This window comes from Psychrobacillus sp. NPDC058041 (assembly GCF_042885655.1).
Classification (GTDB): domain Bacteria; phylum Bacillota; class Bacilli; order Bacillales_A; family Planococcaceae; genus Psychrobacillus.
Window position 1 is genome coordinate 90,324 of the sequence record NZ_JBHVRO010000010.1, and the last position, 57,671, is coordinate 147,994.

Annotated in this window: 58 protein-coding genes and 1 other annotated feature (2 of these 59 cut by a window edge); of the genes, 7 read left to right on the forward strand and 51 right to left on the reverse strand. The window is 35.1% G+C overall.

Annotation, left to right across the window (positions count from 1 at the left end):
* The 6 genes from ACFVR1_RS15395 to hutU (ACFVR1_RS15420) all read right to left on the reverse strand — a co-directional run.
* Positions 1–1,004, reverse strand: partial view of a M20/M25/M40 family metallo-hydrolase gene (locus tag ACFVR1_RS15395; protein ID WP_387585264.1) — the 5' portion only. Its footprint begins 163 nt before the window's first position; only the first 1,004 of its 1,167 coding nucleotides appear in the window; its start codon is at positions 1,002–1,004; the stop codon falls past the left edge of the window.
* 19 nt (positions 1,005–1,023) lie between these two features.
* Complete coding sequence (gene hutI / locus ACFVR1_RS15400; RefSeq protein ID WP_387585265.1) at positions 1,024–2,259, reverse strand: imidazolonepropionase; 1,236 nt, start codon at positions 2,257–2,259, stop codon at positions 1,024–1,026.
* A 270-nt stretch (positions 2,260–2,529) separates the two neighbouring features.
* Positions 2,530–3,252 (reverse strand): amino acid ABC transporter ATP-binding protein, encoded by a 723-nt coding sequence (locus ACFVR1_RS15405; RefSeq protein ID WP_387585266.1) that lies wholly within the window; start codon positions 3,250–3,252, stop codon positions 2,530–2,532.
* Complete coding sequence (locus tag ACFVR1_RS15410; protein ID WP_387585267.1) at positions 3,249–3,905, reverse strand: amino acid ABC transporter permease; 657 nt, start codon at positions 3,903–3,905, stop codon at positions 3,249–3,251. The genes ACFVR1_RS15405 and ACFVR1_RS15410 overlap by 4 nt, the downstream gene beginning before the upstream one ends.
* 67 nt (positions 3,906–3,972) lie before the next feature.
* Positions 3,973–4,800, reverse strand: coding sequence for a basic amino acid ABC transporter substrate-binding protein (locus ACFVR1_RS15415; RefSeq protein WP_387585269.1), 828 nt, complete (start codon positions 4,798–4,800; stop codon positions 3,973–3,975).
* A gap of 125 nt (positions 4,801–4,925) precedes the next feature.
* Positions 4,926–6,644 (reverse strand): urocanate hydratase, encoded by a 1,719-nt coding sequence (hutU, locus tag ACFVR1_RS15420; RefSeq protein ID WP_387585270.1) that lies wholly within the window; start codon positions 6,642–6,644, stop codon positions 4,926–4,928.
* A gap of 350 nt (positions 6,645–6,994) precedes the next feature.
* Between hutU (ACFVR1_RS15420) and ACFVR1_RS15425 the strand changes: the two genes are divergently transcribed.
* A complete protein-coding gene (locus ACFVR1_RS15425) occupies positions 6,995–8,707 on the forward strand; it encodes a sigma-54 interaction domain-containing protein (RefSeq protein WP_387585272.1) in 1,713 nt (570 codons plus the stop codon).
* Positions 8,708–8,775: 68 nt separating this feature from the next.
* Here the strand turns inward: ACFVR1_RS15425 and hutU (ACFVR1_RS15430) are convergent, their stop codons facing one another.
* Complete coding sequence (gene hutU / locus ACFVR1_RS15430) at positions 8,776–10,497, reverse strand: urocanate hydratase (protein WP_387585273.1); 1,722 nt, start codon at positions 10,495–10,497, stop codon at positions 8,776–8,778.
* A 452-nt stretch (positions 10,498–10,949) separates the two neighbouring features.
* Here hutU (ACFVR1_RS15430) and ACFVR1_RS15435 point away from each other — a divergent pair, with 452 nt between their 5' ends.
* Both ACFVR1_RS15435 and ACFVR1_RS15440 read left to right on the forward strand, forming a co-directional pair.
* The gene (locus ACFVR1_RS15435; protein WP_387585275.1) at positions 10,950–11,462 is read left to right on the forward strand and encodes a GNAT family N-acetyltransferase; all 513 of its coding nucleotides are present in this window, start codon (positions 10,950–10,952) and stop codon (positions 11,460–11,462) included.
* A gap of 37 nt (positions 11,463–11,499) precedes the next feature.
* Entirely contained in the window at positions 11,500–11,661 is a 162-nt protein-coding gene (locus tag ACFVR1_RS15440) for a hypothetical protein (RefSeq protein ID WP_387585277.1), read from the forward strand.
* 95 nt (positions 11,662–11,756) lie between these two features.
* Here the strand turns inward: ACFVR1_RS15440 and ACFVR1_RS15445 are convergent, their stop codons facing one another.
* The 4 genes from ACFVR1_RS15445 to ACFVR1_RS15460 all read right to left on the reverse strand — a co-directional run bounded on the left by ACFVR1_RS15445 (position 11,757) and on the right by ACFVR1_RS15460 (position 13,961).
* Complete coding sequence (locus tag ACFVR1_RS15445; RefSeq protein ID WP_387585279.1) at positions 11,757–12,833, reverse strand: NAD(P)H-dependent flavin oxidoreductase; 1,077 nt, start codon at positions 12,831–12,833, stop codon at positions 11,757–11,759.
* A gap of 72 nt (positions 12,834–12,905) precedes the next feature.
* Positions 12,906–13,286, reverse strand: a complete 381-nt coding sequence (locus ACFVR1_RS15450; protein WP_387585370.1) for an NUDIX hydrolase — start codon at positions 13,284–13,286, stop codon at positions 12,906–12,908.
* Positions 13,287–13,289: 3 nt separating this feature from the next.
* Complete coding sequence (locus tag ACFVR1_RS15455; protein WP_387585280.1) at positions 13,290–13,715, reverse strand: ribonuclease FAU-1 family protein; 426 nt, start codon at positions 13,713–13,715, stop codon at positions 13,290–13,292.
* A 12-nt stretch (positions 13,716–13,727) separates the two neighbouring features.
* Positions 13,728–13,961 carry a hypothetical protein gene (locus ACFVR1_RS15460; RefSeq protein WP_387585282.1) on the reverse strand — a complete coding sequence of 78 codons (234 nt, stop codon included), beginning with the start codon at positions 13,959–13,961 and terminating at the stop codon, positions 13,728–13,730.
* A gap of 353 nt (positions 13,962–14,314) precedes the next feature.
* Between ACFVR1_RS15460 and ACFVR1_RS15465 the strand changes: the two genes are divergently transcribed.
* Positions 14,315–15,454, forward strand: coding sequence for an MFS transporter (locus ACFVR1_RS15465; RefSeq protein WP_387585284.1), 1,140 nt, complete (start codon positions 14,315–14,317; stop codon positions 15,452–15,454).
* A gap of 292 nt (positions 15,455–15,746) precedes the next feature.
* Here ACFVR1_RS15465 and pheT read toward each other — a convergent pair whose 3' ends face one another.
* The 3 genes from pheT to ACFVR1_RS15480 form a co-directional block, all read right to left on the reverse strand.
* A complete protein-coding gene (pheT, locus tag ACFVR1_RS15470) occupies positions 15,747–18,158 on the reverse strand; it encodes a phenylalanine--tRNA ligase subunit beta (RefSeq protein WP_387585286.1) in 2,412 nt (803 codons plus the stop codon).
* A gap of 12 nt (positions 18,159–18,170) precedes the next feature.
* A complete protein-coding gene (pheS, locus tag ACFVR1_RS15475; protein WP_387585288.1) occupies positions 18,171–19,208 on the reverse strand; it encodes a phenylalanine--tRNA ligase subunit alpha in 1,038 nt (345 codons plus the stop codon).
* 172 nt (positions 19,209–19,380) lie between these two features.
* Positions 19,381–19,613 (reverse strand) — a binding site (T-box leader).
* Positions 19,614–19,668: 55 nt separating this feature from the next.
* A complete protein-coding gene (locus tag ACFVR1_RS15480; protein WP_387585289.1) occupies positions 19,669–20,433 on the reverse strand; it encodes a TrmH family RNA methyltransferase in 765 nt (254 codons plus the stop codon).
* A 91-nt stretch (positions 20,434–20,524) separates the two neighbouring features.
* Here ACFVR1_RS15480 and sspI point away from each other — a divergent pair, with 91 nt between their 5' ends.
* Complete coding sequence (gene sspI, locus ACFVR1_RS15485) at positions 20,525–20,734, forward strand: small acid-soluble spore protein SspI (RefSeq protein ID WP_387585291.1); 210 nt, start codon at positions 20,525–20,527, stop codon at positions 20,732–20,734.
* A gap of 41 nt (positions 20,735–20,775) precedes the next feature.
* Here the strand turns inward: sspI and ACFVR1_RS15490 are convergent, their stop codons facing one another.
* The 13 genes from ACFVR1_RS15490 to ACFVR1_RS15550 form a co-directional block, all read right to left on the reverse strand.
* Positions 20,776–21,279 (reverse strand): hypothetical protein, encoded by a 504-nt coding sequence (locus tag ACFVR1_RS15490; RefSeq protein WP_387585293.1) that lies wholly within the window; start codon positions 21,277–21,279, stop codon positions 20,776–20,778.
* A complete protein-coding gene (locus ACFVR1_RS15495) occupies positions 21,276–21,485 on the reverse strand; it encodes a helix-turn-helix transcriptional regulator (RefSeq protein WP_387585295.1) in 210 nt (69 codons plus the stop codon). Before ACFVR1_RS15495 ends, ACFVR1_RS15490 begins: the two co-directional genes overlap by 4 nt.
* Positions 21,486–21,652: 167 nt before the next feature.
* Positions 21,653–21,913 carry a YesK family protein gene (locus ACFVR1_RS15500; protein WP_387585296.1) on the reverse strand — a complete coding sequence of 87 codons (261 nt, stop codon included), beginning with the start codon at positions 21,911–21,913 and terminating at the stop codon, positions 21,653–21,655.
* 390 nt (positions 21,914–22,303) lie between these two features.
* Positions 22,304–23,551: a DUF4153 domain-containing protein gene (locus ACFVR1_RS15505; RefSeq protein WP_387585298.1), complete on the reverse strand. Its 1,248-nt coding sequence runs from the start codon at positions 23,549–23,551 to the stop codon at positions 22,304–22,306.
* Between the two features lie 47 nt (positions 23,552–23,598).
* Positions 23,599–23,814 carry a helix-turn-helix domain-containing protein gene (locus ACFVR1_RS15510; protein WP_017153334.1) on the reverse strand — a complete coding sequence of 72 codons (216 nt, stop codon included), beginning with the start codon at positions 23,812–23,814 and terminating at the stop codon, positions 23,599–23,601.
* 11 nt (positions 23,815–23,825) lie between these two features.
* Entirely contained in the window at positions 23,826–24,308 is a 483-nt protein-coding gene (locus tag ACFVR1_RS15515) for a DUF2975 domain-containing protein (protein ID WP_387585300.1), read from the reverse strand.
* Positions 24,309–24,733: 425 nt separating this feature from the next.
* Positions 24,734–24,907, reverse strand: coding sequence for a hypothetical protein (locus ACFVR1_RS15520; protein WP_387585301.1), 174 nt, complete (start codon positions 24,905–24,907; stop codon positions 24,734–24,736).
* A 289-nt stretch (positions 24,908–25,196) separates the two neighbouring features.
* Entirely contained in the window at positions 25,197–25,781 is a 585-nt protein-coding gene (locus ACFVR1_RS15525; RefSeq protein ID WP_387585303.1) for a DUF5412 family protein, read from the reverse strand.
* A gap of 246 nt (positions 25,782–26,027) precedes the next feature.
* Positions 26,028–26,483: a hypothetical protein gene (locus ACFVR1_RS15530; protein ID WP_387585304.1), complete on the reverse strand. Its 456-nt coding sequence runs from the start codon at positions 26,481–26,483 to the stop codon at positions 26,028–26,030.
* Between the two features lie 354 nt (positions 26,484–26,837).
* Positions 26,838–27,542 (reverse strand): DUF5694 domain-containing protein, encoded by a 705-nt coding sequence (locus tag ACFVR1_RS15535; protein WP_387585305.1) that lies wholly within the window; start codon positions 27,540–27,542, stop codon positions 26,838–26,840.
* Between the two features lie 745 nt (positions 27,543–28,287).
* Entirely contained in the window at positions 28,288–29,253 is a 966-nt protein-coding gene (gene argF, locus ACFVR1_RS15540; protein WP_387585306.1) for an ornithine carbamoyltransferase, read from the reverse strand.
* 143 nt (positions 29,254–29,396) lie between these two features.
* Complete coding sequence (locus ACFVR1_RS15545; protein WP_387585308.1) at positions 29,397–30,485, reverse strand: M42 family metallopeptidase; 1,089 nt, start codon at positions 30,483–30,485, stop codon at positions 29,397–29,399.
* Between the two features lie 143 nt (positions 30,486–30,628).
* On the reverse strand, positions 30,629–31,114 hold the full coding sequence (locus tag ACFVR1_RS15550) for a dUTP diphosphatase (protein ID WP_387585309.1): 486 nt from the start codon (positions 31,112–31,114) through the stop codon (positions 30,629–30,631).
* A gap of 91 nt (positions 31,115–31,205) precedes the next feature.
* Here ACFVR1_RS15550 and ACFVR1_RS15555 point away from each other — a divergent pair, with 91 nt between their 5' ends.
* Positions 31,206–31,589: a sigma-w pathway protein ysdB gene (locus ACFVR1_RS15555; protein WP_387585310.1), complete on the forward strand. Its 384-nt coding sequence runs from the start codon at positions 31,206–31,208 to the stop codon at positions 31,587–31,589.
* A 575-nt stretch (positions 31,590–32,164) separates the two neighbouring features.
* Here the strand turns inward: ACFVR1_RS15555 and ACFVR1_RS15560 are convergent.
* The 22 genes from ACFVR1_RS15560 to citZ form a co-directional block, all read right to left on the reverse strand.
* Positions 32,165–32,449, reverse strand: coding sequence for a DUF1294 domain-containing protein (locus ACFVR1_RS15560; protein ID WP_387585311.1), 285 nt, complete (start codon positions 32,447–32,449; stop codon positions 32,165–32,167).
* Between the two features lie 58 nt (positions 32,450–32,507).
* Positions 32,508–32,867 carry a 50S ribosomal protein L20 gene (gene rplT / locus ACFVR1_RS15565; RefSeq protein WP_387585313.1) on the reverse strand — a complete coding sequence of 120 codons (360 nt, stop codon included), beginning with the start codon at positions 32,865–32,867 and terminating at the stop codon, positions 32,508–32,510.
* A gap of 44 nt (positions 32,868–32,911) precedes the next feature.
* Positions 32,912–33,112: a 50S ribosomal protein L35 gene (gene rpmI, locus ACFVR1_RS15570; protein WP_053588661.1), complete on the reverse strand. Its 201-nt coding sequence runs from the start codon at positions 33,110–33,112 to the stop codon at positions 32,912–32,914.
* A 30-nt stretch (positions 33,113–33,142) separates the two neighbouring features.
* Positions 33,143–33,706 (reverse strand): translation initiation factor IF-3, encoded by a 564-nt coding sequence (infC, locus tag ACFVR1_RS15575; RefSeq protein ID WP_387585314.1) that lies wholly within the window; start codon positions 33,704–33,706, stop codon positions 33,143–33,145.
* A gap of 252 nt (positions 33,707–33,958) precedes the next feature.
* Entirely contained in the window at positions 33,959–35,884 is a 1,926-nt protein-coding gene (gene thrS / locus ACFVR1_RS15580) for a threonine--tRNA ligase (RefSeq protein ID WP_387585316.1), read from the reverse strand.
* Positions 35,885–36,227: 343 nt separating this feature from the next.
* Positions 36,228–37,169: a primosomal protein DnaI gene (gene dnaI / locus ACFVR1_RS15585; RefSeq protein ID WP_387585318.1), complete on the reverse strand. Its 942-nt coding sequence runs from the start codon at positions 37,167–37,169 to the stop codon at positions 36,228–36,230.
* An 8-nt stretch (positions 37,170–37,177) separates the two neighbouring features.
* A complete protein-coding gene (locus ACFVR1_RS15590) occupies positions 37,178–38,533 on the reverse strand; it encodes a replication initiation and membrane attachment family protein (protein WP_387585371.1) in 1,356 nt (451 codons plus the stop codon).
* Positions 38,534–38,562: 29 nt separating this feature from the next.
* Positions 38,563–39,027, reverse strand: a complete 465-nt coding sequence (gene nrdR / locus ACFVR1_RS15595) for a transcriptional regulator NrdR (RefSeq protein WP_387585320.1) — start codon at positions 39,025–39,027, stop codon at positions 38,563–38,565.
* Between the two features lie 117 nt (positions 39,028–39,144).
* On the reverse strand, positions 39,145–39,528 hold the full coding sequence (speD, locus tag ACFVR1_RS15600) for an adenosylmethionine decarboxylase (RefSeq protein WP_387585321.1): 384 nt from the start codon (positions 39,526–39,528) through the stop codon (positions 39,145–39,147).
* A gap of 207 nt (positions 39,529–39,735) precedes the next feature.
* Positions 39,736–40,740: a glyceraldehyde-3-phosphate dehydrogenase gene (locus tag ACFVR1_RS15605; protein ID WP_387585322.1), complete on the reverse strand. Its 1,005-nt coding sequence runs from the start codon at positions 40,738–40,740 to the stop codon at positions 39,736–39,738.
* Between the two features lie 119 nt (positions 40,741–40,859).
* Positions 40,860–41,453, reverse strand: a complete 594-nt coding sequence (gene coaE / locus ACFVR1_RS15610) for a dephospho-CoA kinase (protein ID WP_387585323.1) — start codon at positions 41,451–41,453, stop codon at positions 40,860–40,862.
* A 12-nt stretch (positions 41,454–41,465) separates the two neighbouring features.
* Positions 41,466–42,338 (reverse strand): bifunctional DNA-formamidopyrimidine glycosylase/DNA-(apurinic or apyrimidinic site) lyase, encoded by an 873-nt coding sequence (mutM, locus tag ACFVR1_RS15615; RefSeq protein WP_387585325.1) that lies wholly within the window; start codon positions 42,336–42,338, stop codon positions 41,466–41,468.
* Positions 42,339–42,350: 12 nt separating this feature from the next.
* Positions 42,351–44,978 (reverse strand): DNA polymerase I, encoded by a 2,628-nt coding sequence (gene polA, locus ACFVR1_RS15620; RefSeq protein ID WP_387585326.1) that lies wholly within the window; start codon positions 44,976–44,978, stop codon positions 42,351–42,353.
* A 171-nt stretch (positions 44,979–45,149) separates the two neighbouring features.
* Complete coding sequence (gene hflC, locus ACFVR1_RS15625; RefSeq protein WP_387585327.1) at positions 45,150–46,121, reverse strand: protease modulator HflC; 972 nt, start codon at positions 46,119–46,121, stop codon at positions 45,150–45,152.
* Positions 46,118–47,104, reverse strand: coding sequence for an FtsH protease activity modulator HflK (gene hflK, locus ACFVR1_RS15630; RefSeq protein ID WP_387585329.1), 987 nt, complete (start codon positions 47,102–47,104; stop codon positions 46,118–46,120). The genes hflC and hflK overlap by 4 nt, the downstream gene beginning before the upstream one ends.
* Positions 47,105–47,401: 297 nt before the next feature.
* Positions 47,402–48,616 (reverse strand): carboxylate--amine ligase, encoded by a 1,215-nt coding sequence (locus tag ACFVR1_RS15635; protein ID WP_387585330.1) that lies wholly within the window; start codon positions 48,614–48,616, stop codon positions 47,402–47,404.
* A gap of 11 nt (positions 48,617–48,627) precedes the next feature.
* Positions 48,628–50,163: a two-component system histidine kinase PnpS gene (gene pnpS, locus ACFVR1_RS15640; RefSeq protein ID WP_387585332.1), complete on the reverse strand. Its 1,536-nt coding sequence runs from the start codon at positions 50,161–50,163 to the stop codon at positions 48,628–48,630.
* A complete protein-coding gene (locus tag ACFVR1_RS15645; RefSeq protein WP_387585333.1) occupies positions 50,160–50,876 on the reverse strand; it encodes a response regulator transcription factor in 717 nt (238 codons plus the stop codon). Before ACFVR1_RS15645 ends, pnpS begins: the two co-directional genes overlap by 4 nt.
* 75 nt (positions 50,877–50,951) lie before the next feature.
* Positions 50,952–51,398: a hotdog family protein gene (locus ACFVR1_RS15650; RefSeq protein WP_387585335.1), complete on the reverse strand. Its 447-nt coding sequence runs from the start codon at positions 51,396–51,398 to the stop codon at positions 50,952–50,954.
* 584 nt (positions 51,399–51,982) lie between these two features.
* Positions 51,983–52,921 (reverse strand): malate dehydrogenase, encoded by a 939-nt coding sequence (gene mdh / locus ACFVR1_RS15655; protein ID WP_387585337.1) that lies wholly within the window; start codon positions 52,919–52,921, stop codon positions 51,983–51,985.
* Between the two features lie 174 nt (positions 52,922–53,095).
* Positions 53,096–54,361, reverse strand: a complete 1,266-nt coding sequence (icd, locus tag ACFVR1_RS15660) for an NADP-dependent isocitrate dehydrogenase (RefSeq protein WP_387585338.1) — start codon at positions 54,359–54,361, stop codon at positions 53,096–53,098.
* A gap of 79 nt (positions 54,362–54,440) precedes the next feature.
* Positions 54,441–55,556 carry a citrate synthase gene (citZ, locus tag ACFVR1_RS15665; RefSeq protein ID WP_387585339.1) on the reverse strand — a complete coding sequence of 372 codons (1,116 nt, stop codon included), beginning with the start codon at positions 55,554–55,556 and terminating at the stop codon, positions 54,441–54,443.
* Between the two features lie 198 nt (positions 55,557–55,754).
* On the opposite strand from citZ, the gene ACFVR1_RS15670 reads away from it, so the two are divergent.
* Positions 55,755–56,717 (forward strand): AI-2E family transporter, encoded by a 963-nt coding sequence (locus ACFVR1_RS15670; protein WP_387585340.1) that lies wholly within the window; start codon positions 55,755–55,757, stop codon positions 56,715–56,717.
* Here the strand turns inward: ACFVR1_RS15670 and ACFVR1_RS15675 are convergent.
* Positions 56,701–57,093, reverse strand: coding sequence for an FxsA family protein (locus ACFVR1_RS15675; RefSeq protein WP_387585342.1), 393 nt, complete (start codon positions 57,091–57,093; stop codon positions 56,701–56,703). The two genes, ACFVR1_RS15670 and ACFVR1_RS15675, sit on opposite strands and share 17 nt — an antisense overlap.
* Before the next feature lie 73 nt (positions 57,094–57,166).
* A protein-coding gene (gene pyk, locus ACFVR1_RS15680) for a pyruvate kinase (protein ID WP_387585344.1) crosses the window boundary here: on the reverse strand, positions 57,167–57,671 show its end. 1,256 nt of this gene lie beyond the right edge of the window; the window shows 505 of its 1,761 coding nt (coding positions 1,257–1,761); its start codon lies beyond the right edge, outside the window; its stop codon occupies positions 57,167–57,169.

The window sequence follows — 57,671 nt, forward strand, 5'->3', positions numbered from 1 at the left end:
GTATCAGCGCCGCCAAGAGTTTCCGTTAAGTACGGATTGACTTTTATATTATGTGCAGCAGTTTCAACTGTTTTTGTTAAAATGTGATCTTCTGGGATATTGAAGCCGCTATATTTTTTCTCAATTCTGACTGTCAATTTACCGCCGTTTCTCTCTGCTGCTTCTCCCATAACATCTTCCATATGCTGCAATTGCTTTTTTAATTTTTCTTTTGAAAAACTACGAACTTCCCCTGCAATCATTACTTTACCAGGTATAATTGATGTTAGCTCTCCGCCTTCAATAATGCCAATATTGGCAAGTGTCTCATCATCAATTGTTCCAAGGTTCATGTTTAACAATCCTTTTGAAGCAATAAGAAATGCACTATTCCCTTCCTCTGCATTTAGTGCAATATGAGCTGCATTTCCTTCAACTGTTAACCAAATTCTACTACTATATGGGCCCTTTAATATAATTTGACCAACGTCCCCACTGCTATCAAATATATAACCATCCTTACTCTTTACTTTGCTATAATCCATATGTGTTGCTCCAACAAGTCCTGGTTGTTCATTCACAGTTAATACAAATTCTATAGGACCATGTGGAATGCCACTTTCAATAACAGCTCTAATTGCTTCTAAATATGAGGCTAATGCTGCACGGTCATCTGCACCTAAAATCGTTGTCCCATCAGAATAAATAATACCATCTTTTATTACTGGTTTTAGGCCTTCTGTCGGAAGCACTGTATCCATATGTGTGGAGAAAAACAGTGGAGGAATCGATGAATCCGTCCCTTCTCTCCATGCAATCAAATTACCTACTTCTCCATTAAATTTTTTATGTGCTTCATCAAATTCAAGTGTAAAGCCAAGTTCTGTTAACGCTTTAATTAAATAATCCGCTACAAGTTGTTCCTTCGAACTTGGTCCATTTATTTTTGCAAGTTCAAGAAATAATTCCAATAAACGATCTTCATTTACTTGTTCTGCAGAGGTAGCGAATCGTTTTTGTATCATTGTAAAACCTCCAATTATTTTATCTACTTACTACAACTTTTCCACTTTTAATAACTGTTTCTACAATATTTGTTCCAAGTTCATATGCAACATGCTTATAAGTTGGAATATCCCAAATCTGCAAGTCTGCTAGTTTACCAACTTGTATTACTCCTCGATCTATTAAATTTAGCGCTTGTGCTCCGCCATATGTAGCCGCTTTTATTGCTTCTTCTACTGTGAATTTATATAATCGGCATGCTAGGTTAATGACAAATTGCATGGATTCTGTATAGCAAGCAGGGCAAAGATCAGTTGCAAGAGCTATTTTCATCCCTAAATCAAGCATTTTTCTAGCATCAAATGGTTTTTTATGGCCAACTGCAAAATCTAGCGCTGGCATTAAAACACCTGTTACATTTGATTTAGCGAGTTTCTCCATTACATCCTCAGGTGTGTAATTTAGATGATCTACAGAAACCATGTTCATTTCTACTGCTAGGTCAGAGCCACCGATGTATGAATATGCATCTGCATGTAATTTGGGTTTCATTCCATATTGCAAAGCCGTTTCTAAAATTTGCTTGGATTCCTCCGCAGTGTAATACCCTTCATCGCACCAAGCGTCACAAAACTCTGCAAGTTTATATTCACCAACCTGCGGAATCATTTCATTGATAATTACATCAAGGTATTTAGTTTTTGACATACCTTTTGGAAATCCATGAGCTCCTAAAAAAGTATTAAGTACATCGACTGGAGTCTCTTTATCCAATCTTCTTCCCACTTTTAGAATTTTAATTTCACTTTCTGTCGTTAAACCATAACCACTTTTACTTTCAATTGTTGTAATCCCGTAGTTTAGCATGGATAACATTCGTTTCTTCGATTGTTGGAATAAATCTTCTTCCGAGGCATCTCGTGTAAGTTCAATCGTTCGGTTAGGTCCTGTAGTTATTCCAAGCTCTTTTAGTTTTTCAGGATCATTTCCAGTTAATTTAGCAGCGTACTCCTCTACTCTCGTTCCATTAAAAACAAGGTGTGTATGACAATCCACAAACCCTGGAGCAACTACTTTCCCAGTTGCATCAATAAATTTTGATTCTTTTATATCAAAATTATTGCTAATTTCCTCTTTTGAACCTACTCCAACGATTTTGTCATCTTTAACTGCAATCCAAACATTCTTTAGAACGTTAATTCCTGCCATGCCTTCACCAGTACAGGTTATTACTTCAGCCGCATTGCTAATGATTAAATCAACTTTTGTTTTCATTCAAAAAACTCCTTTCACTACCAAACTAACTTTTGTTGATAAGTTTAAAGAAATAAAAATGCAAGTGGTGTAACAATAATGAGCGTTAGTACTGTTCTTAAAAATATTTCTATTGCACTAAAGGAGAAGAATTTGAAAAAGTTTTTGAATGAGTAAATCTTCTGTTTTCACCACTGGTAATTTTCTGGTCTTCCATTGATTCCTGAAAACTATTCATTATTCATTCCTTGACACATTAAGTATTTCTCCTAACTTCGCTTTCCGACCTGATTATAAAACCTTACTTAAGAATAACTTTGTTCTTTCTTGCTGCGGTTTCTCAAATAGCTCTTTAGGAATATTTTCTTCCACGATAAAGCCACCATCCATAAATAAAACTCGATCACCCACTTCACGAGCAAAACCCATTTCATGTGTTACAACTACCATAGTCATACCTTCAAGAGCTAGTTGTTTCATAACTTCTAGAACTTCACCAACCATTTCTGGATCCAATGCTGATGTTGGCTCATCAAAAAGCATTATTTTAGGCTCCATTGCAAGTGCTCTTGCAATAGCAACTCGCTGTTTTTGTCCGCCAGACAAAGAATCAGGATAGGCATTTGCCTTCTCCTTAAGCCCTACTTTACGAAGAAGTTCCAAGCCTCTTTCTTCAGCCTTTTCTGCTGATAGCTTCCTTACCCTCATTGGAGCGAGCATTATATTTTCTATTACAGTTTTATGTGGAAATAAATTAAATTGTTGGAATACCATTCCTACCTCTGTTCTGACTTTATTAATATCTGTTTTCTTATCAGTAATATCGATTCCTTCTATTAATACATGACCGTCAGTAATAGTCTCAAGTAAATTTAAACATCTTAAAAAAGTAGATTTTCCTGATCCTGATGGCCCAATTACCACCACTACTTCCTTTGGTTTAATGGATGCATTAATATCTTTTAAAACTTCATTATCACCAAACGATTTTTTCAAATTTTTCACTTGAATCATTCTGTTGCCAACCTTCTTTCAAGACGATTTAATAAGAAACTCAAAGAAGTAGTTAACACGAGATAAATAAGCGCAGCTGTTAGGTATGGCTCCCATACACGGTAATATTGACTTGCTAGCGCTCGACCGTAATACATTAGCTCAGGAGTTGCAACGATTGCCGCTAGAGATGATTCTTTTATTAGCACGATGAATTCATTCCCTAAAGGGGGAATCATTCTTTTAAATGCTTGTGGCAAAATAACATCTTTCATCGATTGAATATGATTCATACCAAGTGATCGGGAAGCTTCCATTTGGCCTTTATCAATTGACTGAATACCTGCTCTGAAAATTTCTGATATATAAGCACCAGCAATCAAGGAAAGTGCAATAATACTAGCCACTATACCGTTTGTGTGTCCTATTAACATAGGCACTACACCAAAGTGAATTAATAATATTTGGACAAATAATGGTGTTCCACGGAAAAATATAATATAACAATTACATATAAACGAGATGATCTTGTTACGCATCATTTTCCCTAAGCCAATTAATAACCCTAGTACAGTTCCTATTAGTATCCCTACAATCGACAAACCGATTGTGAGTAACGTACCTTTAAGAAAAAAAGGAATATATTCTACGATAATATCTAGTCTAAAATCCATTGATGTCCCCCCTCATTAGAACCAAAATTGCGCAACTACTCTTTGGGAGTTACGCAATTTGATCACTTTAGTTCTTTTTCTGTTGCTCTAACAGTGTCACGACGTCTGGCTCTGCTCCAAACCACTGCTCATATATTTTTGCATACGTACCATTTTCTAATACTTTTGAAACAGCTACATCAAAATCCTTTTTAAGTACACTACCCTTTGGAAACATAATTCCGTAAAACTCTTTCTCAAAGCCTTCTTCATCTTTTATAACTACTAGCTTTTTATCTGGATTGTTTTTTGCATATTCTTCCACTACCGCATTATCAGCAACAACTGCATCCGCACCACCGCTGATCATTTCCAAAATAGCTAGATTGTTATTGTCGAATTTTTTAATATTTTTATTATTTTTCCCAAGAATACTTTCAACTGCTTCTTGTCCTGTTGTGCCACCAAGCACAGCAACTACCTTGTTATTTTTTAAATCTGCAGCGCTTTCGATATCACTACCTTCAGGAACTAGAATTTCGTTTGTTGATAAATAATAAGGCACCGAAAAATCATATGTTTGTTCTCGCTCATCATTAATAGTAATTGCACATATCCCTAAGTCTGATAGCTTATCTTTAACTTCTACAAACAAAGGGTCCCAGCCCACATTTACTAGCTCAATGTCATAACCTGCTTCTTTAGCAACCGCTTTCATGAAGTCTGCGTCAAAACCTGTAATTTCACCTTTGTCTAAATAGACAAATGGTGCATAGTTTGCCTCTGTCGCTACTTTAAGTTTTTTCTTTTCTACACCTGAATTATTACCCTCGCCTGCACTAGCATCATTTGTACCACAAGCCGCTAAGATTAGAGAAAAAATCATAACAATTGTTAGAAATATATTCTTCTTCATTTAATAATCCCCTTAGATTTAGTCGATTTTTCAAATCCATTAGTCAAGAATAGAAAATTAAACTTTTATGATTAGAGAAAAGGTAAGGAAAGATCATTAATCTCATCCTTACTTTTTTCAAAAACTTATACTTTCGCTTTTTCTTTAAGATCTTTCGGTCCGAATGTTGCTTCCCGCTTCCACCATAATGGAATTTTAATGCTTTCCTCTGTTAACTTCCCTTTACCATTCGCAACGTCTTGCGCAATTTCATACCCTGCTTGCGCATGACGAACAACTCCGATTCCAGAGTCCACAGTCATTGCTACTTCCAGTCTCATATCTGATTCCGCTGTTCCGTCCGCAACCATCGTTACACCTGTATGAACTGCTTCACCCATGGAATAGTTTGCTTGGATCGCGATTAAGTCACACATGCCGACTGCGTTTAATAGCCCGTTCAACATTGGCCAGTCAGAAATTAGATCACTGCCGTCTTTCATGTTTTCGGATTCAAACGTTGGATTCACGATAGAGCCGGAGTCTAGATTGTCACGGGAGAAAGCGACTGGTCCAGCTAATTCCCCACGGCGAATCATATCGTTTACTTCTAATGCAAATGCTTTACGTTGACCAAAGCCCATGTAACAAATACGTGCAGGTAATGCTTCAATTGGAATATGCTTTTTCGCAAGCTTGATCCAACGTGTTACTAAATGATCGTCGCTGAATTTTTCTAAAATCATATCGTCAATTTTACGTAAATCTTCGGCTTCTCCTGATAGACAAACCCAGCGGAACGGTCCGCGTCCTTCACAGAAAAGTGGACGGATATATTCCGCTACGAAACCTGGAAGACGCTTTGCTTCTTTTTCGTCCATGCCTGCATCGATACATTCTTTACGGTGACTTGTCCCATATTCGAACGAATGAACGCCTAGATCCATGAATTTAATAAGCGATTTCAATTCACGAACCATTGTTTCACGACTTTTTTGTAGATATAAAGTGCGGTCTGTGTCGCGAAGATGTTCCGCTTCTTCTACTGTATATCCAGATGGTAAGTAAGAGATTGGGTCATGGCCTGGAGTCATCGATGTAGAAATATCTGGTAACCAACCTTTTTCTAGCACTTCTTCAAATACATCTGCCGCATTTCCTACGACGGCTATACCAAGTGGTTTTCCAGCTGCCGCATATTCTTTTGCTTTCGCGATTGCTTCATCCAGTGAACCCGCAAGTTCATCGATAAATCCTTTTTCAATTCTTCTCTTGATGATTTTCACGTCTGCATCCACAAGAATCGCTACTCCACCATGCATTGTCATCGCGCGAGTTTGGTTACCACCCATTCCCCCTGCTCCTGCAGTTAAAAGGATTTTCCCAACAAGTGAATCGTTGTAGTGTAGGCGAGCAATCGCAGAAAGTGTTTCAAATGTTCCTTGGATTACTCCTTGTGTTCCGATATATTCCCATGGAGCAGCTGTATAGTTTGCGTAAATTGTTAAGTTTTTATCTTGTAAATCATAAAATGTTGGCCAATCTGCTTTCATAATGTTTGTCGTTGCCATGACAACGGTTGGTGCATATTTATGGGTTTTAAAAATCGCTACTGGCATACCAGATTGCACAACAAGTGTTTCATCATCTTCTAATTCTTTTAATGATTTCACAATTGCGTGGTAAGACTCCCAGTTACGCGCAGCTTTCCCGATCCCACCGTAAATCACAAGTTCCTCTGGTTTTTCTGCATTCTCCATATTATTTTCTAGCATTCGAAGAATGGACTCTTGTCTCCACCCTTTACAACGTAACTCAGGTCCTCTTTGTGCTTTTACGGAATATAAAATTTCTGGTGTTGTCATTATTAATCCCCCTAAAAAAAATTAATTATGTTTTACACCCTGTTATAATGCAAGAGTCGTGCCAATTTTCTAAATTCACGAAAAACAAGTGAAATATTTAGCTATTTCTAAGTCTTTTAAGCTTTCTTTTTATTAATAAGTAATTTCTACTTACGATTTGCATGCAAAAAAATTATCAATGCCGCAGATAAATTTTAAGAATTATCTAAAAACTATTCAAAATAATGAAAATACATAGATTATTAGGCATTTTATAGAGGTGCAGATATTTTTTACATGCAGACTCTTCTAAATAATCTGAATTATGCTATACTATTGATAATTTTATAATGGAAGGGAGAAATCATATTTTGACTGTTTCAACAATCGGATCAATAGTTAGAAGTTTTGTGGATGGAGTAATAGCTATAAACGAGGACCTTGAAATTCTTTGGTATGACATAAAAGAGGGGCTTCCTATAAAAGTTATAAAAGGTGATTCTATCATTCAATTAATTGGCTACAATAAGAAGCATTTTAACGATAGTGATACATTTCTCCTTGATATAAATGACAAAAAGTTTTCTGTTGACGTTAAAGTATTCTCTATGGACGATACATATATTTTCCTATGTCTAAAAGAAATTAATAAAGAATCTACAGCAACGGATGAGCGGTTATATTGTTTAGAGAAAATAATTGAGTCTCTTGATGAAGGTGTCATGATGAGCAACTCTGAAGGAGAAATTACTTTATATAATGATGCGCAAGAAAAAATGGAGGGCTTATCAAGTCAAGAAATACTTGGTAAACATTTATGGTCCGTATACAATTACAATCCACAATATTCTGAGCATCGACACACATTTAAGACAGGAAAGCCAATTTACTCAAGGTACCGTGCGCATTCAACCGTTAATGGAATACCAAAATATGTTAACTACAGCACATATCCAATTCAAAAAGATGGAAAAATTATTTCTGTATTTTCATTAAGTACGAATGAATCAAAACTGAAAGACCGCCTTCATCAAACAATTGAACTAAAAAGACAAGCAAACATTAAAGGTGAAGAAAAAGCCCATTCAAAGAACGGAACAATTTTTACGTTTAATGATATAAAAGGTAAAAGTCTTGTACTTTTAGACCTTATCAAGGAAGCTCAAAATGTTTCTATACATAATGCGGATACTTTAATTGTTGGAGAGACAGGCACTGGTAAAGAATTATTCGCACAAAGTATGCATAATCATAGTCCTAGAGCGGATAAACCTTTTGTTGCCATAAACTGTGCTGCTATTCCTGAAAATTTACTTGAAAGCACTTTGTTCGGAACTGTAAAAGGTGCCTTTACTGGTGCTACAGACCAAATTGGCTTGTTTGAATACGCTCAAGATGGAACACTCTTTTTAGATGAAATAAATTCAATGCCGGTTACTTTACAAACAAAACTAATGCGAGTTTTACAAGAGCGATTAGTTCGAAAAGTAGGTTCTAATGATGTGGCACCTGTAAAGTGTACCGTTATTAGTGCATGCAACGAAGATCCAGAAAAACTAATTGCTGAAAACAAAATGCGACTAGACTTATTTTACCGAATTGCACATACAAGCCTTTTCATTCCTCCACTGAGAGAACGGAAAGAAGATGTACATTTTTTTATTGATTACTTTTTAAAGGCATTTCAAGTAAAGTTAACTAAAACAGTTCCAGATCTTTCGAATACACTTCAAAAATGTTTACTTCATTATTCATGGCCAGGGAATATTCGTGAGTTAGAACATCTCATAGAAAATTTAATAATTCGGGTTCCTGAAAATGCTGTAACAATTGAAGTGGAGCACCTCCCTTCCTATATGCGTGGGAAAATACTAATGGTACATTCTAATGACACTATGGATCAAAGTAATGAAATGCAAAGACCAATGAAAAAAATCTTTAAAAGTTCGGAAAAGCAACTTATTGAAACAACATTAATCCAGTCAGACTGGAATGTTTCTCAGGCTGCAAAAAAACTTGGCATCACTAGGCAAAGCTTGCAATATCATATTAAAAAGCATGATTTAGAAAAACCTACAGTATAAGAAAAAAACAGCACGGAATTCTTTCATCAAATTCCGAGCTGTTTTTCTTTTGTTAATTTATTTATATATTAAGCCTTCACTTCTGCTTTTTGGAGATCCTTCGGTCCGAATGTTGCTTCCCGTTTCCACCATAATGGAATTTTAATGCTTTCCTCTGTTAACTTCCCTTTACCGTTCGCAACGTCTTGAGCGATTTCATAACCTGCTTGTGCGTGACGAACGACACCAATTCCAGAGTCCACAGTCATTGCTACTTCCAGTCTCATATCCGATTCTGCTGTTCCATCCGCAACCATCGTTACACCTGTATGAACTGCTTCACCCATCGAATAGTTTGCTTGGATTGCGATTAAGTCACACATGCCGACTGCGTTTAATAGTCCATTCAACATTGGCCAGTCAGAGATTAGATCACTGCCGTCTTTCATGTTTTCGGACTCAAATGTTGGATTCACGATAGAACCGGAGTCAAGATTGTCACGAGAGAACGCGACTGGTCCAGCTAATTCCCCACGACGAATCATATCGTTTACTTCTAATGCAAATGCTTTACGTTGACCAAAGCCCATGTAACAAATACGTGCTGGTAGTGCTTCTATTGGGATATGTTTTTTCGCCAGCTTAATCCAACGTGTTACTAAATGATCATAGCTGAATTTCTCTAAAATCATATCGTCAATTTTACGTAAATCTTCCGCTTCTCCTGATAGACAAACCCAGCGGAACGGTCCACGGCCTTCACAGAATAGTGGTCGGATATATTCCGCTACGAAACCTGGAAGACGCTTCGCTTCTTTCTCGTCCATTCCTGCATCGATACATTCTTTTCGGTGACTTGTCCCATATTCGAATGAATGAACTCCTAGATCCATGAATTTAATAAGCGCTTTCAATTCCCGAATCATTGTTTCGCGACCTTTTTGTAGATATAGATTGCGATCCGTGTCACGAAGATGTTCTGCTTCTTCTACTGTATATCCCGATGGCAAGTAAGAGATTGGGTCATGACCTGGCGTCATCGATGTAGAAATATCTGGTAACCAGCCTTTTTCAAGCACCTCTTCAAATACATCTGCCGCGTTTCCTACTACGGCGATACCAAGTGGTTTTCCAGCTGCCGCATATTCTTTCGCTTTCGCGATCGCTTCATCTAGTGAACTTGCAAGTTCATCGATAAATCCTTTTTCAATTCTTCTCTTGATGATTTTAACGTCTGCATCCACAAGAATCGCTACTCCACCATGCATTGTCATCGCACGTGTTTGGTTACCACCCATTCCTCCTGCACCTGCAGTTAATAGAATTTTCCCAACAAGTGAATCATTATAGTGTAGGCGAGCAATTGCAGAAAGAGTTTCAAATGTTCCTTGGATTACTCCTTGTGTACCAATATATTCCCATGGTGCAGCTGTATAGTTTGCATAAATAGTTAGGTTTTTATCTTGTAAATCATAAAATGTTGGCCAATCTGCTTTCATAATGTTTGTCGTAGCCATGACAACGGTTGGTGCATATTTATGTGTTTTGAAAATCGCTACAGGCATACCAGATTGCACAACAAGTGTTTCGTCATCTTCTAATTCTTTTAATGATTTCACAATTGCGTGGTAAGACTCCCAGTTACGTGCAGCTTTCCCGATCCCGCCATAAATCACAAGCTCCTCTGGTTTTTCTGCATTCTCCATATTATTTTCTAACATTCGAAGAATGGACTCTTGTCTCCACCCTTTACAACGTAACTCAGGTCCTCTTTGTGCTTTTACGGAATATAAAATTTCTGGTGTTGTCATTGTTAGTTCCTCCTAAGTAGATGAAATTATGTTTTACACCTTTTTATAATGCAAGAGTCGTGCCAATTTTCTAAATAAAATAAAATATATAAGTGAAAAGTGTTTAATATCCATAGTTTTATTTATTTTATAAAATTTCAGTATCTAAATTCTGATCTTTTACAATCCAGTAGTATTTTTTAAAACCGCAGATATTTTTTGCTTTATTGTAAAAAACGAATAAATAATAAGCAAAATTTTATCACCATTTCTAAATTTAGCTTTTTTATGGTGCAGATAAAATTTTCATCTCTATTATTCTTGATAAAATTTTATAGATTAAATATAGAATTAATATTCAGAACAATTTATCAATGATAAAATGATGAAGATGTATATCATAAAAAACAGCGTTGAGAAATTTTAACAGAATAACAGAACCGGATTAATGTATTGAAAATAGGGGGTACTGTATGGAAATAGTATACGAAACGGATCGTTTGTATTTATGTGTTTTTGAGGATAATCATTTAGAGTACGTTAAACAATTTTGGGGTGATGAAGAAGTAATGGCATTATGTGATGGCGCTACCTCCCATGGTAAATTACTGCAAGTTTTAGAAGGTTATCGTAAATGTCATGAAGTGAATGGTTTATCGGTATATGCTGTAAAAGAAAAAGAAACAAATGAAGTTCTTGGTTCCGCTGGATTTAATGTGACAAGTTCAGTAAATGAAGTAGAATTAATCTATCACTTTAGTAAAAATTCTTGGGGAAAAGGCTATGCAACGGAAGCTGCAAAAGCTTGTTTGGAACTAGCTAGAAATCACGGGAAAGTTCATCTCGTTACTGCTTCTGCAAGCCCTAAAAATAATGGCTCCTTAAAAATTTTAGAAAAGATTGGTTTTACTTTTAAAGGAATGAAATGGTTTGATGATACGGAGCAAGAAGAGCCTTATTATGAATACGATATAGCTACTATCTAACGAGTATTGAAAATTTGAGCAATAGGGAGTGAATGGTTTGATCGCACTTGCATATATAGTGCCAACAATCATTGCTATATTTTTTGCAGGATTTTATGCACCTCTAATTGGAGTAGTTGTTGGAGTTGTTATACATATAGTCGTTTTGTTAACTAGAATATCAAATAAATTGGATGATATTTCTAATAAGTTAAACTAATTTATGTGCAATTATTATTTGCCGATCCCCTAAATGATCAATTATTAAATACTGCAAACAAATACATACTTTTGTCTGCAGCATTTTTCTGTTCACTATTTATTTTTATTTAGTCTATTAGCTTCTTCTACGACCCGCTTAATAAGCACTTCTACAGTTTCTTTTCTAGCAAGTGCTGAATTTTGACCAGACCATAAGGACATATATTCTTTATTGTTTTGGGCAGAAGAAGCTTTTCGAATTGATTGCGTTAGCACATTCTGAATTGGATAAACAGGAATAGAAGCTTCGTATTCTTGCATTTCCAATAAAAATTTGTTTTTAATTCCTCTAGCCCACTTACCAGAAAAGGCACGAGTTAATGCCGTAACATCACTTTTCGAATTAAGGATTGCTTCTTTATATATCGGATGTGCTCCACTCTCTTCACAAGTCAAGAATGCAGTGCCCATTTGAACAGCTTTAGCACCTAGGCACAAAGCTGCCATTAGTCCCTTGCCATCCATTATGCCGCCGGCTGCAATAACAGGTATGCTTATATTCTTCACAACTTGTGGTACCAATGACATCAAGCCGATTAAACTTTCTTCGATGCCACTTATGAAGTTACCTCTATGCCCTCCTGCTTCACTTCCTTGCACTACAACTGCATCCATTCCAAGTCTTTCAATTGTAACCGCCTCTACCAGTGTTGTAGCTGTACCAATTGAAAATATATTGTGTTGTTTTAACTTCTTCATTATATCTGATGTTGGTACTCCAAATGTAAAAGAACATATAGGAACCTTTTCTTCTATGATGACTTGTATTTGTTCCATATATGTATGAAATGACTTCTCCTTATTAGGAAGATTCACTTTTTCAATAGGTATATTCAATTCCTCATAATAATGATTTAATAGTTCATTCACCATTACTATTTCATCATCTTTTAGTTCAAATTCGTTCGGCACAAATAAATTAACACCAAAATTATTGGATGTTAACTGCTTTACCTCTCGTATCTGTTGGCGCAATTGATCTGCATCTAAATACCCTGCTCCAATCATTCCAAGAGCTCCATTATTGGAAACAGCTGCTACTAATGTCGAAGTAGTAATTCCCCCCGCCATTGGAGCTTGAATAATTGGGTAATCTATATCTAACAATTTTGTAACATCATTTTTTAGCATATCAATCTACTCCTTTTTGACTTTCCACTTTGGATAGTAATTTGCTTCTAAATCTAAGTTATTTGTTCTTATTCATTCAAATGCTTTCAATACTAATGGCGAGGCATTTTCAGCCGAAATCTCATCCTCTGAAACCCATACTGCTCCAAGTGAATCCTGCCCCTCAAAATTTTCGGGTTTTATTAGACGCCCCCCTATTTGCTTCACTAAATAATATACTGCAATATGGTGAACATCTGTCAAACCTCTCCAATCCGAAGCAAGCATGAAATCGGTAATGCCTATATTTTTAATAATTTCGACCTCAAATCCAGTTTCCTCTAAAAACTCTCTTTTCATGGCAACTACTAAACTTTCTCTATCTTCCAAACTGCCTCCCGGTAGGTCATAACGATTTATGTAAGGACCACCGTTTTTATATATTACAAGTAGCTTACCATTTTGTACACATATACCTTAAACACCAAATGCACGGCCACATGTAAGTGCATCTTCTAATTCATCTTCATCAAGTACAATAATTTCTCCAGAAGGTAATACAACAACATCTAAGAATAAATCGTCCCACCATGGAACATCTTTTTCTATTCCGATTTGATAACAAATATCTATATACCATTGCACAATTTCACCATTTTCATCGAACATCGTTGTTAATGAGTAATTTTTGTCTGTTGGAAAGTGTTGCATCCACGTATATCCATCATCTACAATACATAATCTTTTCTCTCCATACTGAACAAATAACGGTTCTGTCACTTGAGTTAATTTTAATAGAGATATAGTTCCAATAAATTCTTCTTTCTCTACGTAGGTTTGTACATACTCTCTTTTAATAATCCTCTTCCAATCCGTACGATCTCCATATCTTCTTTTTAACATTCAAAGTCCCCTTTATTTTTTTCGCTCATTTCCCCTTTTAAAATTTCCAGTGATTTTTGCTAAAATTAATTGCTCCTCTTTTTCATCTTTAGCATCATTTATTCTTTTTAAAAACTTTTCAGTTTCTTTTCCTTTTAATATTTTTACTTGTTTCCCGTAATATCCAAGAAAGACCGAATTATCTTTGGTCATTTTATAACTAAAAGGGCTATCATCTAACTTATTTCTTTTATCAATATTGTCCACTATTAGATCTCCTTTACTTATTGATCTATTGTTGAAATATGTATGGGACGGATGATTTTCTATATAAACATTATAAATAAAGCATGTTCTCCCTTATGTTCAAACTTTACAATTATTGATACAACTTCTCCTACCTTTACTTTAACCTCACGAATAAGAGCTTGTTCCAAGGTCTCCCCTTCTTCTATAATTTAAATTATAACAGACTATCTTTTCTGAATTTTGTATTATTTTATTAGAACTAGTTTATTTTACCAAAAGTATTTATATACTACGAAAATCAGTTACAATATTCAAAGGTGTTAACTTCAATATGTATGGTAATTAAATTTACCTTAGAAGGAGAATTTCTTTTGAAAGTACAAGTATTATTAAAAGGTTATAATTTTTTGTTTTTTGGTTTACTTGCACTCTTTATTCCATTTTTACCTGTTTATTTGGGTGAACGAGGTTTATCAGCAAGTGAAATAGGTTTAATTATTGGAACCGGTGGAGTTGTGACATTGATTGCACAACCATTATGGGGGTTTATAACCGATAAGACTAAGACGATTCGTAAGGTAATGCTACTACTCGTTTTTTTAACAGCTGTTTTCGGTTACTTTTTATTTAATGTGGATAACTTCGTGTTCCTTGTTATTTTTGCGCTATTAGTTTATTTCTTCCTAATGCCACTTGACCCACTGACAGAAAGCCTTAATTTTACCGTTTCTGAAATGGAGCGCGTCAGTTATGGATCCATCCGAACATATGGAGCATTAGGCTTTGCGGTGTTATCCTTAATAGTTGGCTTTGCAATGGATCATTTCGGTATGAGCAGTGTGTCTATTTTATTTGTTATATTGGGGCTCATTTCATTTGGCATTGTTTGGCGTATGCCCGATGTACAAGCTTCTTCAAAACCAGTGACAATGGCAGGACTAAAACAAGTGTTAAGAAATAAAGAAATGCTTTTGTTTTTAGCTTTGGTATTTATTAGTTCCATACCTGCACGTATGAACGATACATTTTTAGGTATTCATATTCGAGCACTTGGAGGGGATACTTCCTTAGTTGGAATCGCCTTTTTCTTATCCGCTACAAGTGAAATTATAATATTCGCATTAAGCTTTTGGTGGCTCCGAAAAGGAAAAGAGCTTGAAATTATTACTGTTGCAACATTCTTCTATTTTATACGCTTTGTAGCATCGGCATTTGTTACAAGCCCTATCGCTCTAACCTTTGTACAACTATTACAGATGATTACTTTTCCTATTTTTTATACTGCTGCGATTCAATACTTATATCAAATTATGCCAAAAGAATGGCGTGCTACTGGACAAACTGTTCTCGCACTCTTATTTTTTGGACTATCAAGTATAATCGCCTCTTATGCTGGAGGATATATTTATAAAGAATTAGGTGGACATTCGTTTTATTTCATTATTTCCATTATGTCTTTTATTGGTGTACTTTTTGGTATCGTACTGACTATTCGTAAAAGAAGAATATAGTTTAATGTACTTAAATGGGTAGCCCAGCCAGCTATAAGAATATTTCTATTCGGTCTCATTTTTTTCTATTCGGTCAGAAATTTTTCTATCTGGTCACATTTTTTTCTATGCGGTCAGAAGTTTTTCTATCCGGTCAGAAGTTTTTCTATCCGGTCAGAAGTTTTTCTATCCGGTCATATTTTTTTCTATCCGGTCAGAAATTTTTCTATCCGGTCACATTTTTTATTCGGTAACAAATTTAGACACATAAAAGAGTAGCACCAGTAATTGGTGCTACTCTTTTTTTTATTTACTATCCTCTTAACTCCGCTCCTGCTTGTTCTGCAAGTGCTTTTAATACTTTGTTATGTGCATTTACTACTTCTTCATCTGTCAGTGTACGTTCTGGATCGAAGTATGTTAGGGAGAATGCAACCGATTTTTTACCTGGCTCCATTTTTTCTCCTTCATATAGGTCGAATAGATGTACACCTTTTAATAATCTTCCGCCTGATAATTGGATAATTGCTTGCAGTTCGCCGGCTGCTTTTTCACTGTCTACAACTAATGCAATATCACGTGTGATTGATGGGAATTTAGAAACTGGAGCATAATATAATGCATCCACTTCTTTGTTTAATACTTTAGCTAAATTCATTTCCACTACATACGTTTCTTTCAAATCACGTGCTTTTTGCTCAGATGGGTGTAATTGTCCAATAAGTCCAATTTCTTCTCCAGCTAATTTTATCAAAGCAGTACGTCCTGGATGTAATCCGTCTACTACAGTGCGTTCAAAAGTAAGCTCTTTTGAGTGACCGAGTAAGCCCATTAATCCTTCAATGATTCCTTTTAATACGAAGAAATCAACTGCTTTTTTCTCACCCTGCCAGCTATGATCTACCCATTTACCTGCGATTACTGCAGCTAAATGCTCCTGTTCGTGTGGTAAGCCTGATTCTGTTTCTCCTAAGAAAACAGATCCTACTTCATAAAGAGCAACGGTTTCAGCTTGGCGTGCAGTATTGTATGTCACAGCTTCCAGTAAATGCGGAATTAAACTTTGACGAAGGATGCTTCTTTCCTCGCTCATCGGCATTAATAATTCAGTTACAGGAGCAGTTTCTAATGCAAACTTCTGAGACATTTCTTTTGATGTTAAAGAATACGTAATTGCTTGATAAAGACCTGCACCTTCTAAATAAGCACGAACTTGGCGACGTTTAGCTTGATATGAAGTTAAGCCACCTGGTTTGGACTCTTCCACTGGTAACGTCATTGGAATTTCATCATACCCGTACATACGAGCAATTTCTTCCACAATATCCTCTGGGATTTTAATATCTTGACGACGAGTTGGTGCTTTAATATACAAATAGCCATTTGCTGCTTGGTAATCAAATTTTAATCTTGTTAGAATAGAAGTCATGTCTTCTAACGAAATTTTCATACCTAATCGATTATTAATAAAATCTGGTGATACTACTACTTCAAAAGGAGTTTTGTCTAACTCATCTACTAAAACAGAACCAGCTAGAACTTCTCCACCTGCAAGCTCAGCAAGAAGACTTGCTGCACGCTCCGCAGCTAAAATGACACGATTTGGATCTACACCTTTTTCAAAACGAGCACTCGCATCACTGCGTAAGTTGTGATCTTTTGACGTTTGACGAACTGATCCACTAGCAAAATATGCAGACTCAATCACAACAGTCGTTGTTCCATCGTGCACTTCCGAATTAGCTCCACCCATTACACCAGCAATTGCAACTGGCACTTTACCATTTGTAATTACTAAATGATTCGACTTAAGTGTACGTTCTTGATCGTCAAGAGTTACAATTTTTTCTCCTTCATTTGCAAGACGAACGACAATTTCCTTTGTTTCTAATCGTTCATAATCGAACGCATGAAGTGGTTGGCCGTATTCCATTAATACGTAGTTCGTGATATCGACTACGTTATTATGTGGACGAACACCTGCTGCCATAAGGCGATGCTGTAACCATAGTGGCGATTCTTTTACAACTACATTTTTCACTACTTTTGCTACATACATTGGATTTTCTTCGATTGCATCGATTCGTAAATTTAAGTAATCTGATGCTTTCTCATTGCTTTCTCCGTATGTTGCTTCTGGATATTTCATATCCTCCGATAAGATAGCTCCAACTTCGTAAGCTACACCAAGCATACTAAGTGCATCGGAGCGGTTAGGAGTTAAGCCAAGTTCAAGAATGGTATCTTCTAATCCAAGTAGTGAAAGTGCACTTTCCCCAGGAGTTGCTGTTTCCGGAAGTACATAAATACCTTCTGCATATGCTTTAGGAACTAGACGTCCTTCTATTCCTAACTCTTGAAGAGAGCAAATCATTCCGTTCGACTCTTCCCCGCGAAGTTTTGCTTTTTTAATTTTTATTCCACCTGGAAGTACTGCTCCTGGACGAGCCACGATTACTTTTTGACCAACTGCAACGTTTGGAGCTCCACAAATAATTTGTGTTGTTTCTTCCCCAACGTCCACTTGGCAAATATTTAGTTTGTCTGCTTCTGGATGCTTCACTTTTTCTTTCACGTACCCAACAACTACATTCGTCATTCCTTGCGTACGATCTATTACTGCATCGACTTCAATACCTGAACGAGTAATTTTTTCACCCAATTCTTTTGGATCAAGCCCTTGTGTATTCACATATTCTGCTAACCATTTCGTAGAAACTAACATGTCATTTCCTCCTTACACTTCTGATCGGTGGAATTGCGATAAGAAACGCACATCATTCGTATAGAAATGACGAATATCTTCCACTCCATATTTCAACATTGCGATACGTTCTGGACCCATACCAAATGCAAATCCAGATAGTTTTTTCGAATCATAGCCAGCCATTTCAAGTACGTTTGGATGAACCATTCCAGCACCTAGAATTTCAATCCACCCTGTTTTCTTACATACGTTACAGCCACTGCCGCCACATTTGAAGCAAGAAATATCCATTTCAACAGATGGCTCTGTGAATGGGAAAAAGCTTGGGCGTAGACGAATTTCACGATCGTCACCAAACATTTTCTTTGCAAATACAGAAAGTGTTCCTTTTAAATCACTCATGCGAATATTTTCGCCAATAACAAGTCCTTCGATTTGCGTGAATTGATGTGAATGTGTCGCATCATCATTGTCACGACGGTAAACTTTACCTGGGCAAATGATTTTAATCGGCTTACCTTCTTTTGCTTCCATCGTACGGGCTTGAACTGGTGATGTATGTGTACGAAGTAAAATATCTTCCGAAATATAGAAAGAATCCTGCATATCACGAGCTGGATGTCCTTTTGGTAAGTTTAATGCTTCGAAATTGTAGTAATCTTTCTCTACTTCTGGACCTTCCGCAATTTCATAGCCCATACTAATAAATAAATCTTCAATCTCCTCAACAACACGAGTAAGTGGATGATGATTTCCTGTTTTCACAGGGCGACCTGGTAAAGTAACATCGATCGATTCTTTCGCTAATTGTTCTTGGATTGCTTGCTCTTGAAGTAATGTCATGCGAGCCTCTAACACTTCTGTTACCTCTTCACGCACTACATTGACAAGTGCCCCCATTTTCGGACGTTCTTCTGCAGGAAGTTTACCCATTCCTTTTAATAAGTCCGTAATCGGTCCCTTTTTCCCTAAATAAGCAACACGTACATCATTTAATTCTTTCACATTCATTGAAGCTTCGATCTTTTGTAACGCTTCTTCTTTTAACTGTTGAAGTTGTGCTTCCATGTTTTACATCCTCCTTATTCAAATTCGCCTTTGCGTAATTGGTCCAAATTTTGCATCGAGCTCGCCTCGATTAACTATTTTACAAAATCTGTAACATCCGCCTGAGGGTCTATTTTCAATCAGCATGTTTCTGGATGATTAAAATTAGTCAAAATAAAAACCCCGCCCCTATAAAAGGGACGAGGACTAATTTCGCGGTACCACCCTGATTATTGCACAATAATTAGTGCAATCACTCAATTCGATTAACGGCTCTACACCGGCGCACCTTTACAGCAATTGCTGGTCCCGGTGGCAGCTAGCGGGGTGAACTTCTATATGCATTCTCTATTTACACTTTCAGTCTAGGTGTAAAATCCCTTTTTTCGAATCGTCATATATACTTTTCCCGATGACAGCTTTTTCATTTATCAAATTACATTCTATTATACGGAGTTTTAAATATTTCTTCAAGTATGATTTATTTTAAGGTTAGACTATACAGAAGAATTCCAGTTGCAACTGCTACATTTAGTGATTCAGCTTGTCCTAAAAGTGGCACTATAATGTTTTGATCTGTTTTTTCTAGCAGTTCTGGGTTGATGCCACTTCCTTCATTACCAACGATTAAAGCAAACGCATCGTCTTTTTTAACATCATTATATGGGGTGGAGTTTTCAAAAGCAGTACCATACACAGGTACTTGGCGCTCTTTTAACTGATCTACCCATGAATGTAGATCACCTTTTATAACGGGAACATGAAAATGTGAACCTTGTGCAGATCTGAGAGTTTTTGAATTATAAGCATCTGCTGATCCTTTTCCAAGAATCACCGCATCAATACCAGCAGCATCCGCCGTGCGAATCATCGTGCCAATATTTCCTGGATCTTGAACTGCATCTATTAATAATAGACGATTCCATTTTGTTTGTTCTTGTTCATCCACAGTTTGTTGCTTACAATGTGCGAATATACCTTGTGTATGTTCCGTTTCTGCAAGTTCTTTTTTTATGACATCATTTATTTCAACCATTTCTAAATTATCGACGTCCCAATTTACAGGAACTTCTGCACTATCACTTATTATAATCGTTAGCACATTTCCTTTTTGTTTAATCGCTTCTTCAACTAAATGATAACCTTCTATTATGAATTCGCCTGTTTTATCACGTTCTTTGCGAACACTTAATAGTTTTTTCCAATGCTTCACAAGCGCATTTTGTTGGGACTCAATTCGTTTCATTTATATGTAACCGCCTTTTTTATTTAATAGTAACAAATTCATGTATAGCTTGCGAGAGTTTGGGGAACATAATTTCGAGGAGTGATGAAAAATGGACTTTCAAATTCGAGAAGCAATATCAGCTAATATGAAAGGAAATAATGCATCTGAAATTCGAGCTGTAGTAGAAGATGCGATTCAAAGAGGAGAGGAACATTTACTGCCTGGCCTTGGCGTTTTTTTCGAAAAATGGTGGAAAAATACGGATGACACCAAGAAAGATGCCGTATTAAATGAACTAGCAACTGCATTTGCACAATAAAAATCATCCGTGAAGATGTATTTACTCTTCACGGATGATTTTTATTCTTCGTCTGTATACATGACATAACGGCGTACATTGACATAATAAATAATATATTGTGCAAAAGAAAGAACTACAATATTTATAATGATTAATAATTGGGAAGTAGGGATTAATAAATGAAAGAGTGCTGAAAAAGGCAATGACCAAGAAAAGAAAGTATATACTTTTTTAGTTGCATCTCTTGTAATCATTTGCCATGCCTCATCGTCTTCCATATATTCAAGAGGCTTAGTTCTCCAAACTGATAATTTATTTGTTGGGTTTTCTTTATTATATTTGGATAACTTACTTGATAGAATAATTACCATAATGATAAACAATGGAATTAATAGAAACATAATGCCCCCCTCCAATGCCTCAAGCTGTATAGAATAAGAAAATGATGTTTTGTCATTCACATAAGTAGTGACTGAACCATTAACTATAAATGCAGCCACCATAAATATCAGCATAAAACCAATCTGCCATAGCGGGTAATGCAATCGAAAATCTTTTTTCATTTCCATTCCTCCCCTTCTAACCAAAATAGTTCATCCACTTTACATTCAAGAATATGGGCAAGTTTTAAAGAAAGTGTAATTGAAGGAGAAAATTCCCCTTTTTCGATAAATCCGATTGTTTGTCTTGTAACACCAGCTTTCTTCCCCAGTTCTCCTTGTGTATAGCTGAACCTTGCCCGTAACTCTTTTACTCGATTTTTAAGCATATTTTAGACCCCTCTTCCAACATGTTAACTATTATACTCTAAAAGTAATGTATACATAACATTTTGTCAATTATTATTAACTAAATGTTACTTATACTTTGCTTCATTTCTCCCTATAAAAATCGTATTAAAAAAGCAAAACGATTTCTCGTTTTGCTTTATTGATGTTAGATCTTCTTGAATTTTGTAAGCAATGAAATAGCTGTGCCAATAAATGAACCTATTGTAATGCAAATAAACATAATGAAAAAACCCATTGATTCCCAGCCGTTCATTGTGAAAATGCTTACGACAGCGATTACAAATGATATCCCTATTAATAGAACACTAGGTATCCAATACTTGGAATAATTCTTTTTTCGTAGAATAGATGATGAAATAGAAACTATGATGATTGTAACTAAAGTTATATAAACAAAAATTTGCAAAAAGTTTCTCTCCCTACGGTATTATTTAGCGGAAAAATTACCCACTATTTCTTTATTCTATCTGAAATACCGGTAAATAATAAGGCTAGATTAAAGTTAAAGGTTGATTTAAAATGCACATAAAAAATGAGCTGGGAAATGTATCTCCAAGCTCATTGTATTTTGATGTCGATTTTTTACAGCACCTCGTTAGTGTAAGTACTGGACATATTTTAAAGAATCCAGTTGCAACAATATTTTATGTCTTCTAGTTTGAATACCTTCTTTTTAACTTTAGTAATGAAAATAAGCCGATATTATGCAACTCTGTATAAAAAGCTCCATAATATCGGCTCTAAGGATTTTATACGTTATAGAAGATTAGCTTTTCGATACATTGACAGAGCCTACCTAATTAAAAATTAGAGGAAAAGTAAATATAACGAAAGCTGCCCAAAGTCCGTAGATCGGCAAATACTTAGTAACGGCATCTTGAATAGTTGAAGGTCCGGATTTGTTTTGTAGAAAACGCTTATAGGAGAGCATAATCCAAATTAGATTTGCCCAGATAAGTATGTTTACTCCTAAAACAGCAAGTCTATTAGGCGTAATCCCATAAGATGAAAGTCTGAACACGATGGCTGACAAAGCCACACTGTCAATGATAAGCGCAAGAACAATTAAGGCAAAATTTATATAATCTGAAATGTTCTTTTTCTCGTCTGAGTCGCTCTCGATAATGGAAAATATGGTAACAGCCAATACACCAAGGAGTATTCCGTTGAAGGCTATCAGGAAATTGCGGTCCAAGAATGGATTTTTTCCGACCCATATAACCGTTATTAGATAGACCAACAATGTGACCAGGACAAGTGGACTAAAAATTTTAGCTATATATGGTGAAATATTCTTAGCAAGTTTAAGATTCATTGAAACCAGGTATGCAGCCACAATAGCGAGAGCGGCTGCACCAAATAAAACAACATTACTGAAATAAAAGTCTTCTATATCCAAGCCAATAAAGCTAAATAACTGCATGGTTAATGCTGCTAGTACCATTCCGCTAACTGCCATGCTGGCGTAGAGAATACAATATTCCAAATTAAATTTAATATAGGCTAATCTTGTACTGCCTTTTGAATATTCATTTCCTGTAAATGCAAGCCCTACCAATACCCATAAGAATATGGGAAGGTGTAAATAAGCAAGGATAATACTGTCTTTATAATTTAATGGCAACATATTAAGATAAAAGCCGGAAATTAGGAACAACGCTGCAAGGGAATAAATAACACTTTTTTTCGGAGTATTATTGTAAACAAAATAGGCAGCAAGAAAGGGAATTATTCCAAAAGCCAGGTTAATTGGAGCAATTGCTTCCTGTTCGACAAAATGGAAAATGATCCTAGTGCTTATCCCGGCCAGAATGGCTAAAATGCCCATGAATAAGAAACCTTTTTGAAGAAAGGAAGATTTTTCTGTATTTGCCGTCTCCTTGAAATGCAATCTTTCATACCAAACACCAAGAACCTGAGAATCAGGATTTTGTTCCCATGCGTGTGAGAATGACTTTTTAAAAGCTTTCGGGTCTTTTCTATACAGTCTCTCCATCTCATGAGGGTTAGCAATATTTTCAATAATCAAATTGTTAATGTCCATAGTTATACCCCCCTAATAATTGTTATATTAAGTTTCCTCCACAATATTTAACTGTCTTCGTCACTTTTGTATTCTAAAATATCTCCAGGCTGACATTCTAAAGCCTTACAAATTGCCTCTAACGTGGATAATCGAATCGCTTTCGCCTTTCCATTTTTTAATATAGAAAGGTTTGCCATTGTTATGCCAACCTTCTCCGAAAGTTCTGTTACGCTCATTTTCCTTTTTGCTAACATCACATCAATATTGATTATAATTGCCATTTTTATTCACCTCAGACCGTTAAATCATTTTCTGATTTGATATTAATTGCTTCTTGTAAAAGTTTTTGGAGAACAGCCGCAAAGACTGCAATAACCATCGAAGCAAAAGGAACAACCAATCCTACAAAGATAACTCCTGGTGCGTCGTCTACTTCCGCAAAGATATAGAATAGCGGCCAAACTAGCACATGCAAAATACTGATTGTGATGGCACAGTATTTGATTTTCTTTAAAGCTTTTACAGATGAATCGGAGAAAGCTTTATTTTTGTCAATATAGCGTAAGAGTTTGAAAGCCTGATACAATGCAAAGTAAAAAGGTATCGCCGATGCATCAAAAGCGATGAAAACGAGATATTTTATAAAAGCAAAATCTGGTAGCAATTTTGCTGCAAGATTCGCCATCTCAGGCACTAAAAAAATGCACAGAGCAAGAACTGGGGCTCCCAAAAGAATAACAGCTATTTTTAAAAACAACGTTGTTACTTTTTCCATAAAAAGCACCTCACTTATTTATTCTGATTTTGATTTTAATATATAATTTATCGTTTTACAATAAATTTTTATTAATTTAAATAACATTTTTATTGTAGGTTATTGTTTTAAGCAAAAATAAAAAGCATTCCTCATTCAAAGAAATGCTCTATAATTTTAAACCATTAAATTTATAACTTGTACAACTAACCTGCTGCGTTAGTTCGATAAGAAAAAACTACTTCTAAAGGCAGCCTCTTGTTCTGCTAAAGCACCCTTCGTATTATAAAGTCAGCCAGATTTCGTATAACAAGCGAAGCTATGATACTACAAAGAAGGAAATGAGGTACCGAATCTTTAGGAGGAGATATTTGATGAATCCAATGATTGGTCTGGATGCAGCGAAAGGTGAAAGTCATAGTTGAATATTATCGTGAATACTTTTTTCAGTTCCTAAATTTCTTTATTACAGTTACTAAAATTGCAATTAAAAAAACGATGACACTATTTACTTTTAGATATTGTCCTAGTTGCAAACCATAAAATATTGCAAAAGCATCACGAATAATAAATACTGCTAATGCACCACCGATTGCCCCAAATAAAACTGCTAATAACAATATTATAAAAGCAGCAAAATATAAATTTTTCTTTTTTTTTGTAAGATATAAATCCAATAATATTTGCAATTACAATAAAAAGCACATAAGCATTAAGAAAAAATTAGTCATTTTACTCCCTCTTTTCGCTAATATGATAAAAATGGCTAATGTCGTTTTAGAAAACCCCTCTAAATATATTTTACCATTTAAACCAAAAGCCTCATTGATCAATTCAGCAGCTTTAGATCAATAAGAAAAGAGGCTTTACTCCTTCTTAAAGTAAAGCACCCGTTAGCAATAAGATATATTAGTTTTGGTAGCAAGTCTCATAGTCGTCTTTCATTAACAAACTTTTACAAGCCAAACCATTTTCGTGATAAATCTCTTTACCAATCTTTAATTCGATACTTCTATTTGAATTTGGATAATCAGGTTCGTCATTTAGAATATACAGGGTATCTTCATCCATCCATTCCATAGAAAAATTACTTTTTGCATCTCCATAATAAACAGTTTTAACTTTATTTTCCTCAATATTGTTTGTGATTTCAACCCATACATTAACTCCTCCAGCCGCACCACCATATGGTTCATAAAAAGCATTAGCCGTATATTTTTCTGTGGGTGATGTTACAGGTCCAGGTCCGTTCTGAGTATATTCTCTATCAATATCCTTAAATGTAAAAAAGTACATTTCATATATATAGATTGAAGATATTAAAACAGCCCCAGATAACGTTGCAATCAGCAATTTTTTAGGATAAGGTTTCTTTTTAATGAAAGAAATTATTATATTAGCACATAATATTAAGAATAATATAATGGTAATAAAAGAAATTAAGATACCAAATAAAATTAAAATAATAACCCCCACCTTCTTAAGTTCAATCACAATCATTTCAAATAATGATAATTTACGGAAAATTCTTCTTCAAGTAAACTGCTGCGTTAGTTTAAGTGTACCATTTCACAAAGGATTTCTAAGAACTACGTGATGTTTCGGATAAAAAAACAGACCATCGAAATGATGGTCTTGACTAACTGAAGCACCCGTTAGTTGAAGAAGAAAAAAGAGACTCTTATTAATGAGCTAAGACGCGTAATTTAAAAAGCGTATCATAACTAAAAATACAGTTCACTATTTGCTGAGGCGTTTTTTTAGATAACAACCTAAATAGTAAGAAGCAAACATAAGTAAAAAGGCTATTAAGCTTGCTGACCAAATTTGAGTCGCCCATGGAGTTAAGGACAAAAATATTCCAACAAGGGAGGAAGAAATATTAAGCAACGGTAAGTAATAAAATTGGGTAGCCATTCCAAATATATTGAACCAATATTGTCCTAATATAATTTCTTGATACATTATAAATAAGAGTATTAAAAAAGCAGGTAAATTTATAATTACGGCCGACTTTAATGGCGTTTTTTCAAACTTACAAGTTATAAATCCAACCAATACCCAAAAAACAAGAAATATAATTCCTATTAATTTAAACGGTAATATACTATTTTGATTTTGCATCAACCATGAATTCATTAGAAAACCTAACACAAAAGGAATAAGTCCTAATAAAAACAAAATCATTTTTTTCATGATAACAACCTCCTTATCTAAATATCAACAATCTCTACTTCGCACTTATAAACGAATGAATGTTCATTAACTGATTAATATTAGATTGAGCCCAATATGCAGATAATCACGATAAAAGTTTTGATAAAAATATTTCGATAATATTTATCTATTTATTTATAGTTCTTTAATTAGATTCAACAAAAAAGAAGATTAAACCTTCTTGCCTGCCCCTTTAGTTCAATAAGAAAAAAGAGTTGCCTAAGCAATCATATGATCTTACTAAAGCACTCCGTTAGTTGAAGAAGAAAAAGAGACGCATATTAAACAAGCACGTCCTTACTGCGGAATATCCATCTAAAGCAAAGTACCCTTTCAGGATAGATAACTTAGTGGTTGGACGATCTCACAAATCTCACTCTCTTCAAGAAATTTGTTAACTATACTTGAATGCGAACCACCTACTATAAATAAAACTCGTTCCTCTTCCGAATCAATTAGACGAGTTAAATTAGCGAACATAATCAAATTTCTTTTATACCACCAACTTAGCCAGTTCATACCAACATAATTATTAAGATCACCGATACGTGCTATATTCACATACATTTTATGCAACTTGTTAAGCAAAGTGGGGGCATTTAATTCTTTATAATAATCTATTATACTTTTATCTTCCGACAATTCAGGGAACACAAAACCCTCATATATTTCATTTAAAAGTTCTGGTTGATTTTCTTTTGCCCAACTTTCAACTTCTCCATAATCCATGTCTGACTCACCCATCCAATCAGTTGGATAAATCTGTTCATGCCCCATCTTTAAACCTAAACGAAAGCCTACTTGAAATATTTCATTCATTTCTAGTTTGTGTGTACCTAATTTATATTGTTTATATTTCTCATTACAATATTCACTATCCTCTGGTACCATTTCAACTGCAATCTTCGTTGGTTTAAAGCTTGCTAGTTTAGATACTAATTCCTCAATTTCAGTTTGCCTTCTTTCAGAATTTAAACCTTCATGTTCAGACATATGAAAAGTTCCAAGTACAAGAACTTTCGCTTTTTCCAATTTCATTGTAAATCCTCCTTTGTATAATTAAATGGCACGATCTATTTCAACAAAAATTATAGCGATTCCTTCTTCAACTAAACTGCCCCGTTAGTTTAAGTGAACTCTTTCACAATCTTATATTTACTTTAACATAAATACCCGGTGTAAAATTATATAAGGAACACATTCTCCACATTCATTAATGAATAATCAACTTTGTCCTTTAACAGAGCCAATAATAAAATAAAAAAGTGATACATAGCTGAAAGATGATGCTTTCTAACTTTAAGATAGATATATTAATACCATCTATAGAAGGACACTTGGAAAATGTTTTTTATATACCTTAGTTATAAACAGTAGTAATGAATGGGTATATAAAAAATCCATCTTATATTAGGAAGTATTGACATGCTAAAAAGCTATACAATACAGAATAGAAATACAACCTTTGTGTTCATGAAGTAGGAAACCAGCCTCAACAAGAGCTTTCTGCACCCTAACAGGCTACCATGTACCACTTCATGTAAATTTGCAACACCTTATTTACTTGTAATACTATGTACTCACCGATGCAGTTTCAGATTGAACTACGCTCGGACAAAACTATAGGACGCACGATCTTACTTTACTAATCAAAATAATAAAGAGTGATTCAGCGTCTCCCGAATCACTCTTCCTATGTAGCGATGAAGCCATCCATCTTGACGAACGACACCGCGGATAGACTGTTGGACAATCCCTGTCCTCACAGGCTATTTTTATTAAATTAAGCCATCACAGAAGCAAGTACTGCTTTTTGTGCATGTAAACGGTTTTCAGCTTGTTGAAAGATATATGAATTAGGTCCATCAATAACTGAGCTTGTAACCTCTTCTTCACGGTGTGCAGGTAAGCAATGTAAAAACATATAATCTTTTTTAGCATTCGCCACAAGTTCATCATTTATTTGAAATCCTTTAAAGTCTACTAATCTTTTAGCAGACTCCTCTTCTTGACCCATTGAAGTCCAAACATCGGTATATATAACATCTGCATTAACAGCTACTTCTATCGGATCGTTAGAAACATATAACGAGCCTCCGTTTTTTACCGCGATTACTTGTGCTTTTTGAATGATTTCTTCATCTGCTTCATAGCCAACTGGAGTTGCTACCGCTATATGCATGCCCATATATGCTGCTGCAATTACTAATGAGTGCGCAACGTTATTGCCATCGCCAATATACGCTATTTTCAAGCCTGCAGTATTTCCTTTCACTTCATAAATCGTTAAAATATCCGCTAATGCTTGGCAAGGGTGAAATATATCCGTTAATCCATTAATTACTGGAATGCTAGCATGTTCCGCAAGTTCCCTCACCATTTCATGAGAATTGGCACGTATCATAATCCCATCTAAGTAGCCAGATAATACATGCGCTGTATCATAAACAGATTCTCCACGTCCAATTTGTAAATCACGAGCATGCATAAACATACCATTTCCACCTAGTTGTTTAATGCCAACTTCAAAGGATATTCTTGTTCGAGTGGAATGTTTTTCAAATATCATTCCTAATGTTTTACCTTCTAATAAGGGAGGACACTTCCCTGCTTTCGTTAACTTTTTTAACTCAACTGCTAAAAGAACTAAATCAGTGACTTCTTCTTTTGAGTAATCTAATAGTGTCAATAAATCTTTGCCCTTTAAACTATCAACAACCATTAAGTTAACCCACTCAAGCAACTTCATTAATAAAAACTCCTTTTTACGTATATTTATGTATTACCCATTATATATTTGAATAAACATAAAATCAAGTGTATTTTTATGCATTTATAATAATTATAAAACGTCTAGAAAAAACTTATACAAGCCTTTCTAGACGTCTACTATTAACCGAATGTAATTTTATTTACTGTCTCACTGTCTAATTTCTTTACTACTTCTACAATAAGTTTTACTGTATTTTCATAATCATCTCTATGCAATATTCCTGCATGTGAATGAATGTAACGAGTCGCGATTCCAATTGCTAGTGCTGGTACACCATTTAATGAAATATGCATTGAACCTGCATCTGTTCCTCCACCAGGAATCATTTCAAATTGATAAGGAATCTTATTTTCTTCAGCGACATCGATTACAAATTCACGTAATCCTTTATGCGATACCATCGATGCATCAAATAGAATTATTTGTGGTCCTGCACCCATTTTGCTTGTTGATTCTTTTGGTGTAATTCCAGGTGTATCACCTGCAATACCTACATCAACCGCAAAACCAATATCTGGTTTTACTTTTACTGTAGAAGTCTTAGCACCACGAAGACCAATTTCTTCTTGTACGTTACCTACTCCATACACAATATTCGGATGGTCTTGATCCTTTAATCCTTTTAATACATCAATTGCAATAGCACAACCGATGCGATTATCCCATGCTTTTGCTAGCAGTAATTTTTCATTGTTCATCACTGTGAATTCGAAATAAGGTACCACCATATCTCCTGGTAATACTCCCCATTCCATAGCTTCTTCTTTAGATGATGCACCGATATCGATAAACATATCTTTAATATCTACTGCTTTATTACGTGCTTCAGCAGATAAAATATGTGGAGGTTTTGAACCAATGACACCTGTGATTGTGTCACCTTTACGAGTAACGATTGATACGCGTTGAGCAAGCATTACTTGTGACCACCAGCCACCTACTGTTTGAAAACTTAAGAAACCTTTATCGTCAATTTTGGATATCATAAAACCAACTTCATCAAGATGTCCAGCCACCATGATTTTAGGACCATTTGCATCGCCTACTTTTTCGGCGATTAAGCTTCCTAGATTGTCATATTCAATTTTATCCGCATGAGGTGCTATGTATTTCTCCATTACCTCACGTGCTTCACGTTCATTTCCAGGAATTGCTTTTGCATCAGTTAACTCTTTTAACATGGTTAGTGTTTCATCAAGTTTTGACATTATTTCGACCTCCTAAATATCTTCTACATTTTTTATTATAATGTATCATGAAAGCATTTACAAAATATTTATTTAATTCTCAATAGGTTAAGAATATGTTGTACCAATAGGCTTAACCTATTTCAGCTAGCGGTGATATTAAGTTAATAACCTGACCGTTGACGTTCATAATTTTTTTCGTTTTTGCTAATATATGCTTCTACTAACTCTTCACTTGAAAAATCTAATAGTTTTGCAATTGCACCATATTGAATCCACACTTCTTTGTAAGTTTTCATCGTTGGCTCGTATAAAAATTGATGAATTGCATTAGAGGTGGATATAAAAAGCACAGTTAAATCCCCATCTCTTTTCTCTAAAGGCCATTCCGTTAAGTATTGAAGACTCTTTTCAATACCAAGTGACAATATGAAATGAATAGAATCCACATACTCTTCTAATATAACACTTCGTTCAGATGGTCCCTTTTCACTCCAAAACTTAAAACACCTTGTTTCATTTGCTAATTCAGATAGCTCTACAAGTAAAGCTAACCCTTTTTTTATAAAAACATCTTCCTCCACTTGTTTGTTTGATTGAATATATTGGTCTAATGCTTCCTGCATTGTAAAAAGTTTTTCTAAATTCATTATTTCCTCCAAAAAAATTCATTTATTTTGAAACCAAACTACCTCTATTATCGTATAGCAGATACTATGTATTTTACAAGGAGGACATTAAATGGTCCATATACTTCGATTGCTCATAATTATCATTATAATATATGTTTTTTACAAAATTCTCCGTTATTTGTTTGATCCAAAGAGAAAACTTGACGAAGCATATGAGAAAGAACAATATTATTTTTATGACGATATAAAAAATGTCCGCAAAAACTTTTTCATCACATATAAAGGTGCTATTTTTGAAGGAGAAAAATATTTAGGTACTACAGATCAAGCATTTGAAGTCGTATCTATTTTCGTATGGACAAAAGATCCCGCCAAGCTTCAAGGCTTTACAAAAGAAGATTTCCGTTTTTTACAAAATGAAATTAAAATGAACTACCCTTCTGCAAAAATTAGTTGGAAAAGTCCAATTGAACAATTAATGAAAGAAGAATAGATCAACTAAAAAAGCAAATTCTTCACCATGCTTGGAGTATCACAGAAAATTTCTATCATTCACATTGCCTTTATTATGTGCACTGTTGATTGGAGCGGAAGGCGGCGACTCCTAGGGGATTAGCAAGCAAATCAAGACCCTGGACTGAGCGCTCAATTGATCAAAGGCTAATTGCGCCACATCGTGTGGCAACGCCTTTGTGACCAACGTCGTGTTTGCCCGAAGCGGCTTGATACTTGCCCCCAGGAAAGCGTCCGCCTTCAGCGGAAAACAACCACCATTACAAGATTGACATGATCATTACGGTTTACTTAAACTGATTCTATCCGATTAGCGATAGCTGTCTTGTTAGGTACTATTCACTTAATGGATTGTAGTGAAAGGTGGCGACTCCAGCGGGATGAGTGAGACAGATGAGCTATCACAACGAACGCGTAAGCGGCACCCCCGCGGAAAGCGTCCACCTAAAACGGAAATCCACAGCATTATTTAATTCTTTAAAGTACTATGTATTCTGAGTATTCTCAGGATGATAATCCATAAACTTATGTATCTTTTATAAAAAGCGAACAATCCTATGCACTCATAGGGTTGTTCGCTTTTACGATCCAAAAAATTAAAAAAGCATAGATTATCATTAACATTAAAAATCCAACACGAAAATTGGTATGCTTCGTTTTATGTCGAAACAATTGCATTCCAAAATAAGCCCCAATACCTCCGCCGAACAATGCGAGCATCCATAAAGTTCGCTCTGAAACTCTTTGTTTATGTTTTTTTGCTTGAGACTTATCATAACCCATTACAAAAAAAGCAATCAATGACATGATTAATATAAATAATAGGATTATCTCTTCCATCGTATTCTCCTTGTACAAAAAAAGCTGATAGAATGTCTATCAGCTTTTTTATCTATAATTATTTAGCAATTGCTTTTTTTGCTACATCTGCAAGTTGTGTAAATGCTGCTGCATCTGTTACTGCTAGATCAGCTAACATTTTACGGTTAACTTCGATTTCAGCAACTTTCAATCCGTGCATTAAACGGCTGTAAGAAAGACCGTTTAAACGTGCTGCTGCATTGATACGTGTAATCCATAATTTACGGAATTCACGTTTTTTGTTGCGACGGTCACGGTAAGCATACATTAAAGATTTCATAACCTGTTGGTTTGCTACTTTATATAATGTATGTTTTGAACCGTAATAACCTTTAGCTAATTTTAATACTTTTTTACGACGCTTCTTTGTTACTGGTGTGCTTTTTACGCGTGGCATGATTCATTACCTCCTGCTATTCTTTCGAAGATTTAAGTTTCTTATTATTTCATGTAAGTAAGTAAAGTTTTGATACGTTTGTAATCGCCTGAAGAAGCTACTTTAGTTTTACGTAGTTTACGTTTAGCTTTAGTAGATTTGTTAGCGAATAAGTGGCTTCCAAAAGCACGGTCATGTTTTAATTTTCCTGTACCCGTTTTTTTGAAACGCTTTGCAGCTCCACGGTGAGTTTTCATTTTCGGCATGTCGAATTCCTCCTAAACAATTGTACTCTATTACTGTTTTTCGTTCTTTGGTGCAAGTACCAAGAACATGCTACGGCCGTCCATTTTCGGTTTTGACTCGATTGTGGATACTTCCGTACAAGCTTCTGCAAATCTATCTAAGACACGTTGACCAATCTCTTTATGAGTGATGGCACGACCTTTAAAACGAATAGATGCTTTCACTTTATCTCCTTTTTCAAGGAACTTGATCGCGTTTTTCAATTTCGTTTGGAAATCATGTTCATCGATTGTTGGGCTCAAACGAACCTCTTTCATCACGATGATCTTTTGATTTTTACGAACTTCGCGATCTTTCTTTTGCTGCTCAAATTTGAATTTACCATAGTCCATGATACGAGCGACCGGCGGCTTGGCTTGAGGAGCCACAAGGACAAGATCCAAATTTACACGGCCGGCAATTTCAAGTGCTTCATTACGTGTTTTCAATCCTAATTGATCGCCATTTTGATCGATAACTCGTATTTCGCGTGCTCTTATGCCGTCGTTCACATACATGTCTTTGCTAATAACAATCCACCTCCAAATAGTGTCGCGAATACATGGTTTGGGCATAAATTCCGTAGAAACGAATTACTTACGCCGTTTTCGATCAAATAAAAAAACGAGCAGACATAAGATGTATGTCTGCCCGCCGATATGAGAACATGTAGAAATCTACATATTACAGTCGATCGTGTGCTTACCAGTCAACAACTTGCTGTGTCGAACAGGTGAGAAGCGGGCAGCCTCTTCTTATACCACAAACTTGTATTCAATAACCTTATTAACTATATCATGTCACATATTCTGTGTCAACAATTTTTATTAATGTTGTACTTCTTCTTGAATGCGAACTAGGAAATCTTCGAAAGGAATACTTTCAGAGTTCTGTTCTCCATATTTACGAACATTTACATTACCTGCTTCTAATTCTTTATCACCAAGAACAAGCATATATGGAATCTTGTGCATTTGTGCTTCGCGAATTTTATAACCCAGTTTCTCTTCTCGGTCATCCATTTCTACACGGAAGCCGGCAGCCACTAATTGTTCCTCTATTTTTTTTGCATATTCGAAATGTACTTCATTAGATACAGGGATAATTTCTACTTGTACAGGTGCTAACCATGTTGGGAAAGCTCCTTTGTACTCTTCGATCAAGAATGCAACAAATCGTTCCATTGTAGAAACAACACCACGGTGAATTACTACTGGACGATGTGGCTTTCCATCTTCTCCAACGTATGTTAAATCAAAACGTTCTGGTAATAAGAAGTCAAGTTGAACAGTTGACAACGTTTCTTCTTTTCCGATAGCAGTTTTTACTTGAACATCAAGCTTTGGACCGTAAAATGCCGCTTCATCTTCTGCTTCAAAATAATCTAGGCCAAGCTCGTCCATTGCTTCTTTTAACATGCTTTGCGCTTTTTCCCACATTTCATCGTTATCAAAATATTTTTCTTTGTTTTGTGGGTCACGGTATGACAAACGGAATGAATAATCTTCTAGGTTAAAATCTTTATATACAGAAATAATCAACTCTACAACTTTTTGGAACTCAGCTTTAATTTGATCAGGGCGAACGAATAAATGAGCATCATTCAAAGTCATCCCACGAACACGTTGTAAACCTGAAACTGCACCTGACATTTCATAACGGTGCATTGTACCAAGCTCTGCGATACGAAGTGGCAGATTTCGATATGAGTGCATTCCGTTCTTGAATATCATCATATGGTGTGGACAGTTCATTGGACGTAATACTAGTGTCTCGTTATCCATTTCCATCGGAGGGAACATAGAATCTTGATAATGATCCCAGTGTCCTGATGTTTCATAAAGTTCTTTTGAACCTAGCACTGGCGTATAAACATGTTTATATCCAAGTTTTAGCTCTTTATCAACAATATAACGCTCAATAACACGGCGAATTGTCGCACCATTTGGTAACCATAGTGGTAAGCCTTGACCAACTTTTAATGAATTAGTGAATAACGCTAATTCTTTCCCAATTTTACGGTGGTCACGTTCTTTTGCTTCCTCTAACATTTTTAAATGTGCTTGAAGGTCTTCTTTTTTAAAGAATGCAGTACCGTAAATACGTTGAAGCATTTTGTTGTCGCTATTTCCACGCCAATATGCACCAGCGATACTTAATAATTTAAATTCTTTTAATTTTCCAGTTGAAGGGACATGCACTCCACGGCAAAGGTCGAAAAATTCTCCTTGCTCATAAATAGATACTTGTTCTCCTTCAGGGATTGCTTCTAGAAGTTCTACTTTATATTCATCATCTTTAAATTTATCAAAGGCTACTTGACGAGATACATCATGTCTTACAATTTCAATGTTTTCATTAATAATTTTTTTCATTTCTTTTTCAATTAGCACTAAATCATCTGCTGTTATTGGCTCTGGCGAATCAATGTCGTAATAAAACCCATTTTCAATAACTGGACCAATGCCAAGTTTTACATCTTTAAACATACGTTTCACTGCTTGCGCAAGTAAATGCGCTGAACTATGACGTAATATTTCTAACGCTTCATCGGATTCAGGAGTAATAATTGCAATATCCCCATCTTTTGTAATTGGCGTTTTTAAATCAATTAACTGTCCACTTAATTTACCTGCAAGTGCTTTTTTACGTAATCCAGGACTAATAGATTGAGCAATTTCTTCTGTCGTTGACGACATAGGAAACTCTTTAACTGCTCCGTCTGGAAATTTCAACTTAATAACTTCTGTCATTATGAACACTCCTCTTTTGATTATAAGGTAAAAAAACATAAAAAAACCCCATCCCTAAAAAGGGACGAGGTTAAATCGTGGTTCCACCCTTCTTCTGTCTATCCAAAATTACAAAATAGACGAAGCTCTGCATCGGCTAACGGGCCGGTCACCGGTAATTGCTGATTAATTCACAACTACTGCTCCAAGGTGGTAAATCGAAAGCCGATACTTAAGAAGCTTCCAGCCTTGGCTTCTCTCTCTAAAAAGTCGTACAAACTGATTGTTGTCCTCTTCTTCGCATTTAATTTTATTTATTCTTCTGTGAACGATTATACGCCACTCAAAAATCATTTGCAAGTTGTTATTTTTTGTCTCGCCAGTTCTTTCCTTGAAGTAAAATTGGAGTAGTAAGTGCCCGTATCCTTTCCATAATACGTCCAGCTTTTACTACCTCTTTTTCTCCACGTTGTGTGAATGATAAATGATGTTCTAATTCATCATAATTAAAATTGGAAGTCAAAAAAGTAGGAAGCTGTTCAGACATACGGTAGTGCAAAATAGTTCCCAGTATTTCATCTCTTGTCCAACTAGACATTGTTTCAGCACCTATATCATCTAGCATTAAAACAGGAGCTCGTTTCACGAGTTCTATTTTTCCAGCAAGCGACTGATCTTGAATCGCCTGTTTCATTTCTCGCAAAAATTCAGGAACATAGACAACTACTGAATGAATATGCCTTGCCGCTAATTCATTTGCTAACGCTCCAAGTAAATAGGATTTTCCTACACCAAATTTCCCGCTTATATAAAGACCTTTAGCAGGAAGTACATTCGTACGCTCCCACTCATTTAAAAAATCTTTTGCTGCTCGAACAGCAACAACTCTGCTACCATCTTCTAAGTCAACACCAGCTAGAGTTGCTTCCATAACCTCTTTAGGCATATGAATACTATCAATCATAGAAGTTACTTTCCTTCGTTCATCTTCAATTACTCCACGATTACAACGAACATATTCCAAGTCAATTAGATTGCGGTCTAAAACTAACCTTGGTTCATAGCCTTTTATATAGTTAGTACATAATTCAAGTGATTGACAAGCTTCACAATGTTGAGATTGAGAATTATATTCATATAACTTACTTAAACTTCGATCCACTACTTGTTTCGAAATATTAACTGCATTTTCTTCTAGAAATTTTTGTATATCTGGGTTTTCTAAAACTTCTTGTTTCATTTCATCCAGTCTGGAGGAAAATTCAGGTGTTATGACTCTCTTTAATGTCTCATTAATTCTCTCCATAATAGCACCTACCTTTTCGTGACGCCTAATTCAGCTAAAAGTTTTTTTCGTTCTTCTTCAATATTTTGAATTCCATTAGTCGATTCCCCGGATTGCTTTGTTTCTCCATCTTTTTTGTAAAACCAATCCGGTACTTTCTCTTCTCGTGTCGGTTTTTTTGTATAGGTTTTCTGCTTTGAACCTTCATTTTTCCATTTCATATATTGTTCATGTTCATTTCTAGCAAGTTCCATCGCTTCTTTTGCTGTTTTGACATCTTTTCGCATCCAATGAGACGCTATTTTTTCTGCATAGTTTTTCGTTAATTTCATATCTGTACGAAGGAGGACATATTGCAATAGAACATTTACGACACCAACTGGCATATTATAGTGCGAAACTAAATGATTTGCTAGTTGAACATCAGCAAGTATAGGCTCTTTCCCTTTAGCAATATCCCTTAAGACCGCCACAGGTGAAGTAGTTTCTAAATAATGAATTAGTTCTGCTTCTTTTGTCAGCGGTGTATTATTTTCAGGAATAGTTTTTTTAATTTTGGTTACATTTTGGATAATCGGAGCCTTTTTCGATACAGTCAGTTTATAATAATCGGCGCACGCCTTTTTTAATCTTGCTTCGGTAAGATGAAGTTCATCATCTAAAGCAAGTATGACAACTTTTTGCATTTCAATGGGATTTAGATTATATAAGAATGAAAGCTTTGCTATTACTTCTTTTGCTTCAATCGTCATCGCAGATTTTGGTACTAGTTGCTCCGACAAACCTTCTTGTAATAATGAAAAATCAAATTCTTCATAGTAAAATGGAAGAGAAGTTTTTCTTTTTTTGGATTCATAATCATCATCATAAGAAATTTGTTGGCTATTTTTTGTGGATGGTTTATAGACGTCCATGAAAGTTCTTGATACATCTTTAAATCCTTCGTTCCAATTGGATAATTGTATGAAGCGATTTCTCAATTGCTTATATGCATTTTCCCCAATTTTATTAAGTAAAAACATCGACAATAATGGATCTTTTAAAAAGGATTCTGCATCTAATGGAGCAGAAAGTTCATAATAAAAAAAACGAATATCATCTTCTGTCTTTTGCCATGTACGAAGTAAACCTATTGCCTCCAATGCAACTCTTGCTTGAAAAATCTTTCCGATAGAAACACCTAAAACATTCATCAGTTGATAATGCGACCATTGTTCACTAGTTTTCACTTCTCCATCCGCCCACAACGTTAAATACAAACTAATTCCTTCTGCCCCAACTAATGGTTGATAGAATAGAGTTAATAATTGACGATCATAATCTGAAAAAGAATATGGCAGCCGAATCATATACATGTCTGCTGGCTGGAGCTCTTTATATAACATCGACAATTGGTCCTACTCTCCTTTGCTTCTTATAAAGACGGGTTTTTCTTTAATATTTCCTTTAGTTCATCTATAAAAACATTTATATCTTTAAATTGGCGATATACAGATGCAAATCGAACATAGGCAACTTCATCTAGCTCTGATAGCTTGTCCATTACCTTTTCTCCGACTTCTTCTGACTTCACTTCTGAATTCCCCATTCTTCTAAGTTCCTTTTCAATCGAAAATACAAGATTTTCTAACTGATCTAATGCAACTGGCCTTTTTTCGCAAGCACGTATGAGGCCACGCAATACTTTTTCACGGCTGAATTCTTCACGAGAACCATCTTTTTTTACAACAATTAATGGCGTTTCCTCTACTTTTTCGAATGTTGTGAATCGAAATCCGCAATCCTCACATTCTCTTCTTCTTCTAATGGCCTTATTGTCATCTACTGGACGTGAATCGACAACCTTTGTGCCATTAAACTGACAAGATGGGCATCTCATATTGATCTCTCCTAATTCCTAACGTTAATTTGTATACTTATTATAACAATATTCTTCAATAAAATCGAAAAAGCAGAGGAATCTCTTCCTCTGCTCATCATTTTGGCTAAAAGTCTATTATGCTTGAACTGTCAAACGTGATTTAGGTACACTTAGTGGACCCATTCCACGGGGCATTTCAATCGTTTCGCGTGTTCCAGCATTAAGAGCATCTGCAATATAGTTAGCTGCAATTGATGGATCTAAATCACCACATGTATACACATCAATGCTCGCGTAACCGTGCTCTGGAAAGCTGTGAATCGTTAAATGCGATTCGGAAATAATAACGACTCCACTTACACCTTGTGGCGCAAATTTGTGAAATGCAACTTCTCTGATTTCAGCACCAGACCTTAGAGCAGCATCAACAAAAGTTTGCTCGATAAATGGCATATCGTTAAGTTTGTCGAAATCGCACTCCCATAGTTCTGCAATAATGTGACGTCCCATTGTTTCCAATGTCCGTTTCCCCCTTTGATAAAATTTGGTATAAAAATTTTAAAAATCAAAGTTGACTACCACGGGGGAAAGTTAGTCCAAAGAGGTCCTAACCCTTTAAGTAGTCTGTGTACGCGAAGTACACGATTCTCATTATATGTTGTTTTTATAAATTATGCAACACATAATAAATCCTCTTTCAAAAAAAGTTGAAAGAGGATAAAAAAATTAAAGAGCTGAAGCAACTTTTTTAGTTAAATCAAGTACACGAGCTGAATAGCCCCACTCATTGTCATACCAAGCAAGAACTTTAACTTTACGATTTCCAATTACCATCGTTGTTAGACCATCAATAGTCGTAGAGTTAGTAGTTGTATTGAAATCAATTGATACTAAAGGCTCCATTGTTAAACCAAGAATACCTTTCATCGAACCTTCTGATGCATTTACAAATGCTGCATTAACTTCTTCTGCTGTAACATCTTTCTGTAAATCTACCACTAAATCTACAAGAGAAACGTTCGGAGTTGGCACACGTAATGCCATCCCATGCATTTTACCTTGAAGTTCTGGTAAAACAACTGTAAGTGCCTTTGCAGCTCCTGTAGAAGTAGGAATAATCGATTGAGCACAAGCACGTGCACGACGTAAGTCCTTATGTGGATTATCTAAGTTGTTTTGATCATTTGTATACGAATGCACGGTAGTCATAAGTCCATTTTCTATTCCAAATGTGTCATTTAACACTTTTGCAACAGGAGCAAGACAGTTAGTTGTGCAACTAGCGTTTGAAATAATATCATGTTTAGTTACATCTAATTGATGATCATTTACACCCATTACAATCGTTACATCTTCATTTTTTGCAGGAGCTGTAATAATTACTTTTCTAGCTCCAGCTTCTAAGTGTGCTGCAGCTTTTTCCCCGTCATTAAATTTTCCAGTTGATTCGATTACGATATCAACGTTTAACTTTTTCCAAGGTAAGTTCGCTGGATCACGATCGTTTACGATTTGAACTCGTTTACCATTAACTATTAGTGCATCATTATCAATGGTAACTTCCCCTACAAAAGTACCGTGAGTAGAATCATATTTTATTAAGTGAGCTAATGTTTCTAGTGGGTATCTTGCATTAATTGCTACGACATTAATGTCCTCTTGTGCAATTGCTTGGCGGAATACCATTCTACCAATACGTCCAAATCCGTTTATTGCGATAGAAGCTATCATGAAAAAAATCCTCCTGTAACTATGTGATACTTTATATTTTATAACCTGGAAATAGTATAACACATATTCACAATCATGTAGCCTTAAATAAGAATTCAGAAAAGTTTTTTATTTACCTGTCATTCACCTTCCCAAATGGAAAGTATTTTCTTTAATTGTTCATTCGTATTTTCTAAAGTTCCGTTGTTATAAATGACAGCATCTGCACCCTTTTCTTTAATAGAAAGTGGAAGTTGAGATTGTATTCGAGCCTTTGCTTCTTCTAACGAATAATTATTCCGAGCTATTAATCTTTCTAGTTGAATCTCTTCTGTTACAGTGACGACTAATATTTTATTTACATACGATTGGAGTTTACTTTCGAACAATAGAGGGATATCCATGACAATTGTGTCATACCCTTCTTGAAATAAGACATCTTTTTGACGTAACATCTCTTCTCGAATAGCGGGATGCATTATATCGTTCAATTGTTTTCTATCGTGTGGACTGGAAAAAATAATATTGCCTAATTTTTCACGATTCAGAGTTCCGTCCTTGGAAATAACTTCTTCTCCGAATGTTTCTTTAATCGTTTCGAGCGTCTTTGTACCTTTTTCCACTACTACACGAGCTACTAAATCAGCATCAATAATCGGATACCCTAACTCTTTAAGCATTTTAGAGACGGTACTCTTCCCACTTGCGATACTTCCTGTTAATCCAATAATCATTTGTTCCCTCCACTACCTCTGACATGTTCCACAATAAGTAGATGTTCGTCCACCAATTGTTTTCTGCATTGTTTGCTTTCCACAAATAGGGCACTTCTTTTTCCCATACATTTGTAATCTATTTTGCATATTACCCGATTCACCGTTAATCTTACGATAATCAGAAATACTGCTTCCACCTTGTTCAATACTATCTAGAAGAACAATAACAATTTCATTGAATAACTGTATTTTACGTTCTTTACTAATTCTTTTTACTTTTCTTCCCGGATGTATTCGCATTCGAAATAATGCCTCTGTTGCATAAATATTTCCACAGCCCGAAACTACATGACCGTCCATAATAAATTCTTTAATCGGTTTATTTTCGTATTTAGGAAGCACACTCATTTCTAAAAAATGATCTAAAGCATTTTGATCGAATGGCTCAGGTGCCATGAGTAACAATGGCGGATGATCCTGTTCACTCTTTATAAAACGCAATTCTCCGAAACGACGAATGTCTGCATAAACGAGCATGTCACCCCCAACAAAATGTAGAATGACATGCGAATGTCGCTTAAATTTATCCTCTATAATTTCATGCAATCCTCTTACATAAAACCAAGCACCGGACATACCAAGATGAGAAACAAGTAAATACGGTATTCCGGCTTTTTCTAAATTAAAATATATATATTTAGATCTTCTGTCGATACTTTTAATAGTCATTTGTACTAAAGCACTACGAAAAGTTTCTACATCTAATCCTTTTAATATCGCTTCTTTACCATTTGCTTTAGAAGCAATTATCGTTTCCGAAACGTCCACTGATTTAATTGTTTTACCTGTGACGATTGGTTTTAACGAACGAACTAATCCTTCTACTTCGGGTAATTCCGGCATATTAAAAACTCCTTACTTCGTTTCATACCAAGAAGAGCCGTATGCGTACTCCACTTTTAATGGAACGATTAGTTTAATCGCACCTTCCATAACTTCTGGAACGATTTTCTCTAGTAGAGCAATTTCTTCTTTCGGTGCTTCGAAAATCAGTTCATCATGCACTTGCAATAACATTTTCGTTTGCATATTTTCTTCTTTTAAACGTTTGGCCATATCAATCATAGCTTTTTTAATAATATCTGCTGCACTTCCTTGGATTGGTGTATTCATGGCTGTACGCTCAGCAAAACTACGGAGATTAAAATTAGAGCTCGTTATTTCAGGCAAGTATCTTCTTCTATTTAGAATAGTCGTTACAAACCCTTTTTGCTTTGCATCTCGAACTGTATCATCCATGTATTCTTTTACACCTGGAAAACTGTTTAAATAGTTTTCAATAAAAATTGCTGCTTCTTTGCGAGTAATATTTAAATTCTGAGATAGTCCGTAATCACTAATCCCATATACGATTCCAAAGTTAACCGCTTTGGCAGCCCGACGCATATCAGATGTCACTTCTTCTTTTTCAACATGGAATACGTCCATCGCTGTTTTTGTGTGAATATCCATATCTATATTAAATGCTTCAACCAATTTTTCATCGCGGCACATATGCGCAAGGACTCTTAGTTCGATTTGTGAATAGTCAGCTGCGAACATGACCCAATTTGGATGAGAAGGAACGAACGCTTTCCTAATTTTTCTACCTTCTTCTAATCGAACAGGAATATTTTGCAAGTTTGGATTAATCGAACTTAATCTCCCAGTTGACGTTAAGGCTTGTTGGTATCTTGTATGAATTTTATGGTCATCTTCATGAATTTCTTTCGTTAAACCTTCTATATACGTAGAGTTAAGCTTCCCTAGTTGGCGATAATTTAGTATATAAGAGATAATTTCATGCTCACTTTCAAGTTTTTCAAGAACATCTGCTGCTGTTGAATAACCCGTTTTTGTTTTCTTCAAAGGAGTTAAACCAATTTTTTCAAATAAAATAACTCCTAATTGTTTCGGGGAATTAATATTAAATTCTTCTCCTGCTAACGTATAAATATCTTTTTCAATAGCTCTTAATTTTTGCTCTAAATCTATACCCATTTCTTTTAATACTTGCGCATCTACTTTCACACCATCTGACTCCATAGTTCCTAAAATCGATGCGAGAGGTAATTCTAACTCTTTATATAAAGCGTATTGTTCATTTTCTTCTAACTTTTCTTCCAATGTAGGTTTTAGTTTCCATACTGCTTGTGCTTTTCTGCAAGCATGTTCCGCTAATTTGTCCACTTCAGGAGCCGCTTTTTTTGCACCTTTTCCATACACGTTTTCATCTGTCAGCACATCATAGTAGCCAAACTCTTTCGACATAGTAGCCACATCATCCGATGAGATAGAAGGATTAACGATATAAGCTGCTAGGAGTAAATCGAAACCAGCTCCTTTTATGCTAACTTGATGTTTACTACTAACTGCTTGGGTAGCTTTTGAATCCACTAAATACTTTATCTTCTCTTCATCACTTAGCCAATCACAAAAAGCAGTCGATTGAAATGCTACTGATCCAGGTATAAAATACGAATGTTTGCCATCAAAAAGAGCGACTCCTAGTAATTCACTCGTATGGTATTGTTCATCATACATTTCAAGATGGATAGCCATTTTATCTTTTAAGATGGTTGCATCCACTTCTTCCACAATGTCAAAATTCACATCAGATGTTGTTTGTTCTTCCGAAACATACTCTGATTTTCCAAGTAGCGTTTTAAAGGAAAGTTCTTTCCAAATAGAAGTTACTTCATCCATATTTGGTCCCATATATTTTAAATCATCAACAGCTACTTCAATTGGGGCATTGGTTTCAATAGTCGCAAGTATTTTGCTCATTTTAGCTTGTTCTTCATTTGCCGTGAGCTTTTCTTTCAACTTCGCCCCACTGACAGTATCTAATGCTTGATAAAGATTTTCCACTGATCCATGCTCTTTTAATAATTTGATGGCCGTCTTTTCGCCAACGCCAGGGACCCCTGGAATATTATCTGAAGCATCTCCCATAAGCCCTTTCATATCAATGATTTGAAGTGGTGTTAAGCCGTATTTTTCTTGGACATGAGATGGAGTATATTTTTCAATATCAGTAATACCTTTTCTTGTGATATATACTGTCGTATTATCTGTAGCAAGCTGCGTTAAATCTTTGTCTCCAGATACAACGATTACTTGTTGCCCACTATTTTCTGCTTGCTTACAAAGTGTTCCAATAATATCATCTGCTTCATACATATCTAACTCATATCTTTTAATACCATATGCATCGATTAACTTTCGAACATATGGAAATTGCTCAGAAAGTTCAGGTGGAGTTTTCTGTCTACCACCTTTATATTCACCAAAAGTGGAATGTCTAAAAGTAGTTTTACCAGCATCGAATGCAACTAGCATATGGGTCGGATTTTCCTCCTCCATAATCTTTTGAAGCATGAGCGTAAAACCATAAACTGCATTCGTATGTATACCATGGTCATTTGTTAATAAAGGTAGAGCAAAAAAAGCTCGATAAGCAAGACTATTTCCATCTAATAAAAGAATTTTTTCGGTTGACATTAAGTTCACTCCTTTAATTTGAAAAGCGGCATTTTTTTGTCCATCGAGCTCGATCGATGAACCCCCTACATCATCTGCGAAATAAGCCAAAGGGTTTTGAACAATGAAGAAAAATAAAACCGTCATTCCCTATATCTTACCACGTGAGTAAGGGGAATGACGATTCATATACTACTCTAAATACCCAGATAAAATTTTTGCATATGGAGAATTTGATGGAATGATAATCATCGTATCATCTCCAATTGTTTTTTTGTACGATTCAAGTGTTCGGTAAAGTGAATAAAACTCAGGATCTTTTGAAAAAGAGGTATTATAAATTTTTGCTGCCTCTGCTTCCCCTTCAGCTTCAATCATAGAAGCTTCTTTTTGAGCAGTAGCGAGCATTTCTTTTACTTTTCGATCGGTTTCCGCTTCAATTCTTCGTTTGTCTGCATCTCCAGTAGACAGGAATTTTTGCGCAATTTTTTGACGTTCGGAAATCATTTCATTATATACAGATTGCTCATTTTCTTCTGGCAGATCTATACGCTTAATTCGCACATCTACTACTTCAATACCATATTTATCTCTTCTTAGATGTTCATTTACTTCCGCTGTAATTTGATCATTCAAACTACCTCTCGATGAATTTTTATCATTGATAATATCATTATATTCAAGCTGACCAAGCTCAGATCGGACAACCGAATAAATGAACTCTTCCATACGAGAACTAGCACCAACTAAGCTACCTGCACTTTTAATCATTTCTTTTGGATTTACAACACGCCATACAGCATAATTGTCAATAATGATGCGCCGCTTATCTTTTGTATTTATTTCTTTTTCGGAAAGTTTATAATTCATTTGATATTTTGGTATTGTCGTCACACTTTGAACAAATGGTATTTTTATATATATTCCAGGGTCGTCTTTCTCTCCAACTATTTCCCCGAATTGGCGAATAATCTTGTATTCACCTTCTTTTACAACATATACATTAGCTAAGGCTATAACAATTAAAATAAAACTAACAAAAATTGTAATAAATGTTTTAAAATACTTCTTAACCTCTATAGGTGTTTTTTCTTTTTTTGGCTTATCATCAACTGTTTTAAACTTTGCTTCTAAGTTAGAAAAAGGGTTTTTATTATCCGTCATTGTTCACCATTCCCTTCCTCAGGTTTAGATTTTGTCTCTGGAGGTGGTGTTGATTGTTTATTTTGATCCATTGCTTGGATAGGTAAATATTTCATCGTTCCACTTTCATCATTCATAATATAAATATGAGCGTTTGGTAAGACAGCATCTAATGTCTCCATAATTAGTCGTTGTCTTGTAATCTCTTTATTATGCTGATATTCTGCATATAGCTTATCAAATAGTGCTACATCCCCTTTTGCGTGTTCGATACGGGATATTTTTAAACCAGTTGCATTTGAAATAATTGCATCTTTTTCCCCAATTGCTTCACTCATTTTTTGGTTTTCATATTTTCCTGCTTGGTTTACTTTAGTATTTTTCGTTTCTTCTGCATCCGTCACCGCCATAAATGCAGAACGTACTTCAGCATTTGGGAGCTCTACATCTTGGAGTTTAACCGTTAGTACTGTAATTCCTATGTTATACTTTTGAATTAATGATGAAAGTAAATCACTTGTATCTGCTTCTATCTGAGCTTTTCCAGATGTTAATGCATCATCTATTTTTGAATTTCCAATTACAGAACGAATAGATGCGGATGTTGCATCATGTAGTATCTCTTGAGGATTTTCGGAATTAAACAAATATGCTTTTGGATTCGTAATCTTCCATTGAACAACTAAATCCGTAAGAACAATATTGTCATCTCCCGTAATCATTTTTGTATCTTTATCAAAAGAAGTAATTTCTCCGTCCTTTGATTGTTTATAGCCAAATTGCAGACTAAATGTTTCTTTCGAAAGTTTTTCAACTTGTTGAATTGGCCAAGGCATTTTAAATTTTAAACCTGATTCCGTAATCGGGTCACTTGCTTCCCCGAATGTAATAACAATTGCTTGTTCTGATTCATCCACTGTATACCACGACGTAAATACTGCAGATAATAAAATGATACCGATGAATAAAACAACAATAATAGATATCAATCTTTTAGTACTCATTTCGTATCCCCTTTCTATGTATATCTCTTTTACGGTGTAACCAATCATTTGGTTTCAAAAATATGAAAAGAGCACGCGTCCTTAAAGTGCACTTTTTCTTCACAAATTACAGAGTGCTTTGGACGAAACTATTCATGTCTCCTAATTTTAACGGTGTAACCAATCATTTATCATTTAATTTAAAAAATAAAAAAGCTAGCAAAGTGCTAGCTTTTTTTGGTAAATCATTTGGAAAAGGGGTCTATTTCAATATAGCAAATGATTGTAAATGGAATGTGAAAATAATGTAAATTTCCCTTACCAATTATTATTTTTATACTTTTTATAGTAATTAAACTGTCTTGCTAGCAAAAAGAATTTTCGCGTCAAATGCTTATCCTTTTTATAAAACAATGGATTGCCCCACTTACCTTCTTTTAAAAGTTGTCTAACTTCCATTTGAATTTCTTTATTATCCACAAACTTTTTTAGCACAATTTTAGGAACAACAGTAAATAAATAATGTTCGTTTAACATTGTGAGTTCTTTTTCTTTATGATAAATTACATCGTCTACAAAATACCGAGCCATATTATGTCCAAGTGCAGTCGTATAATAGCTTGAACGCCCTTGTCTAATATTTACTTCAAAAACTTTAAACTTGCCATCACGTTCGTCAAACTTTAAATCGAAGTTTGCAAATCCTACATAACCTACTGCTTCTAAGAACCCTTGAAGTTTTAACATCATTTTTTCATTATATCTTGTAATAAGAGCAGTATAATTACCAATAGCGGTAACTGTATGTTCTTGAAGAACTACTTGTGCAAAAGTGCTTAACTGAGCTTTCCCTTTCGAACTCATATAAAAAACGGAATCCCACATATATGTGTCATCCCCAGGAATATAATCTTGAATGATTAGATCCTCCGTGTAACCACTTGCATTTACTTGACTAATAACATCATTTAGTTCTTTGTGATTTTCTACTCGGTAAACTTTTTGTTGTCCTGGAAATTTATTTTTATAATATTGAACGCCGTTACTTGGTTTAATAATTAGCGGAAACAAAACTTCTTCTATAAAAGGTTCTTTTTTTAAACAAGAATAGTAATATGTCTTTGGTGCGTCAATTCCATGCTCTTCACATAATTTATAAAAATTTGCTTTTACTAGTAAATTATTCATTAGTTCTTCCGACATATAGTTAAAGTTGTACATTTTATTTAATGCTTCTGCATTTTCAATGATTAATCTTACATAAAAATCATTTGTTCCTACAAGTAATAATTGTTTATCATTTTTTTTGTACTTCTCAGCAACTTGTGAGAGTACTGAAACAAATGCTGTCTTGTCCCAAAGATTAGAGTGAATTTCTACATGTTCGATAACATTACTCCACTTGGTGAAAGACATTTCTTCTTTCCCCACTAATATAGGCTTTATATTATATTCCTCATGGAATGAAATCGCCATATTGTATGCATTTATATCTGTCCCAATAATAATTGGGATAAAGGGTTGATTGTTCATATTGACCTCCGTTAACTTTTAACAATTGGAATAGATACAGTAAATATAGTACCTTTTCCAACTTCACTTTCTACTTCTATTAATCCGTGATGTGCTTCAACTAGATGCTTAACAATGGCAAGTCCAAGACCTGTTCCACCTGAATTTCTACTTCTAGCTCGATCAACACGGTAAAAGCGCTCAAATATCCGATTAATCTCTGATTTACTAATCCCTATACCTTCATCTCGAATTTGAAAAATCCCAAACTTTTTATTTTTATAGATATTAACATGTATTGTTGTATTTTTCGGAGAATAGGTAATTGCATTTGTAAGCAAATTCATCATTATTTGAATGAGTCTATTTTTATCTCCTAAAACAAAGAGATTTTCATCAACTTCTGTATCAAATTTCATGTTTTTTTCTTCCACTAAATGGGTAGTCATCTCAATACCACGATTGAGAATATCGCTAAGTTTCACCTTGTTTAAGTTTACTTCATATCCAACTTGCTCAACTTTTGATAAGTCCAACAAATCATTAATAAGCATTTGCAATCGATTGCTTTCTTTATGAATAATTTCTAAAAAAGAAAGCAAGGTTTCTTCGTTTTTATATGCTCCGAACAGCAAAGTCTCCGAAAATCCTTTTATAGAAGTAACTGGCGTTTTTAATTCGTGCGAAACATTCGCAACAAAATCTTTGCGGATTTGTTCTAATTTTATTAGTTCTGTAATGTCGTGCATAACAACTACTATTCCTAACCATCTTCCATGTTCTCCAATTACAGGAGCACCATACGCGTCCATATAATAGGTATGAAGGTTTCTTTTAATTTGTAGTTGTTCCCTATTCGAAGATTCTGTTAAAAAAAGCTTGTCAATAAATGCTTCCATGCTTTCAGGCAACCCTATTTTACGAAAAAGTTTACCATCTACATTTTCTAATGATATTTGCAATTGCTCTAAAAAGGATCGATTTACAATCGTTACTATTCCATTTCCATCAATCATTATTAATGCACTGCCCATATTTTCTATTAACGTTTTTAAACGCTCTTTTTCTGTTTCACGCATGACAGAAATGTCGTGCAAATTACGGGCAAGAATATTTATGGAATTACTTAACTTAGACATACCAGAAAAATCATCTTCGAATGCTCTAATTCTATAGTTTCCTCGAGCTAGCTCCATTGCAGTTTCTGTTAAATGATCAATTGGTTGAGCATATTTTCTAAATATACGTGCTCCAAGAATTAAAGCTAAAAGAAAAGCTGCTAATAATGAAAAAAACAAAAATAACCAAACTGAATGTTGCACACTTAAAATGTGATCATCTTGTAAGTTTGAAGATACCATTTGAGTAATATTTTTTTGTTCTTCTTTTGAAAGTTTAGTCGTACTTAAATAGGTGGAAACTGTTTCAATTTTCGAGTACATTATATTATTTACTGAGTGTTCCACAAAAACTGGAAAAAGCTGTCCAAGAACAATGCCTAGTCCAGCTAATATTACTCCAATTAATATAGAATAAGTACGCAAAATTCGAGATTGAAAGGTCTTCATGGACTCTTTGGCTCCTCAAATTTATAACCAAGTCCACGAATAGTCTTAATAAATATTGGTTTCCTACTATTTTCTTCAATTTTGTCCCTTAAGTGACTAATATGAACATCCACAATTCGAGTATCACCCGCAAAGTCATAATTCCATACTGCACTTAACAACTGGTCTCTTGTCAAAACTCTATTTTTATTTTCGATTAAATAAACTAATAACTCAAATTCTTTTGGAGTAAATTCTATAGGATTATTGTTTAATAAAACTTCAAAACGTTCCGGAAATACTTGCAGTGGTCCAAAAATATATAGTTCTTCGGAAGATTTAGAAGGTAGAATTTGAGAATCAGAAGACATGCCAGAGCGACGAATCATTGCTTTAACTCTTGCTGTTACTTCTCGTGGACTAAATGGTTTTGTCATATAGTCGTCTGCACCTAATTCAAGCCCCAAAACTTTGTCAAATTCTTCATCTTTGGCAGTAAGCATTATAATTGGTGTTTGAATTTTTTTAATGCGTAGCTCTTTACATACTTCCATACCATCCATATTTGGTAACATCCAATCTAACAAGATAACATCGGGATGATTATTTAATGCAAGATTTAAACCTTCCAGTCCATCGCTTGCTGTAATTACTTCAAATCCGGCTTCTTCTAGATTATATTTTAATAACGTTACAATTGAACTCTCATCGTCTACTACTAAGACTCTTTTCATTTTTTGGCCTCCAATTTGATTTGAAACCCCCATTCCAAATCAATCGACTAAAAACAGTTTCACATCTGCCAATCATTAATCTTCAAGAAGTGGTGGTGAAACATGGAAAGTTCCTTCTACAACTATTTGATCATCTTCATTTTGAGCGATTATGTTTATTATCACTGAATTTACATTTATGTGTATTTCTTTTACGACAAAAGTGAACTCAATTACTGAATAATGATATGTTGGAGTTGGAAAAGTAATTATTTGTTTAGTTATATGGGACCCAGGACCAGGTAAATATTTTGAAATGGCTGATGTAATAACCCCAGATAACATAATTGGTGGAACAATTGGTTTTTCATAAACTGTTTTGGATGCATAATCATGCTGAATATATAATGGATTGTTATCATTCGTTAACCCTAAGTATAGAAGTAAGTCTTTGTCTTCCATTTTCTCAGTAATGGTTAATTTTTCGCCAATTGAGAGTTCTTCAATCTTTCTACCCATTTTGCGTGTTTTCCCTAATAACAATATTTCATCCTCCAATCAGTAGACTACTTATATCTTAACAATAACTATAAGAAAAGCGCAAGCGCCCTTTAGGTGCATCTTGGCTTCTCTATTTCCATAGTGCTTTGGACGAAACATTGGCTACAATATTCTCAGAGGAATTATAATTTCTTCACCTTTGAAATACCGCTGATTTCCGCTTTGGCGGGCGCTTTTCGCGGGCATGGCATATGAAGCCGTCTCCGCTTCTTTATCCATGGATACTACCTATTTTTTATCAGTTTACTTGCCCATTGATAACAAAGGAATATAACATTTCCCTATATCGAAGAAGCACATTCTTTTTATTTGCACTGTTGATTGGAGCGGAAGGCGGCGACTCCTAGGGGATTAGCAAGCAAATCAAGACCTGGACGGAGCGCAGCGAAGGAAGCGGCTTGATGCTTGCCCCCTGGAAAGCGTCCGCCTGCAGCGGAAATCAATCTGTTCCTGGTATAAAAACTTATGTACTTTCTAAAAAAGACTGTAGACAACTCGTTTTTTCGAGTTTGCCTACAGTCGGAATTGAACTAAGCAGTTTTAACCTACTAGTTATTTTATTTACATTATGCTAAAACGTTCATTACTGCTTTAACTGAATCAGCAGATTTGTTCAATAGCGCTTTTTCTTCTTCTGTTAAATCTAATTCAATGATTTTTTCGATACCACCTGCACCTAATACCGTTGGTACACCTAGATAAATACCTTCCATACCATATTCGCCTTCCAGGTAAGCGATTGATGGTAAAACTCGTTTTTGGTCTTTAAGAATAGCTTCAGCCATTTCCACTAATGACGCGGCTGGTGCATAATAAGCAGAGCCATTACCAAGTAGATTAACTATTTCAGCTCCACCTTTACGAGTGCGGTCAACGATTTCATCTAAACGTGCTGGGTCGATTAGTGTTTCTAATGGAATACCTCCAGCGTAAGAGTATCTTACTAAAGGAACCATGTCATCGCCATGTCCACCAAGAACAAAACCAGTTACATCCTTTACAGATAAATTTAGTTCTTTTGCTACGAACGTACGGAAACGAGCAGTATCAAGAACACCTGATTGGCCGATTACACGTTCTTTTGGTAAACCCGATTCTTTATAAACTGTATAAGTCATGGCATCAACTGGGTTAGTTAGGACAAGAATTGTTGTGTTAGGAGAATTTTTAACGACCTCTGAAGTTACAGCTTTCATCACTTTTTGGTTTGTTTGAACTAAATCGTCACGGCTCATACCTGGTTTACGTGCAATACCAGCAGTAATAATTATTAGATCTGAGTCTTTTGTATCTTCATAGCTTGAAGTACCAATTATGTTCGCATCAAAACCTTGAACTGGACCAGCTTCAGCCATATCTAATGCTTTACCTTTAGTTGGATTTTCAGCTTGGGGAATGTCGACTAGAACAACATCTCCAAGTTCTTTTTGCGCAAGTAGAAATGCAGTTGTAGCACCTGTAAATCCGCCACCGATTACTGAGATTTTTTTACGTTTCATTGTCATTTTGAAACTCTCCTCTTATTCAAATGTAAAAAAAGTAAAACACTCTCATAAAAACAGTCTTATTTACATTTAATCACCACTCTAGGTAGAGTGGTGATTAAATGGTTTTTATTATATACCTACATTTACCAACTCTCAACCGTAAATACAGTTGAAGGGCTTTAGTAGAAATTTTTACATATTTTTAATTAGTTCATCCGCAAACTCAGAACATTTCACTTCTGTAGCTCCATCCATTAGACGAGCAAAGTCATAAGTAACAACTTTAGAAGCAATTGATTTTTCCATAGAATCCATGATTAGTTTTGCAGCTTCGTTCCAACCAAGATGCTCAAGCATTAAAACACCTGAAAGGATTACTGAAGATGGGTTTACTTTATCTAAGCCAGCATACTTTGGAGCTGTTCCATGAGTAGCTTCGAAAATAGCGTGTCCAGTTACGTAGTTAATATTTGCTCCTGGAGCAATACCAATACCACCAACTTGAGCAGCCAAAGCATCAGAAATATAATCTCCATTTAAGTTCATAGTAGCAACTACATCGAACTCTTTTGGACGAGTTAAGATTTGTTGTAAGAAGATGTCTGCAATTGAATCTTTCACTAAAATCTTACCAGCTGCAATTGCATCAGATTGTGCTTTATCAGCTGCTTCTGTACCTTGTTCTTTTTTAATTTTATCATATTGGTTCCAAGTAAATACTTTATCACCAAACTCTTGTTCAGCAACTTCATAACCCCAAGTTTTGAAAGCTCCTTCAGTGAACTTCATAATATTTCCTTTATGAACTAAAGTCAATGAAGTACGGCCTTCTTTAATAATATAGTTAAGAGCTGCACGTACTAAGCGTTTCGTACCTTCTTCAGATATCGGCTTGATACCAATACCAGAAGTTTCTGGGAAGCGAATATTTTTAACGCCAAATTCAGTTTGTAAAAATTCAATTAGTTTTTTAGCGTTATCAGTACCTTTTGCATACTCGATACCAGCATAAATGTCTTCTGTGTTTTCACGGAAGATAACCATATCTGTATCTTCAGGACGTTTAACAGGAGAAGGTACTCCAGTGAAATAACGAACTGGACGAAGGCAAGTATATAGGTCAAGTTCTTGGCGTAATGCAACGTTTAATGAACGAATACCACCACCGATTGGTGTAGTAAGTGGTCCTTTAATAGCGATTAAGTATTCTTGAATTACATCTAGAGTTTCTTGAGGTAACCATTCGCCAGTTTGATCGAATGCTTTTTGACCCGCAAGAACTTCTTTCCACTCAATTTTTTTCTCGCCGTTGTATGCTTTTTCAACAGCTGCTTCCAAAACGCGTGATGCTGCAGCCCAAATATCAGGACCTGTTCCGTCGCCTTCAATGAAAGGAATTATAGCCGTGTTAGGTACATTAAGTACACCGTTTTCTACTGTAATTTTATTGTTTGTCATTTTTTATTTCCTCCTACTATCATAATCATAGGGCCGTAAACACATTGGTGCTTCAGCCCTAATCTATTATAAATCCTTATTATCTTTCTTCAACAGGAATATATTTTTGCATACCAGGTCCAATATAATCTGCACGTGGACGAATTAAACGGTTATCTGAGTATTGCTCTAAAATATGAGCTGTCCAACCAGATACACGAGATACTGCAAAAATAGGTGTAAATAAATCATGATCAATGTTTAGAGAATGATACACAGACGCTGAATAGAAGTCTACGTTTGGCGGTAAATTCTTTTGACCAGTAACGATTTCTTCAATTTTCACAGACATATCATACCATTTAGATTCTCCACGAAGAGCAGTTAACTTTTTAGACATCTCACGTAAATGTTTTGCACGTGGATCACCTTTTCTATAAACACGATGACCGAAGCCCATGATTTTTTCTTTGTTTTCTAGTTTTGCATTAATAAATGCTTCTACATTATCAACAGAGCCGATTTCAGTTAACATTTTCATTACTTGTTCGTTCGCCCCACCATGTAATGGGCCTTTTAAAGCACCAATAGCGGCAACTACACCTGAATACATATCTGAAAGTGTTGCAACACAAACACGAGCAGTAAATGTAGATGCATTAAGTTCATGATCCGCGTGAAGTACTAAAGCTTTATTGAATGCTTCGATTTCAATTGCTTCTGGTAGCTCTCCAGTTAGCATGTACAAAAAGTTAGCAGCATAGCCTAGGTCTGTTTTTGGAGCAACTGGATCAAGTCCTTTACGAACTCTAGAGAACGCTGTCACTAGGGTTGAAAGCTTTGCTTGGAGTTTAATTGCTTTTAGATAGTTTGCCTCATCTGACATATCTTCTGCAGCATCATCATATAATGCTAGCATAGAAACAGCAGTTCTTAGCGCAGTCATAGGGTGGACTTTTGAAATTGGATAGGTTTTAAAATGGTTAAGTACTTCTTGAGGAACTGCCATATTATCGGCAAGTTGTTGTTTTAATGTTTCTAATTCATCAGCTTTTGGAAGGCGTTTATTCCATAATAAGAATACTACCTCTTCAAAGCTTGCATTAACTGCCAAATCATCAATATCATAGCCAACATATGTAAGTGTGTCATCAATAATAGAACTGATGGCAGACTGCGTTGCTACAACTCCTTCTAAACCACGAGTTGCTGTCATTTAAATCTCTCCCTCTTGTTCAGAATGAATATTTAAACATAAAAAATATGTGAAAAATATACTTCTGTTTATGATATGTACCTATCATTGCTTACAAACTTATTATAATCAATTTGAACGAATTTGTGAATGAAAACGCTTAAAGTTTTTTAAAAAATACTGTTTTATCTTCCAAATAGTTGAAAAGATTGGGTGAAAATGATTGCTTTGCAAATAAATAAGAAAGAAATTATATCGCAATGGATACCGATTGGAATTATTATACTAATATTATTTATAGCTTACCCATTAGCACTAGCAATGTTATGTGGTTATTTTTTACATCCTATTACTAATTTCTTTTATAAAAAGTTTAAATTCCCAATATTTTTAAGCGTTTTATTTACAGAAATTCTTATTTTAACTGGACTTCTTTTATTAATATTCTTTATCATTCAAACTCTTATTGATCTAATCCCGCTTATCCATAATCATGTTGTAAAATTGCCAGTAGTCGAATTAAAAAGACTTCCGATATTTTCATTGTTCGAAGAGGAATTTCAAACTATTGTAAATAAGTTAATGAATGATTTACTTATTTATATTACTCACTTACCTTCCTATTTTTTTGAACTTTTTCTTTTTAGTATGGGATTGTTTTTATCCTTACATGAATCATTAAAAAACCGATTTTGGTTTTTAGTATACTTTCCGAAAAAAACGAGGTTTTTTTGGGAAAGAGCATTAAAGAAATCTTCAGGAGTTATAAATAAATTTATCACGGTTGAATTTAAACTTTTTTTCTTAACTTTTATTCTTCTTGCTCTTGGTTTCACTGTATTAGGTCTTCCCCAACCTTTTAAATATGCCTTTTTAGTTTCTCTAGTAGATAGCATTCCTTTTTTAGGGACTGGCCTCATTTTGGTTCCACTAAGTATTTACTTTTTCTTATTAAATCAGCATACAGTAGGAATCATTATCTTACTTTTATATGTGTTTGTTCAGTTGACTAGGCATATTGTGGAATCCATGTTATGGTCCTCCTCTATGCACATAAAGGCTGTCCACGTATTCTTTTTAAGCGCGGCAGCCATTTTAATATTTGGAGTTATAGGAATACTATTTAGTCCATTCATTTATTTAATCGCAAACAGATGGATAGACTTCACAAAGACTTCATAACAATTACTTGACCTTTTTTCATTTTCTTACGAATCCATTTGTAAATAAATGGCTTAAATAGATTTCGTGTAGGACCAAACAAAAGTAGTAGACCTATAATATCTGATAAAAAACCTGGAAAAATGACAAATACAGAACCAATAAAAACACATATCCCATTGATAGCTGCTTCTCCAGGTGCTTGGTGATTTTTAATACTCTCTGAAACTTCTCTAAACGCCTTAAGTCCCTGTCTTTTTACTAAATAAGCACCAATTATTCCTGATGCTAATATTAAAAGAAACGTGGGCCCTATTCCGATTGTTTTACCTGACAAAAGTAAAATATATAATTCAATTACCGGAACAACAATAAATAAACTTATAATCCATTTCATATACTTACCCTCCATATATGGTAATTGCCTCACCGATTATGGTGAGGCAATTTTAAATAAGGATACCTTTTTGTTAAATGATACTTGCCTTGCCGTGGTAAATTACACCACTTTCAGCATCAATAGTAAGTTCTTGTCCGTTTTTAATTAAAGTTGTTGCATTGTTAACACCTACAATTACGGGTATACCTAAACTAAGTCCAACTACAGCAGCATGGCTAGTTAATCCACCTTCTTCTGTAATAAGTCCTTTACATTTTTCTATAGCAGGAATCATTTCACGATCCGTACCAAGTGTAACAATGATACTATCAGAGGTGTCCTTACCAAGAAGTTCTCGTGCATTATTAACAACAACTGCTTTTCCAAAAGTGGTCAGCTTTCCAATACCTTGTCCTTTAGCAACCATATCACCAATGACATGAACTTTCATCAAGTTAGTTGTACCTGCTTCTCCAACTGGTACACCTGCTGTAATAACTACTAAGTCCCCATGTGTTACATAATGATGAAGAATACTTTCTTCAACTGCAACTTCTAAAACCTCATCCGTCGAATGGGCTTTCTTGCCGACAATT

Bases quoted from the DNA above. Each gene is read 5' to 3' on its own strand.
- ACFVR1_RS15530 (WP_387585304.1), bottom strand. From the start codon at position 26,483: ATGAAAAAAATGATTTTGTTTTTATTAGGACTTATTCCTTTTGTGTTA.
- ACFVR1_RS15645 (WP_387585333.1), bottom strand. From the start codon at position 50,876: ATGAAAAGAGTCTTAGTAGTAGACGATGAGAGTTCAATTGTAACGTTA.
- mutM (WP_387585325.1), bottom strand. From the start codon at position 42,338: ATGCCGGAATTACCCGAAGTAGAAGGATTAGTTCGTTCGTTAAAACCA.
- ACFVR1_RS15560 (WP_387585311.1), bottom strand. From the start codon at position 32,449: ATGGAAGAGATAATCCTATTATTTATATTAATCATGTCATTGATTGCT.
- ACFVR1_RS15555 (WP_387585310.1), top strand. From the start codon at position 31,206: ATGGTCCATATACTTCGATTGCTCATAATTATCATTATAATATATGTT.
- mdh (WP_387585337.1), bottom strand. From the start codon at position 52,921: ATGACAATGAAACGTAAAAAAATCTCAGTAATCGGTGGCGGATTTACA.
- polA (WP_387585326.1), bottom strand. From the start codon at position 44,978: ATGTCAACCGAAAAAATTCTTTTATTAGATGGAAATAGTCTTGCTTAT.
- dnaI (WP_387585318.1), bottom strand. From the start codon at position 37,169: ATGGAGAGAATTAATGAGACATTAAAGAGAGTCATAACACCTGAATTT.
- ACFVR1_RS15435 (WP_387585275.1), top strand. From the start codon at position 10,950: ATGGAAATAGTATACGAAACGGATCGTTTGTATTTATGTGTTTTTGAG.
- ACFVR1_RS15515 (WP_387585300.1), bottom strand. From the start codon at position 24,308: ATGGAAAAAGTAACAACGTTGTTTTTAAAAATAGCTGTTATTCTTTTG.
- hutU (WP_387585270.1), bottom strand. From the start codon at position 6,644: ATGACAACACCAGAAATTTTATATTCCGTAAAAGCACAAAGAGGACCT.
- ACFVR1_RS15505 (WP_387585298.1), bottom strand. From the start codon at position 23,551: ATGGACATTAACAATTTGATTATTGAAAATATTGCTAACCCTCATGAG.
- ACFVR1_RS15635 (WP_387585330.1), bottom strand. From the start codon at position 48,616: ATGAACAATCAACCCTTTATCCCAATTATTATTGGGACAGATATAAAT.
- pheT (WP_387585286.1), bottom strand. From the start codon at position 18,158: ATGTTAGTTTCTACGAAATGGTTAGCAGAATATGTGAATACACAAGGG.
- ACFVR1_RS15545 (WP_387585308.1), bottom strand. From the start codon at position 30,485: ATGTCAAAACTTGATGAAACACTAACCATGTTAAAAGAGTTAACTGAT.
- ACFVR1_RS15495 (WP_387585295.1), bottom strand. From the start codon at position 21,485: ATGCTTAAAAATCGAGTAAAAGAGTTACGGGCAAGGTTCAGCTATACA.
- ACFVR1_RS15670 (WP_387585340.1), top strand. From the start codon at position 55,755: ATGATTGCTTTGCAAATAAATAAGAAAGAAATTATATCGCAATGGATA.
- ACFVR1_RS15405 (WP_387585266.1), bottom strand. From the start codon at position 3,252: ATGATTCAAGTGAAAAATTTGAAAAAATCGTTTGGTGATAATGAAGTT.
- ACFVR1_RS15535 (WP_387585305.1), bottom strand. From the start codon at position 27,542: ATGAAATTGGAAAAAGCGAAAGTTCTTGTACTTGGAACTTTTCATATG.
- ACFVR1_RS15550 (WP_387585309.1), bottom strand. From the start codon at position 31,114: ATGAATTTAGAAAAACTTTTTACAATGCAGGAAGCATTAGACCAATAT.
- hutI (WP_387585265.1), bottom strand. From the start codon at position 2,259: ATGAAAACAAAAGTTGATTTAATCATTAGCAATGCGGCTGAAGTAATA.
- icd (WP_387585338.1), bottom strand. From the start codon at position 54,361: ATGACAAACAATAAAATTACAGTAGAAAACGGTGTACTTAATGTACCT.
- nrdR (WP_387585320.1), bottom strand. From the start codon at position 39,027: ATGAGATGCCCATCTTGTCAGTTTAATGGCACAAAGGTTGTCGATTCA.
- ACFVR1_RS15480 (WP_387585289.1), bottom strand. From the start codon at position 20,433: ATGAAACGAATTGAGTCCCAACAAAATGCGCTTGTGAAGCATTGGAAA.
- infC (WP_387585314.1), bottom strand. From the start codon at position 33,706: ATGCCCAAACCATGTATTCGCGACACTATTTGGAGGTGGATTGTTATT.
- hflK (WP_387585329.1), bottom strand. From the start codon at position 47,104: ATGAGTACTAAAAGATTGATATCTATTATTGTTGTTTTATTCATCGGT.
- ACFVR1_RS15605 (WP_387585322.1), bottom strand. From the start codon at position 40,740: ATGATAGCTTCTATCGCAATAAACGGATTTGGACGTATTGGTAGAATG.
- ACFVR1_RS15445 (WP_387585279.1), bottom strand. From the start codon at position 12,833: ATGCTAAAAAATGATGTTACAAAATTGTTAGATATAGATTACCCAATT.
- argF (WP_387585306.1), bottom strand. From the start codon at position 29,253: ATGAAGTTGCTTGAGTGGGTTAACTTAATGGTTGTTGATAGTTTAAAG.
- rplT (WP_387585313.1), bottom strand. From the start codon at position 32,867: ATGCCACGCGTAAAAAGCACACCAGTAACAAAGAAGCGTCGTAAAAAA.
- ACFVR1_RS15410 (WP_387585267.1), bottom strand. From the start codon at position 3,905: ATGGATTTTAGACTAGATATTATCGTAGAATATATTCCTTTTTTTCTT.
- hflC (WP_387585327.1), bottom strand. From the start codon at position 46,121: ATGACGGATAATAAAAACCCTTTTTCTAACTTAGAAGCAAAGTTTAAA.
- ACFVR1_RS15415 (WP_387585269.1), bottom strand. From the start codon at position 4,800: ATGAAGAAGAATATATTTCTAACAATTGTTATGATTTTTTCTCTAATC.
- pnpS (WP_387585332.1), bottom strand. From the start codon at position 50,163: ATGAAGACCTTTCAATCTCGAATTTTGCGTACTTATTCTATATTAATT.
- coaE (WP_387585323.1), bottom strand. From the start codon at position 41,453: ATGATTATTGGATTAACAGGAAGTATCGCAAGTGGGAAGAGTACCGTC.
- ACFVR1_RS15490 (WP_387585293.1), bottom strand. From the start codon at position 21,279: ATGAAAAAAGATTTTCGATTGCATTACCCGCTATGGCAGATTGGTTTT.
- ACFVR1_RS15675 (WP_387585342.1), bottom strand. From the start codon at position 57,093: ATGAAATGGATTATAAGTTTATTTATTGTTGTTCCGGTAATTGAATTA.
- citZ (WP_387585339.1), bottom strand. From the start codon at position 55,556: ATGACAGCAACTCGTGGTTTAGAAGGAGTTGTAGCAACGCAGTCTGCC.
- rpmI (WP_053588661.1), bottom strand. From the start codon at position 33,112: ATGCCGAAAATGAAAACTCACCGTGGAGCTGCAAAGCGTTTCAAAAAA.
- ACFVR1_RS15590 (WP_387585371.1), bottom strand. From the start codon at position 38,533: ATGTTATATAAAGAGCTCCAGCCAGCAGACATGTATATGATTCGGCTG.
- ACFVR1_RS15455 (WP_387585280.1), bottom strand. From the start codon at position 13,715: ATGTTAAAAAGAAGATATGGAGATCGTACGGATTGGAAGAGGATTATT.
- ACFVR1_RS15510 (WP_017153334.1), bottom strand. From the start codon at position 23,814: ATGGCAATTATAATCAATATTGATGTGATGTTAGCAAAAAGGAAAATG.
- hutU (WP_387585273.1), bottom strand. From the start codon at position 10,497: ATGACAACACCAGAAATTTTATATTCCGTAAAAGCACAAAGAGGACCT.
- thrS (WP_387585316.1), bottom strand. From the start codon at position 35,884: ATGACAGAAGTTATTAAGTTGAAATTTCCAGACGGAGCAGTTAAAGAG.
- sspI (WP_387585291.1), top strand. From the start codon at position 20,525: ATGGACTTTCAAATTCGAGAAGCAATATCAGCTAATATGAAAGGAAAT.
- pheS (WP_387585288.1), bottom strand. From the start codon at position 19,208: ATGGAAGCACAACTTCAACAGTTAAAAGAAGAAGCGTTACAAAAGATC.